Source organism: Sphingomonas cavernae (assembly GCF_003590775.1).
GTDB lineage: Bacteria > Pseudomonadota > Alphaproteobacteria > Sphingomonadales > Sphingomonadaceae > Sphingobium_A > Sphingobium_A cavernae.
The window spans coordinates 968,999-1,026,669 of record NZ_QYUM01000002.1 but is presented as its reverse complement, the minus strand read 5'-3'; the positions used below and the strand labels follow the sequence as shown (position 1 = coordinate 1,026,669).

The window sequence follows — 57,671 nt, the reverse complement described above, 5'->3', positions numbered from 1 at the left end:
AGCCGCTCGTCCATCTGCGCCACTGCGGCGGACGTTTCCTCGAGGCTTGCGGCATTCGCTTCGGTGCGCCGTGCCAGATCCTCCGAGGCATCGGCGATTTCATTCGACCCCGTGTGGATCGTGGCCGTCGCTTCGGTCACGGAGGCGATCAGCGTCCGAAGGCTGGTGATCGCCGCGTTGAAATTGGTCTTCACGGTAGCGTAGCTGCCGGGAAATTCGCGTTCGATCTCGGCGGTGAGATTGCCGTCGGCAAGCTCCGAGAGGTGCGTCGAGACCGCTTCTACCACCATGCGCTGCGCCGCGTCCGACCGTGCCGTCTCGGCTTCCGCAGCCTGTTTGGCGATCGCGGCGTCACGGAATACGATCACCGCGCGCGCCATGTCGCCCAATTCGTCGCGGCGTTCCGCGTCAGGCACCGCGATATCGTTCCGTCCTGCCGCGAGCTCGCCCATTGTCCGGGTGAGCTCCGCCACCGGCCGTGCGATCGAGCGGCTCAGCAGCATCGCGAGCGTGATGGCGATGCCGATGAGTCCAATGGCGCCGACGATAAGGGTGACGCGTGCCGTGGCAATCGCGCCTTCCTGACGCGCCGAATTCTGTTCGATCAGGGCGACTTCGGCGTCGCGGATATCGCGTAGCGGAAGCACCGCGGCGCTGACGAGCACTGCCTTGCCGGCGTTGCGGACTTCTTCCTCGGCCGCCTCGCGCTGGCCAGCCTTCACGCGTTCGATCAGCCGGTCGCCCCAATTCTTGCGCCAGGCGAGCGTTTCGGTGCGCGATTGGAGCAGCAAGTCCCGCTCCCTGGGGCGAGGCAGCAGATTTTCGAGTTCGACCGAAGTCTTGTCGTACTCGTCACGGCCTTCATAATAGGATTTGAGATAGCTCTTGTCGGCCGTCACCAGATAGCCGCGAAGCTGGCTGTTCTGCCGCAGGATCGCAGTCTCCAGCGCGATCGACCTGGCGTGGATCGACTGGCTCAGATTGTTTCCGTCGGTCGTCGTGCTGATCATCGTGATGTTCAGGAAGAACACGATCATCACGACCGCAGCCGACGCGCAGATCGCGAGGAACGACAGCCCCAGCTTTCTCGGGATCTTCATGGATTTGAACATCATATTCTCTTTTCGTATCGGGGGACTTCACGCGGCGTGCAGCCGGCGCGTTGAGCGCCGGCTGCGTGCTGGGCGTCACAAGGCGAAGCGAATGGACCCCGAGATCGTGCGCCCGGTGATTGACCGGGCGAGGACCATGCCGCTCGCGGGTATCGATGCCTGGGTGACTTCGGTCATGCCGAGTGTATCGAACAGGTTGTTGGCGTTCAGCATCAACTGCAGCCTGTCGGTCGGACGGAACTGCACAAAGGCGTTGACCACGGTGTAGCCGGGCAGTTTGAGCTGGTTCGTGTCCTGCGCATAGCTGCTCGTCGTCCCAAGGAAATTGGCCCCGACAGTGAACATCTGCGTCTCGTACTGCGGCGTCGCCTCGAAGATGAAGTTCGCTTGGTGGCGCGGCGTGTTGCCGACGATTGCCGGGTTCGTGGCGTCGCTGGTGATCTCGGCGTTCGTGTAGGTCGCGCCGGCTGTCAGGCTGAACGGACCGCGCCGCACGCTGCCCTCGAACTCCGCGCCGTAAGCACGGTACTCGCGGACGATGCGCTCCACCTGCACTGAGCCGTCGGGTCTGCTGTTCACCTGGAGGTTGCGCTCGCCGGTGTTGGCGAGGAAGCCGGTAACGTTGAGCGCAAGGCCATCGCCGCGGTATTTCACGCCGACTTCGGTCTGCTTGACCGAGTCATACCCGTCCTTCGGGTCGATCAGCGCACCGCTGTTGTAATTAATCGCGGGCGTGAACAGGATACGATCGGCGGCTGCTCGACCACCGCGGCTGTAGCGGGCGAACACCGCCAGCGGTTCCGAAACGCGGAAATTGATGCCGCCGGAATAGCTGAGATAGTCATAGTCATAATCGACGAGGCCGGGCTGAGTGAGCGGCAGAAATGCGGTCAGACTCTCGGCGCGCGAAATCGTGCCGTCGCCGTTGATGTCATACGGCTTGATTCCCACCCGACCGCCGCCCAGATCCGAGCCGAGCAGCGTGCCCTGCACCTTGCCCATGTCGTAGCGGATGCTCGCGCCGATCGCGACCTTGCCGATATGATAGTTCACCGAGGCGTAGGGCGCATTGATGTCGTAGCTGACGTCGTAGCGGCGGTGATATGCGCCGGTACCGAGGGTGCTGAACGAGAGGATGCCGTTCTGCGTGACGGGTACGCCGCCCGCAGTCGCGACGTTGACCAGCGCCGAATTGCCGCCGCCGACAACATCCTGCAGCGCCGTGGTGAACGTCCAGAAGGAATCGAACGACTGGTTCGACTTGTAGAAGCCCGCGGTGGTGGTGAGCTTGCCGCCGCCGATATCCCATACACGACTGGCGCGCAGATCGTTCGTCATATTGTCGAGGTTCTTGAGGTCGGCGTTGATGAACAGCGACTGCATCAGCAGGCCGTTGCCGTTCAGCGTCGCCGGATTGATGGCCTGACCGGCGAGCGGGCCATTGGCATAGCTGAGCGTCGCGCCGGGGCCGCCATTGACCATGGCGAGGCCGATGGCGGGGGCGACCGCCAGCGGCAGGTTCTCGAACACGCTGCCGGAGATGTCGGCGAAGCGGAACTTCTCGCTGATCGTCCAGCCGGCGACGTCGAATTTCGCCTCGAGGCCGATCGACTTCACCACCGAGTGCATGCCGTCGCGGGCGTCATAGACCTTGAGGTTGTTGTTCTCGTCGAGCGAGGGAATGCCGTTGATATTGCGCGAGACAAGCGAGTCACGGCTTATGTCGAAATTCGCGACATTCCGGAACTTCGGGTCGTCGTTGGTGCCCGTCACCATCACGGGCACGGGCTGGTAGGACGGCGCGCGGTCGTCGAGATACTTGCCGTAGATGCGGACGAAGCCCTCACCCAGCTCCTTGGTGATGTTGAACTTGAACTGGCCGCCCTTGTACGCCGTGTAGCCAATGTCACGCGGACCTTCGCCCTGACGGTAGAAGCCGCCAACGTGATAGCGCAGCGTGTCGCTGATCCGGCCACCATAATCGAAGTCGAGCCGGTACATGTCATAGTCGAGACCGACACCGGCGGCCACCGAGCCACCTTCTTGCTCGCCCGTCTTCGAAATGAGGTTGATCACGCCGCCCGGCGAGTTCGACGCGAAAGTCGATGCCGAACCACCGCGGATCGCCTCGATCTGGGCGAGGTTCGAATCGACGCGCATGAACAGGTCGGACGATATCAGTTGGATGTCGCCGAACTCGAGCACCGGGAGGCCATCTTCCTGGAACTGCAGGAACTTCGAGCCGCTCGCGGCGAGCGGAAGGCCGCGGATCGAGTAGCTGGCATTGCCCTCGCCGCCCTGATATTCGGCGCGGACCCCGGGGATGTTGCGCAGCACTTCACCGAGCGAGCGCGCGCCGAACTTCTCGATCTCGTCGCTCTTGAGCGAACTGGTCGAGATCGCGCTGTCGAGGATATCTCGGCCCTTTGCGACGCCGGTCGAGAAGACCTCTTTCCGGGCCGTGCCCTGGCCCCGTGCGTCAGTGCCCGATTCCGCCGCCGCCTCGCTCGCCGTTTCCAGCTCGGAATCCGCCGATGCGGCCTGCGCCATCGCAGGAGACAAGAGCGCGAGCGACGCAACCGTTAAGAAAAGACCATTTCGATTCATTTGACCTGCCCCACGTTTCATTTAATTTGTCCAAGTTTAATCGCTCGAAAATGCAGGCAGCATTTTCGATTGAAATGTGTTTGATTGAATATTTGAAATTATTTACGCCTGTGGAACGCGAATATTACTCAATATCGCACGTGATATTATTTGCGTACCAAATACAACTAATGACGGAAGTGACACTCCGCTGACGCTTGTACCGTCGAACCCTTTTCGAGCCGCTTGAGGAAAATATAGACGGCGCCAGCGGGGATCGGATCGCGACAGCGATATTTTTTTATTTGTACTGAACTCGCGGCATTGCGCGGCGAACCAAATTTCCGTTTTCGGGATCAGATATTGTGCTTCGAATGACCGAAAAGGTTCGATTCCAGCCAGGCTTCAGCACTCGAACGGATGGCGCTTTCGGGAAGGCATCTGGGCTTCTTGAACGACGAGAATTGGCTATTCAGGTGCTATCGCCGCCAAGCCGCCTGTCGGGATCGTCCGCCTGTGCGGACATCATCGCGGCGTTGTTCGCTGACCTGAATGAACGGCCACTTCCCCCGTTCAGCTCCCAATGGCCCCTGTCGGCATACGACATCGACAGCTCATCGGGCGCGGGGCTGCGGTAATTGGTTCTCTATAGATCTGTGGAACTGATCTCGGGCGGGTGCCTCGATGCGCGTCAGTCGCCGCCCGAAAGCCGATAGCCGATGCCCAGTTCGTTGATGATCAGGCGGGGTTGCTGCGGATCGGTTTCCAGCTTCTGGCGAATGTTGCGGATGACGACGCGCAGATATTCCACATGGTGCTCGATTTCATGGGTCCATACGCTTTTCAGCAACTGGGCATGGGTTATGACGCGGCCGGGGAATCGGGCCAGCACTTCGATCACGCCATATTCCTTGGGAGTCAGATGGACCTCGACTCCGGCCTTGAAGATCCGGCGACGGACCAGATCGATCTCGACGTCGCCGACGGTCACCGAAGGCACGCCGCCCTGCGCGGTGACGCGGTGGCGCAGCGCTGCCCGAACGCGCGCCAGCAGTTCGTCGGTGTCGAAGGGTTTGGTGACATAATCATCCGCGCCGAGATCGAGCGCGGTCACCTTCTGGTCGGTCGCTTCACGTGCCGATACGACGAGCAGCGTCGCCTGTGACCGCTGCTTGATCAGCGGCACGAGTTCCAGTCCGTCGCGATCGGGCAGGCCAAGATCGAGCAGGACGACATCGGGTTTTTCGGTCTCCAGCGCGGTCAGCGCGCGGCGCGCGTCTTCCGCCTCGGCAACATCGAAATCGGCACGCACAAGCGCTGCGCGCAACAACCGTCGGATCTGTTGTTCGTCATCGACGACGAGAACCTTGTTTCTGGCCGTCACCGGGTTTTCTCCACATTGGGCTCGCGCATGAGCAACGCATTGGGGAAGGTCAGCGTAAAGCTGGCTCCCCGCGGATCGACACGGTTGGCGGCGAACACGCCTATCCCCATGGCTTCGGCAAAGCCCTTGACGATCGCAAGTCCGAGCCCGGTGCCGCCCTTGGTGCGATCGGAGCCCTCGATCCGCGCGAAGGTCTCGAAGATCTGGCTTTCGCGACCGGGCGGGATGCCCGGTCCTTCATCGAGGATCGCGAGCGTCACGCCGTCGGTTGAACGCGCGCCCCGGATGACGATTGGGGTGTCCGGATCTGCATAGCGACCCGCATTGTCGAGCAGGTTGATCAGGCAATGGTGGAAGAGTTGCGGGTCCACGCGGACGAGCGGGAGTGCGGGCGGAACTTCGAGCTGTATCGCATGGCCTTCGAGCATATGCCGCGTATCGTGGACCGCGCTTGCGACCGCATCGGTAAGATCGGTCGCCTCGATGTTGAGACGAAGCGCGCCGGCCTCGACGCGCGCCATGTCCAGCAGATTGGCGACGAAACGATTGAGCCGTTGTGCCTCGGCCTCGATCACCCCGATCAGTTGCGGGGTATGTTTGCGTTTGAGCTCGGCGCTCGCTGCAAGGATGGTGGTGAGCGGGGTTCGCAGATCATGGCTGACCGAGGAAAGCAGCGCGGCGCGCAGCCGATCACGCTCACGCAACTGCTCGATGCCGCGCATGTCGCGTTCGAGCTGCATCCGTTCGAGCACGATCGCCGCCTGATCGAGCAGGCTCATCAGCATTGGCATCTGGTCGGCGCGGACGGGCTCGCCCGCATCGTCGCGCGCAAGGCCGACGACGCCAAGAACGCCGCGGCCTGTGCGCAACGGATGGAACAACCAGTCAGAGGCGGTGAGCGTCGATGATCCACGACCTGCCGGTTGGTTTTTCTCGATGGCCCATTGCGCCGCGGCGAGTTCAATCTGCTCCAGCCGGTTTTCTGGCGGGACCGCGGCGTGGAGCTGCGGTCCGTCTCCGGACGGAAGGAGCAGCACCGCGCGCGCATCAAAAAGCCGAGCAAGTTCGGCGCAGATCGCCTGCATCAGCTCCTCCTCATTGGCGGTAACGGTCAGCTCACGCGAAAATCCGGCAAGCGCCGCATTCTGTCGCGCGCTCGATGTCGCCAGATCCGCCTGATCGCGCACGCGTGCAGCGAACTGGCTGGTGACCACTGCGACGCCCAGCAGCACGACGATGGTGATGACATTTTCGGGATTGCTGACGGTGAGCGTGCCCGTGGGCGGCAGGAAGAAGAAATTATAGGAAAGCGAGGAGAGTGCACCCGTGAAAAGCCCGGCGCGCAGCCCGAAGAGGCTCGCGGCGACCATGACGGGTACCAGATAGAGCAGTGCGACATTCTCAAGGTCAAGAATGGCGAAGAGCAGGCGTCCGAGCGCAGTCACGCCCGCCACCATCAACGCGGACCAGAGATAGTCGGCGGGATCGCCCCACCTGTTCTGACGCGCACGCGAGACCGGCGGTGTAGCAGCCTCCCCTTCTTCGGCGGGCAGCACATGGACCGCGATGTCGGACACGCTGCGCACCAGCCGGTCGACCACCGAGCCGTGGCGGAACTCGAACCACCATGAGCGTGCCGATTTGCCGACGACGATCTGCGTCGCCCGCGCTTCGCGCGCGAAGGTTGCAAGTCCGCTTACGACATCGGCGGCCGGAATCGTTGCCGTGACCGCGCCAAGCTGCGAGGCGAGCGCAAGGGCCTCGGCTACGCTCGCGCGCTCCGCGTCGGAAAGGTCGCGCGAGCGCCGCGTCTCGATATGAACCGCGGTCCAGGGCGCGCGCAGCGCGTCGGCGAGGCGCTTGGTCGCGCGGATGAGCCCGAGCGCATGTGGTTGCTCGCTAACTGCGACGAGCACACGCTCGCCAGCGGCGAAGCTGCCCGCAAGCGCGTGCGCACGCACATAGTCGAGCATCTGCGCATCCACCGCCTGCGCCGCGCGGCGCAGCGCCAGCTCGCGCAACGCCGAGAGATTGGATTTTGAGAAGAAGTGGTTGAGCGCACGGCTCGCTTCCTCGGGGATATAGACCTTGCCCGCCTTCAGACGCTCGATGAGCTCGTCGGGCGGGATGTCGACCACCTCGATCTCGGCGGTCTCGAGGATGCGGTCGGGCACCGTCTCTCGCACGCGGACCCGCGTGAACGACGCGACTACGTCGTTGAGGCTCTCGATATGCTGGATGTTGATCGTCGAATAGACGTCGATTCCCGCATCGAGTAGTTCCTCGACATCCTGATAGCGCTTGGGATGGCGACTGCCCGGCGCATTGGTATGCGCGAGTTCGTCGACGAGCACGAGCGCGGGCTGCCGCTCGAGGATAGCGTCGATATCCATCTCGGTGAGCGTGTGCCCCTGATAGGGGATGGAAATACGCGGGATGATCTCATGCCCGCGGGTCAGAAATTCGGTCTCCTGCCGACCGTGCGTCTCCACCACCCCGATGACGACATCGACGCCGGCGGTGCGCTGCTGCGTACCATCGGACAGCATTTCATAGGTCTTGCCCACGCCCGGTGCGGCGCCAAGAAAAACCTTGAGACGACCGCGGCCCTCCTGCGCGGCATGGCGCAGAAGGGCCTCGGGTTCCGGACGATTTTCTGTCTGTCTCACTCGGGCTTATTAGCCCCGAGCTGGTCCAACTGTCGATTGAGCGCGAGCACGTTGACGCGATTCTCGCCAAGGAATCCCAGGAACGGCCGTTCGATCGAGCGTTCGACGAGGGCGCGCACGTTATCTTCCGTCAGGCCGCGGACGCGCGCAACGCGCGGTACCTGCGTCAGTGCGGCCTCCGGCGAGATGTCAGGATCGAGGCCCGAACCCGATGCGGTGACGAGATCGGCGGGAAGATCGCCCGAAATCCCTTCGCCGCGGCGCGTTTCGACATCGGTCTTCACGCGGTCGACCAGCGCCTGGCTCGTCGGCCCGAGGTTCGAGCCCGATGAGGCCAGCCCGTCATAACCCTTGCCCGCCGCCGAGGGGCGCGTGTGGAAATAGCGCTCGCTGGTAAAGGCCTGTCCCGCGACGCTCGATCCGATGACCTTGCCATTCTCCTCGATCAGGCTGCCACCCGCCTGATTGGGGAAAATGAGTTGACCAATGCCGGTGAGCGCGAGCGGATAGGCGAGGCCCAGCAGCAGCGCAAAGAGGATGGTGAGCGCGAAAGCGGGACGGAGCGCGGTTGCGATATCCTTGCCCATGTCAGTAACTCCTATGCGAGGCCAAGGCCGTTGACGACGACGTCGATCAGCTTGATGCCGATGAACGGCGCCACCAGACCGCCGAGGCCATAAACGGCGAGGTTGCGTGCAAGCAGCGGTCCGGCGCCCATTGGCCGGTATTTCACGCCCTTGAGTGCAAGCGGCACGAGCAGCGGGATGATCAGCGCGTTGAAGATGATCGCCGAAAGGATCGCGGATTCGGGCGTCTTCAGCCCCATCACGTTGAGCACGGCGAGCCCCGGGTAGAGCACGATGAACATCGCGGGGATGATTGCGAAATATTTGGCGACGTCGTTGGCGACCGAGAAGGTGGTGAGCGCGCCACGCGTCATCAGCAACTGCTTGCCGAGGCCGACGACCTCGATCAGCTTGGTCGGATCGCTGTCGAGATCGACCATGTTGCCCGCTTCGCGCGCGGCCTGGGTGCCGGTGTTCATCGACACGCCGACATCGGCCTGGGCGAGGGCGGGGGCGTCGTTGGTGCCGTCACCGCACATCGCGACGAGCTTGCCGCCCTCCTGCTCCTTTCGGATCAGCACCAGCTTGTCCTCGGGCGTCGCCTGCGCGAGGAAATCGTCGACCCCGGCCTCGGCCGCGATCGATGCGGCGGTCAGCGGATTGTCGCCCGTGATCATCACGGTGCGGATACCCATTGCGCGAAGCTCGGCAAAGCGTTCGCGGATGCCCGCCTTGACGATGTCCTTGAGGAAGATCGCACCCAGCAGCTTGCCGTCCATAGCGACCGCAAGCGGCGTGCCGCCCTGACGGGCGATCTCGTCGGTGATGCGGCGAAGTTCGGTGGCTGCGGCGGTTTCGCCGACACCGGGATTGGCCTTGAGCACCGAATCGACTGCGCCCTTCTGGATGATCGACCCATTATGGCGGATTCCCGATATGCGCGTCTGTGCGGTGAAGGGGATGATCTCGGCGCCCTTGGGCAGGTCCGCGACCTTGACGCCGAACTGTTCGCGCGCAAGCACGACGATCGAGCGGCCCTCTGGGGTCTCGTCGGCAAGGCTGGCGAGCAGCGCGGCTTCGGCGAGCGCCTCGACCTTGGTCCCACCGACCGTGCGGAACTCGCTCGCCTGACGATCGCCGATCGTGATCGTGCCGGTCTTGTCGAGCAGCAGCGTGTCGATATCGCCCGCCGCCTCAACCGCGCGGCCCGACTTGGCGAGCACGTTGAAGCGCACCAGCCGGTCCATGCCCGCGATGCCGATCGCCGAAAGCAATGCGGCGATGGTCGTCGGGATGAGCGTGATCAGCAACGCGGCGAGGATCGCGATCGGGATCGCACCGCCGGCATAGCTGGCGAAGCCCGGGATCGTCGCGACCGCGATCAGGAAGATGATCGTGAGGCCGACGAGCAGGATGGTGAGCGCGATCTCATTGGGGGTCTTCTGGCGTTCGGCACCCTCGACGAGCGCAATCATGCGGTCGAGAAAACCCTGGCCGGGATTGACCGTGACACGGACGCGGATCTCATCCGAGATCACGCGCGTGCCCGCTGTGACCGCCGAACGGTCGCCGCCCGCCTCGCGGATCACGGGCGCGCTTTCGCCGGTGATCGCCGATTCGTTGACCGAAGCGACACCCGCGACGACATCGCCGTCGGAGGGGATGAGATCGCCGGTCTGTACGAGCACGATATCGTCGACCCTGAGCGCACTGGCGGGAACGCTTTCATAGTCGCTGCCCTTCCCCTTCAGGCGCTTGGCGGTCAGCTCGGCCTTGGTGGCGCGCAGGCTCGCCGCCTGCGCCTTGCCACGGCCTTCTGCGAGCGCTTCGGCAAAGGTGCCGAAGAGCACTGTGAGCCACAACCAGATGACGAGCTGGAGCTTGAAACCGAAGCTCAGCGGATCATTGCCGATGACGAGCAGGATCGTGAGCAGCGCGGCCACAACAGCGGTGACGAACATCACCGGGTTGCGGATGAGCTGCCGCGGATCGAGCTTGCGGAACGCATCGCCGATCGCGGGAACGATCAGCTCTGCGCTGAATATGGATTTAGGTGCGGTACGGGTCATTGTTCTTGCCCCGATCAGTAAAGTTGGCCGCGGATCATCGCGAGATGATCGGCGATGGGACCAAGCGCGAGGCTCGGCAGGAAGGTGAGGCCGCCCAGGATCAGGATGATCCCGACGAGCAGGCCGACCCAGAGGCCGCCGGTCGTGGGGAAGGAGCCTGCCGACTCTGCATGATGTTTCTTCGCCGCGAGCGAGCCGGCGATCGCCAGCATCGGCACGATGATGAAGAAGCGGCCGAGCCACATCGCGATGCCAAGCAACGCGTTGTAATAGGGCGTGTTGGCAGTGAGCCCCGCAAAAGCCGAGCCATTGTTCGCCACGCCCGATGTGAAGGCGTAGAGGATCTCCGAGAAGCCATGCGGCCCCTTGTTGAGCGGCCCGGCAAGACCCGCATCGAGCACCGAGCTCAGTGCAGTGAAGCCGAGAATGATGAGCGGCAGGATCGCGATCGCGAGCACCGCGAGCTTGACCTCACGCCCCTCGATCTTCTTGCCGACATATTCGGGGGTGCGCCCGACCATCAGGCCGGCGACGAACACCGCGAGGATGGCGAAGAGCAGGAAGCCGTAGATGCCGGCGCCCACACCGCCGATGACGATCTCGCCGAGCTGCATGTTGAACAGCGGGATCATGCCGCCCAAAGCGGTGAAGCTGTCATGCATGGCGTTGACCGCGCCGCAGGATGCAGCGGTGGTGACGACCGCGAACAAGGCCGAAGCGGCGATGCCGAAGCGGACTTCCTTGCCCTCCATATTGCCGCCGGCGACGCCGAGCTGGTGGAGGATGGGGTTGCCCGCGGCTTCCTGCCAATAGGTGATGGTGACGCCAGCAAGGAACAGGATCATCATCGCAGTGAGGATCGCCCAACCCTGGCGCGTATTGCCCACGGCCTTGCCGAAGCAATATGTCAGGCCGGTGCCGATCACGAAGATCGAGAGCATCTGGATCAGGTTGGTGAAGGCGTTGGGGTTTTCGAAGGGATGCGCCGAGTTTGCGTTGAAGAAGCCGCCACCGTTGGTGCCGAGCATCTTGATCGCTTCCTGACTGGCAACCGGGCCTAGCGCGAGCGTCTGCTTGACGCCTTCGAGCGTGGTCACATCAACCGATCCCGCCATTGTCTGCGGCACGCCGTTTGCGATCAGGACGAGCGCGTAGACGATGCAGATCGGCAGCAGCAGATAGAGCGTGACGCGCGTGACATCGGCCCAGAAATTGCCGATAGCCTTGGCCTCGCGCCGCGCGAAGCCGCGGAACAGTGCAAAGGCGAGTGCGATGCCCGTGGCCGCCGAGAGGAAGTTATGGATGGTGAGACCGAGCATCTGCGACAGGTTCGACATCGTCGATTCGCCGCCATAGCTCTGCCAGTTGGTGTTGGTGGTGAAGCTCGTTGCGGTGTTGAACGCAAGATGATCGCTCACCCCGGCATAGCCCAGCGGGTTCAAGGGCAGGATGCCCTGGAGCCTGAGTATGGCATAGGTGAAGACGAGCAGCACCGCGTTGAAGAGCAGCATATGAACGGCATAGCGCCGCCAGCTCTGGTCTTCGTCGGGGTTGATCCCGGCGAGCTTGTAGAAGCCGCGTTCGACCGGGCCGAGTACCGCATGCAGCGGCGTCCGGCGCCCTTCGTAGAGCGTGAACAGCCAAAGCCCGACGGGCTTGGCGAGTGCCAGCAATATGCCGACGAAAACGAAAATGAGGATCCAGCCCTGAATCGTCATGGCGCGGCTCCGATCAATAGCGCTCTGGTCGCACGAGCACGGCGACCAGATAGATGAGAATGGCAATCGCGGTGATTGCGGCGAGCCACAGATCAAGTGTCATGGCCGCCCCCTCACGCGTTGTCGCACAGGCGGACATAGGCGAGCGTTACGCCCACCAGTCCGAGGATCAGTCCGATCCACAACACGTCACCCATGGTGGTTCTCCCGTCAGAAGGCTGCGGTCAGCGACACGATCGCGGCGCCATCAACGATCTGGCGGCCGGGGGTCGTCCCGCTGGTGTAGAAGCTGTCGGCGGCGGTCGCGCCGATGTCGGTGTCGACATACGCAATGCCCAAGGTCAGCATCTTGTATGTGAAGTCGGCGCCGATCAGCCAATCGACATAGTCGCCGTCGGGGCCCGCGAGCGTCGAGCCGCTGCCTGTCGTGTAGCCGATATGCGCCTTCAGCGTGACCGGCGCGCCGGGGATCCCGACACCGGCGTCGGTGTAGACATAGAGATTATCGTCATCGCCGATCGCATCCTGCTTTGGCGCATAGGCAGCGCCGAGCTTGAGCGATGCCGGTCCAACGGTGCCGCTGATCGAGGCATAGGGCTCGGCATAGTCGGTGCCGTCGGTGCCGGGATAGAGATACCAGAGCAGCCCGCCATCGAGCGTGACGCCGCCGACTTCCGTCTTGAAGCCGCCGATAATGTCGAGTTCCATATTGGAGCCGCCGAAGCTGCCGAAGCCCGCGAGGTTCGATCCCCAGGCGCTGACATAGAGGCCCGATTCATGCGAGGCGGTGAGCCCTGCCTGGACGGCAAGATCCTCGTCTGACTGCGAAACGCCGCGGAAACGATATTGCGAGACGAGCGCTGCGTTGCCCGAAAGCGTGACCGCCGGCTTCGCGTCGACCTCTGAACCCGCCTCGTCCTGCGCGAAGGCCGCTCCGGCGTTCACAAGCGCGCAGCAAGCGGCCGAAAAGGCCAGAAACTTGAATTTATTATGCATCGTTGCACCCCAATTCACGCCTGGGGCGCCAGATCATCCGCCACCCGAGTCGTAGAGAGGTGTGCAACTAGGTGAGGCGATCGTTTGAATGCGAGAGCGGCACCGCCGCAATCCCATATGGATTGCATATGAATCGATGGCGAAATTGGAACGGAGCGCGGCTGGAGCCTGATCGTTTGAGGTGCCGAAAGCGTGAATCAGGCTCTATTCAAATGGTCTATACGCCCGGCCGCAGCCGGTTGATCACATCCTTGGTATAATTGGGGCCGACCGCGACCACCGCACCGTCGGACAATTTGAGCGCAATCAGTCCCTTGCCCAGCCGCTCGATCCCGTCGACACGCGCCGGCCGGACGAAACTCGACCGGTGGACGCGAACGAGCTTGGCGGGATCGAGGATCGCTTCGAGCGCCGACATCGAACTGCGGTGAAGATAGCTGCGCGTTTCGGTGTGAAGCAGGACGTAATCCTTTGCCGCTTCGATCCAGTCGATCATGTCGACGGGGACGCGCACGGATCCGTTGCGTACCTGGACCCAGATTGCGTCGTGATAGGGCGATGGCGCGGATTCGGCCATATTGCTCCGTTCCGCCGCCTCCTTCAGCGCGCGCCGCCGCCGCGCCCGCGTGATTGCCTGACGCAGCCGATCGAAACGTACGGGCTTCAGCAGATAGTCGACCGCATCCACCTCGAACGCGTCGGGGGCATAATGCTCGAACGCGGTCACGAAGATGATCTCGGGCCGTCCTTCGGCGGGCAGGTCGGCGGCGACCGCCATGCCGCTGCGTTCGGGCATCTGAATGTCGAGCATCACGAGGTCGGGCTTCAGCGCAGCGATCGCCTCCGCGGCACTCTTGCCGTCGCTCGCGTCGCCGATCACCTCGACCTCTGCGATGTCGCGGAAGAATTCGCGCAGCCGGTCGATCGCAAGCGGCTCGTCATCGACGATCAGGACGCGCAGGCTCATTCCGCGGCCTCGCGCAGCGTTTCGCCGCCAAAGGCAAGCGGCAACCGGATCATCGCCAGGAAGCCGCGTTCGCGCGGGAACGCCTCGAGCCGTCCAGCCTCGCCGAACAGCACCTCGAGCCGCTGCCGCACATTGCTGAGGCCAACGCCCGTGCTTGCCTGGCTCGGGGCCTTGCCGGGCAGGGGATCGCCATCGTCCTCCACCGTCACGACAAGCTCTTCGTCCTGCTGCACCGCTTCGACACGGATCGTCACCGGGCGCGTGGTTGGCGCGACCGCATATTTGATCGCGTTCTCGACAAGCGGCTGCAGGATGAATCCGGGGACCAGCGCGTCGCGCAGCGGCCGCGGGCACACGAACTCGACCGCCAGCCTTTCGCCGAAGCGGATGCTCTCGACCTCGAGATAGGTCTGAAGCGTCGCCAGCTCGTCCTCGAGCGTGGCCGGCCCCTCGGGATCGCTCGCAAGCGTCGCGCGCAAAAATTCGGACAGGCGGGCCAGCATCTCCTCTGCCTCGGCGCTGCGCCGCGTGACCACCAGCGATGATATCGCGTTGAGCGTGTTGAACAGGAAGTGCGGATTGAGCTGGTAGCGCAGCGCAGCCAGCCGCGCGCTCGTCGCCGCCGCATTGGCCTCTACCGCCGCCTGACGCGCGGCCGCGAGCTGCCGTTCGCGATCCCGCGCGCGCTGATTGGCCTGAAGCACCGAAAAAAGCGCGCCGAGCAGCGCGAACTGCCAGCCAAAGAAGCCGAAATTATACGTGATCCGCACCATATAGGGCTTGTTCTGCGCAAAGGTGGGATCCATCGTCGCGATGATCGCAGTGACCGCCACAGCGAACAGCACTGATGACACCACGACGACCGTCGCCGTAGCCGCCAGTCGCACAGGGACGCCTCGATCGCGCGTTGCCACGACAGCTACGAACAGTCCGCCCGAGAGGATCGCACCCAGGCTGCTAATGACGAACGTCATCAGCCAGTCGTTCAGCGTGGGGCTGGTCCGATCAAAATACATCGGGAACATCAGCAATGCGCCGGACGACAGCCAGAGCGCGGCTGTCAGTTGCGCCCCCTGGCGGCGGAACTGTCGTGTCGTGGTCATGCGCGATCCATAGCCGAAAGTCCTTAGTATAGCGTGGCAATTCGTGATTGGCGTCCGGCTTGGTGGCACCAGCAACCGTCTTGGACGCACGCATGGCGCTATTGAACGGACCTTTGGGCGTCTCGTCGCGGGGACGTCCATGTGCGGCGCAGACCGCGCGCGGGGCCGAAGCCAGTCGCTTAGCAAGCCGCATACCCCGACATTGATCGTCGCGGTCATATTCCGAACGACGCTGGAGAATCGACAATGTATGCGCTCGCTCTTGCGCTGGCGGCTTCGGCCACTTCGGCCGAAGCACCACCCGCGCCGCTCGTTACGCACAGCAGCGGCCTGCCTGTCGCCGAGGTGAAGGTGGACGGGCACGGCCCGTCCGCGTCCTCGATGCGACCGAAACCGCCGCGGTCGCGCGGATCGATACGCCGATCTTCACCGACTATCTCCAGCTCGCGAAATTCGGGGATCGCTGGCTGATCGTGAATGCGCTGTGGGTGCCCAGGCCGGCACTCGCGGCAGCCGATGGCGAAATGAAAGGGGGCCTTCAATGAAGCTTTATGGAATTTTGGCGACCGCCGCGGCGGTGCTCGTCTCAACCGCATATGTGCATGCGCCCGCCAGCGCGCAGGACGAGGGTTGTGCCGGCCGGGTGGCGAAGGCCAAGAAGAAGCGCGGTCTGAGCGGGCTCACGGGCTCGTTGATGGGAGCAGCGCGCGGCGACGGCGATCTTGGTTCCGATCTGACGGGTACCGCTGTTGCGGCGGCGCGTGCCGGGCCGAGTGACTGCGTCGATGCTCCGGCTTCGGAGAGTGCGAGTGCCAAGCCCGCCAGCGCGACCGAGCGCGCGCGGCGCGAGATGGCGGCGGCCGACGCCAAATATCCCAGCCGCATGGCAATTCCTGCGGACAAGAAGGCGGAGATCGACGCCTATAAAGCGCTTGGTGTAGTCCGCTGCTCTGCCTGTGAAGGCGGCACAACCAATGAAGGCTGGTTCCGGCTCGAGCTCATGGACGAGATGCGACGGACGAACACCAAGCTCAATGACAAGATGGTGGGCATGGCGCCGGGCGAGACGATCCGCTGGTCGGGCACCGTCGTGCGCGGCGTACTGACCGCGCTTGGCGAGGAGATGGTGAGCGGCTTTCGCTGCAAGCGCTTCCGCCTGCGCATAGACCGTGACACCCGCAGCGCCGAGCGCGATACGCTGATGTGCTGGGGCAAGGCCAACGAATATTCGGGCAGTGATAGCTGGGTCGAGGTTTACTGACCCGCAACTCCGGTCACGCTCGAAACCAGACGCGCCACGGGCCGGCGATACAGCTACTCGGGAGATTTACCCCATATAGCCGCAATGCCCTTCACGCAGGCGGTGCTAGACTGGTCGGACGGCGTGTTGAGCGCGCCAACCGGTTTGGGGGATTGGGTGGCCGACTATCCCGTCACGATCTGCTTTCCATTTGTCGGCGATGTCATCGGCGGCAATCACATATCGGTGCTTGGATTGATCAAGCATCTCGATCCGTCGCGCTTTATCCCCCTTGTCGTACTTCATGACGTGGATGGCCCTGTGGCCAAATTGTATCGCGAAGCCGGGGTCGGCTTCGTGCAGGACCCCGGCCGCGGACGCCTCGTCCACGGCCGCCGCGTGCGCGGCAGCGCGCTGATGGGGCTGCTTCCCGATCTGCCGGCGCGGATGCGCTTTCTCAAGCAGCATCGCGTCGCGATCGTCCATACCAATGATGGGCGTTGCCATGCGGCCTGGGGCCTTGCAGCGCGGCTTGCGGGCGCGAAGCTGCTTTGGCACCATCGCGGCAATCCGACCGCCGCCGGGTTGCGCGCAGCGCCGTGGCTGGCGCATCAGATCGTAGCGGTCTCGCGCTTCGCCGCGCCCAGCTATCGTCGTCGTCCCGACGCGGTTCGCGTGATTTTCAGCCCCTTCGATACCGCGATCAGCGAAGATCGCTGCGCGCGGCGCGCCGCACTGATCGACGAACTGGATATGGCGCCGGATGTTCGCCTGGTCGGGTTCTTCGGGGCGCTGATGGACCGAAAGAGGCCGCTTTTGTTCGTCGACGCGATCGCAGAACTGCAAAGGCTGCGGCCCGATATCCGGTTCATGGGCCTGATGTTCGGCGAACCGCATGAAGGTGCCGAGATTCACGTACCCGAGCGCGCGCGCGCCGCGGGTATTGGCGACTCGATCAGGCTGATGGGGTTCCGCAGGCCGGGCGCGGGCTGGATCGCCGCGTGCGACTTGCTGATGGTGCCCGCAGTCGAAGAGCCGCTGGGGCGGACGCTAGTCGAAGCGATGCTCGTGGGAACACCGGTGGTCGCAACCGATTCGGGCGGCAATCGTGAGGCGATAGAGCACGGCCGTACGGGATTGATCGTGCGTGCCGAGGACGCCGAAGCGCTGGCGCGCGGAGCCGAGCGCATCCTTGCCGATGCGGCGCTGCGCAAACGGCTCACCGCTGCTGCTGCTGCGCATGCACGCGAGCATTTCGGTGCGACCCGCCATGCCAGCCGGATCATGGCCATCTACGAGCAACTGATGTCGCGTGCGAAGGGCAAGCAGAATCCTGGACGCTCTGCGAGGTCCACTGCGTCGGTCGAAGCGATGTGAGCGCTTTTTTGGTTGGCGCCGAACGCGATCGAATGGACGCGTCAATCGAGGGGGTCGCGCGATGATTTCCGGTTTTTCCCATGCAGGCGACGCGCCGCATATTTCCGCACCTCGCGCACGACGTGCCGAACAGGCCAGTGCTGTGGCTGGCTATGCGCTGATCGCGCTGTTGCTGATGGCGGTGTTCGGACGGATCATGTCCTATCCGCTGCAGCATGACGAACAGATCCATATCGCCGCAGGCGCGATGGTCGCCGACTATTCGCTCTACCGGGAGCTCGGATACAATCATTTGCCCAATCTGGCCTTGTTTCTCAGTGGTTTGTTCAAATTAACGGGCGGCGAAAACTATCTGCTCGTCGGGCGGTTCGCGGTCTTTGGCTGGTGGATCGTGGCTTGCGGAGCGATCGCGTTGATCGCCCGGCGCGCCACCGGTTCGCGTCTCCTGTCGATTTTTGCAATCATCATGCTCGTGTCCAACACGCTGTTCCTGGGACAGCCTGGGCTTCTCGTCACAAACAGTTTTGCGCCGATGTCGCTGGCGTTGCTGGGTACATATTTCTTCCTGTCGGGGCTGGACGCGCCCGCGCCGCGTCCTTCGCGGATCGCCGCCGCGGGCCTGTGTATCGCGCTCGCGATCGGATTCAGGGTCAGCTACGTCTTCCTTGTCCCGCCCTTCGTCGCTGCGGCGCTGTTCGTGCCTGCGCGGTTGCCGTTCGTTTCGCGGGCGCGTTCGGTGATGCTGCCCTTCGCGCTGGCGGGAGTGATCGGCATGTTGCCGACGCTGGTCTATTTCGTCAGCGATCCGCAGTCGCTGTTCGCGCACACCGTGAGCTATTTTACCGGGCCGCACCAGAGCTATTGGCAGACGCTCGACGTCCCCAAGGTGATGTCGCTGGCGGGCAAGGTGCAGCTTGCCGAACAAATCTGGTTCTCGGGCGCGACGCTTCTCGCGGCGGTGGCCGCGGGCATCACGCTGGCGCTTGCGGGCTTCGCGGCGCGGGGCGGGGACTGGTCTCTTCCCGCGATGTCCTGGCCGATAAGGATGGTCCTGGGGCTGATTCTGTTCGGCGCGCTCGTTTCCTTCGTTCCGACGCCGGCCTTTGCGCAATATTATGCGCCGCCGATCATATTCCTGACGGTGCTCGCGCTGCTGGGCTTCGGCCTGCTCGACGATTGGCGGCGGCGCATCGCCGTCGTGCTGCTGACGGTGATCGCTGTCTTGTCGCTGGCGTCAGGCGCGACGCGGCTTGGCCAGGGGCTCGCCGCGCTCGCCTCGCCCGTGAAATGGGCGGGTGTTCAGGCGCACATGACCGGTGTGCGCATCGCTACGCTGCTTGAAAGAGCGCCTGCTAGAGCCTTTCCCGGCAAGGCGGAATCGCCTTGCCGGACAAGAAAGGCTCTCGACTCTGTGTCTGGAGCACTTCCCGACCGAAAAACCGGTTCCCACTTTTTCGGGAAGTGCTCTAGAGCCCGGGCTGCTACGCTGTCGCCGATCCTTGCGCTGGAAGCGGGCTTGTCCGTCTACCCCGAGCTCGCCGCAGGGCCGTTCCAGTATCGCGTGGCGGATCTCATTCCCGTTGCTGACCGACGTTATTACCGGATCGTATCGCCGGGCGGGCTTGGGGCATTCCTTGCGCAAGATCCGCCCGTTGCGATCATCACGGGTCAGGAGGGCGAACTGGACGCGGCGTTCGAGACGTTCGCACGTTCCCGCAGCTATCCCGTGCTTGAGGTGCCGGGCGACGATCCCGTGAGGCTCTTCGTTCAGCCCGCGCCCAGACCTTGATTCACGCTTTCAGTGGAAGCGCAGAGCGCTTCCACCTCAAACGATCAGGCTCTGGCCCCAGCACCGGCTGGCTGAACCGCTTCGCTGCGCAATTCATGGGCCGTTGGTGACCGTGCGACCACGGCATCCCAGCGCGCGATAACCCGATCGGGCGCGAATCGCATGGCGCTTTGTGCCGCCGCCGCGCCGAGACGCGCGCGCAGTTCGGGATCGCGCATCATATGCGTAAGGGTATCGGCGAGCGCGCCGACACGGCCGTCGGGTATCAAGATACCGTCCACGCCATTGTTGATCATCTCGCCGGGCCCGAAGGCGCAGTCAAATGCAACCACCGGAAGACCCGCGGCCATCGCCTCGCCAAGCACGTTGGGGAAGCCCTCGAACCGGGACGAGAGCACAAATATCGAACCCTGCTCGATCCAGGCGCCGGGCGCGGTGCTCAACCCAGCCAGCAGGACGCGGCCGTCGAGCCGCTCCTTGCGGATCTGCGCCTCCAGCGCAGACCTTTCGGGCCCCTCTCCATAGATGACGAGCGCCCACCGCGGATTGAGGTCGCTGATCCGCGCAAAGGCGTTGATCAGAAGATCGAATCCCTTCTGTGCTTCCAATCGTCCCACAGCAACGAGGTGTTGCATTCCCGGCGGAACCTCGCGCGCTGCAATTCGGCATAGCGGATTGGGAATCACCACCGCACGCGCGCGAGCCCCACGCGGCAGACAGGCGATGCTGGGTTCGGTCTGCATGACTATGGCATCAGCACGCCCGTAAAGTGCTTTGGCCAGCCGTCGCCAAAGTGGATTCATTGCCTGGCGCGCCAGATTGTTGCGTTCCGAGATTATGACGCGCCTTTTGCTCCCCAATGTCGCCAGCAGCGTCAGAACATTGACCTTTGTAAGAAAGGAAATGGTTCTGTCCGGGGCCAGGCGCTTCAAGGCGCGCCGCAACCGCCAGGCGCGCGATGCGGATCGCAACATGGCGCCCGCCTTTCCGCCCTTGTCGGTTGAGACGCCGAGCCGGACGAAGCGCACATGGCTGTCGAAATCGTGATAGATCGGGTCGTCGGGACCGTCGAAGGCTATGACGGTCACGGTGTCGCCGCGCGCAGCCCAGCGCGAGGCGATCAGGCTGACCACGCGTTCCGCGCCACCGGCGCCAAGGGCGGACAGGACGAAGACGATATGCAATGGTGTGTGGCCGCTCCCTTCGGAGGGGCCGGCTATTCCGGCGTCGACGCGCTCCATCCAGCAGCTCCGCAGCATCCCAGTGATCATCGAGACTAGCGTGCGCTTGTCCGTGATCAATCGACCACCCGGATTACTATCCCTTTGCGATATTGCGCCCAAACGGCGATCGGGTGCCGACTCTGGAGCCTGATCGGTTGAAGCGGAAGCGCTGCGCGCTTCCGTAGAAAGCGTGAATCAGGCTCTATTCAACAGTTGAGACCTTGATTCACGGTTCAGGCTGATTCAGCCTGAACCGATCAAGGTCTAGCCCAGTTTGCCTACCTCTCCTGCGCGCGCCGTGGTTCGGGGCCGCTCCTGTATAGTGGATCGCAGAGATTAGCTGGAAAGGACGCGTGTCGCGTTCGGGGGAGTCTGACGATGAAGACAGTCCTTCTTGCCGGTGGCCTGGGATCGCGGCTTGCCGAGGAAACGGTCCGCATTCCAAAGCCGATGGTGGAGGTTTCCGGTCGCCCGATCATGCTCCATGTCATGGATATCTATAGCCATTGGGGCCATCACGACTTCATCGTGGCATGCGGCTATAAATGCATGCTGATCAAGAGCTTCTTCCATGAGCTCCATCTGATGAACAACGATTTCACGGTGGCGCTCGGCGACGGAGGCATGACGCTCAGGCCGACCAAGAGCGTGGACTGGAACGTCTCGGTCGTCGACACGGGCCAGCATACGATGACCGGCGGACGCCTTCTGCGCCTGCGTGACTGGCTCGATGACGAGCCTTTCATGGTCACCTATTCGGATGGCGTCGGCAATATCGATATCGACGCGCTTCTCGCATTCCACCGCTCGCACGGCGGACTGGCGACGGTCACCGCGGTGCAGCCGCCCGCGCGTTTTGGCAATCTCGAACTCGATGGCAACCGCGTCGCCCAGTTCACCGAAAAGGTCCAGAAGTACGAGACCTGGATCAATGGCGGCTTCTTTGTCTTTGAACCGGGGGTGCTCGATTATCTTCCCGGCGACGATGAGCCGCTGGAGCAGTCGCCGCTCGCAAACCTCGCGCAGGACGGCCAGCTTTTCGCGTATAAACACAAGGGTTTCTGGCACCCGATGGACACGGTCCGCGACCGCGACCATCTCGAAAAGCTGTCCCAGTCGGAAGTTCCGCCGTGGATGCAGTTCGAGCGCCGCCTCGCCCGGGCCGAGGCGGCATGATCGCAGCCGGGGAGCCAGCGAACGGCTCATGCCATTATACTCCATGTCTGCTGGGATCCGGCATCGCATGAACATTTCGATCATCGGAACGGGTTATGTCGGCCTGGTAAGCGGCGCGTGCCTCGCGCAACTTGGCCACAAGGTTGTGTGCGTCGATCAACTGACGGCGCGGGTCGTCAGAATCGCAGGCGGCAACGCACCGTTTTTCGAACCCGGGCTTGAACAGCTCGTCGCAGACACTGTCGCGTCCGGCGCGCTTTCGGCGACAGTCGACCTGGTCTCGGCCGTGCAGCAGAGCGAGATTACGCTGATCGCCGTAGGTACGCCCGATGCCGACGGCCATATCGATCTTTCGCAGATCGAAGCGGCGTCGGCCGCCATCGGCCAGGCGCTCAAGAACAAGCCGGAATATCATGTCGTCGCGGTCAAAAGCACCGTCGTTCCCGGCACGACCGATGGCGTGGTGCGCACCGCTCTTGAACATGCGGCCGGCAAGTCGGTGGGAGCCGAAATCGGACTTTGCATGAATCCCGAGTTCCTGCGCGAGGGAACCGCGATCGAGGATTTCATGACGCCCGACCGCATCGTGATCGGCGCGTCCGACGCGAACGCGGCCAGCGTCATGCAAATGGTCTACGCCGCCTTCGACTGTCCCAAGGTCGTCATGTCGCTGCGCAACGCCGAGTTCACCAAATACGCTTCCAACGCGCTCCTCGCGACGCTGATCTCCTTTTCCAACGAACTGGCGTCGCTATGCGAGCAGACACCGGGCGCCGATGCCGAAGTCGTGATGGACGGGCTCCATCTCGACAAGCGCCTCTCGCCGGTGGTCGATGGACATCGCGTCCGCCCCGGCATTTTGTCGTATCTGCGGCCCAGCAGCGGATATGGCGGTAGCTGCCTGCCCAAGGACGTTGCGGCGTTGCTAGCCTATGCGCGCGGAAAGAATGTCGCGACGCCGTTGCTCGAGGCCGTTGCTCAGGTGAATGCAGCGCGGACGGGTGCGGTGCTCGATCTTGCTGAAGAACGGATTGGCGCCTTTGCCGGACAAAAGGTGGGTGTGCTCGGCCTGGCCTTCAAATCGGGCACCGACGATCTGCGTCATTCGCCGGCGATTCAGCTCGTTGAGCAGTTGAGCGATCGCGGGGCGCACGTGACAGTCTATGATCCTGTCGCCACCGATCTCGCCAGGCCCCTGCTCAACGGCACCGTGAAATATGCGGGGTGCGCGGTCGAGGCGCTCGAAGGCGGCGATGTCGCGATCATCGGGACCGCCTGGCCTGAATGGAGCGAGCTCGACTGGCCGAAAATACGAAAGGCGATGCGCGGCAACGTCATCTTCGACGCGCGCAACTCGCTGCGCACGCTCGATCCGCCAAAGGATTTCATACTCTACCAGATCGGGAACGGGGGATGATCGGGACCATGGTCCTGGCAGCGACGATCTGGCGCGAAGCGCGTGAGGTTTAGAGTGGGGGCAGAGATGCAGTTCTATTCGCGTGTGGTCGAGAACGACGTCAAAGGGCTGCTGAGCGACCTCGCCCAGGTCCTGCCCCGCTTCGCTGGAACGACGGTTCTGGTGAGCGGCGCCGGCGGCTTTCTGATGAGCTATATCGTCGAAACACTGCTGGGATGGAACGCGACGGGCGCCAGCGAGCCGTGCCGGATCATCGCGGTCGACAATTTCAAGACGGGGCTGCCCGAGCGCATCGCGCATCTCGAAGACCAGCCTCATTTCTGCATCGTGCGGCACGACATATCCGAACCGATCGAGGTCGACGAGCCGGTGCACTGGATTGTCCACGGCGCCAGCATCGCCTCGCCCACGGTCTATCGCCAGTATCCGCTGGAGACGATCAGCGCCAATGTTGAGGGTACGCGGCATTTGCTCGAACTTGCGCGGGCGAACGATGCGCGGGGTGTCATCGTCATGAGCACCAGCGAAATCTATGGCGACCCCTATCCCGAATTCATTCCGACGCCCGAGGATTACCGCGGGAACGTGTCATGCACCGGGCCGCGCGCCTGCTACGATGAATCGAAGCGCATGGCCGAAACGCTGGCGGTCACCTATTTTCGACTTTTCGGCACTCCCATAAAGCTGGTGCGTCCTTTCAATGTCTACGGTCCGGGGTTGAGGCTCGACGATCGGCGCGTTCTGCCCGATTTCATGACCTGCCTTCTTGAGGATCGGCCGATCGAACTCCTCAGCGACGGCGCGCCGACGCGTTCTTTCTGCTACGTCACCGACGCGATAGCGCTGATGATGCGAACGCTGACGTCCGATTTTGCGGGCGATGCGATCAATACCGGTAATGACGAAGTCGAGATTTCGATGCGGGACCTTGCACAAGCCGTTTCGCGCACGGGCGCCGGGGTGCTCGGCCGCGCGCCCATCGCGGTGCATTACCAATCGAGCGAAGATGCCGACTATCTGGTCGACAATCCCCAGCGTCGCTGCCCCGACCTTTCGCGGGCGCGGTACCTGTTTCCCGACTGGTCGCCAAGAGTCGGGCTCGAGGACGGCCTTTCCCGGCTGATCCAACATCTGGTCGAGAAAAACGGGATTCGCATTCCCGTCAGCGCGGAGGTGTAGTCAGATGCTAGCCGTCAGTCAGACAGAAATGGATACCGTCGATCGCAAGATGATGCGTGTACCGTATGCGCTGAGCGTGAGCGATGAGGAGGAAGTCGCCGCGGTCGTCGATGTGCTGCGCACCTCGACATTGCCGGGACCGAAGGTCCAGGAATTCGAGGAGAAGATCGCAGCGCTGTTCGGCAAGACGCGCGGCGTCATGGTCAACTCCGGATCCTCGGCGCTGCTGCTCGGAATCGCCGCGATGGACCTTCCAAAGGGGTCGGAAGTGATCACGCCCGCGCTGACATTCTCGACCACGGTCGCCTCGCAGGTTCAGAACGGTCTCGTGCCCGCCTTTGTCGATGTCGACCCGCAGACGCTGAACATCCGCGTCGATCAGGTCGAAGAGATGATCACGGCCAACACCCGGGCGATGGTGATCCCGAACCTGATGGGCAATATCCCCGATTGGGACGCGCTCCGCGCGATCGCCGACCGCCACAATCTGCTCGTGCTCGAAGACAGCGCCGACACGCTCGACACCAAGCTGCACGGACGCCCGACGGGCGAGCGCGCGGATATCTGCACGACGAGCTTCTACGGCGCGCACATTATCAACTGCGCCGGCAATGGCGGGATGCTGTGCACCAACAGCGAGGAACTCGAGCATCGCTCGCGCATCCTGCGCGGCTGGGGCAGGCGGTCTTCGGTATTCGCGGAATCCGAGAGCGCCAATGCCCGGTTCGGGATCGAGATCGACGGCATTCCGTACGACGCGAAATATGTCTTCGACATGATCGGCTATAATTTCGAGCCATCGGAGCTGGGCGCCGCCTTCGGCCTGGTCCAGTACCGAAAGCTGCCAGGGTTCCTGAAGTCGCGGCAAGCGACGTTCGACCGGCACAAGGCGTTCTTTGCGCGCTATGAAGAGTTCTTCATGCTGCCCGAGATGATCCCCGGGGCGGACGTGACGTGGTACGCCTTTCCGCTGGTGGTGAGGGATGACGCGCCGTTCCACCGCAACGAAATGCAGATGTATCTCGAGGATCGGGGTATCCAGACTCGTCCGGTCTTTACCGGGAACATCCTGCGGCAGCCCGGCTTCAAGACCATCGCGCGCCGCGAGAGCGTAAATGGCTATCCTGACGCGGACCTGGTTACCAGGGGCGGCATCGTCATCGGCTGTCATCAGGGGCTCAGCGAGGCCCAGGTTGCGCACATCTACGAGACCGCCGCTTCGTTCCTCAAGGCCAAGACGGGAAGATAACCATGTCGTCCAACTCCGCCTCCGCCCTGGCCCATGACAGTGTTCAGGGAAGTCAACCGATGGATCGCCTGACCACCTGCCGCACCTGCCTTGCGCCCGATCCCTATTTGTTTCTGCCACTGGGCGACCATGCACCCGCGCAGATGCTGATCAAGCCCGAGGATCTGGAGCGTGCGCAGCCGAGTTTCCCGCTGAACGCCCAGGTTTGCCTCGAATGCGGGCTGGTCGAGGTGGCCGACCAGATCCCGGCCGATTTCTTCAGGCACTATCTCTACGTGCCCTCGGGCGCGGCGACGATGCAAAGCCATTTTCGGGAATTTGCGGGTGTGCTCGCGCAGCATGCGGGCGGCACGGGACTGATCGTGGATATAGGCTGCAATGACGGGCTCCTGCTCGCAGCGTGCAACGCACTGGGCTGCAAGACATTGGGCATCGATCCGGCCGCGAACATCGCGGAGATCGCCAATGGCCGGGGCGTGAACGTGCATGTTGCCTATTTCCACCCCGAAACGGCAGCGAAGGTGGCGGCGGAACATGGCAAGGCCAGGATCATCGTCACCACCAACACTTTCAACCATATCGGCGACCTGCACAATTTCATGCGCGGGATCGACATATTGCTGGCCGACGATGGCATGTTCGTGATCGAGGTTCCGCGCGCGAAGGAGCTGATCGACCACAACGAATTCGACAACGTCTATCACGAGCACGTCTCCGAATTCAGCCTGCTGTCGCTCGTAAAGCTCGGCGAGTTCTTCGACATGGACGTTACCGACGTCCACCGCCTGCCCAATATTCATGGCGGTTCGATGCGTGTCTTCCTCACGCGCAATGCTGCGGGCGCGGAGCGCACACCGATCGTTCAGGAAATGCTCGACGAAGAGGCTGCTGGCGGCATGCTGGAGGCGTCGACCTATCAGGCGCTGGTCGAACGCGTTGACCAGATCGGCGCCGAACTGCGCCAGATGCTTTCGGATCTGAAGGCGCAGGGCCTGAAAATCGCCGGCTATGGCGCATCGGCAAGGGGCAACACGCTCATCACCTATTTCGGGATAGGGCCGCAATATCTGGACTTCCTTGTCGACAAGAACGTCCTGAAACATGGCCTGTATTCGCCCAATACGCGGATCCCGATCAAGCCCGTGGAGGCCATCGAAACCGACAAGCCGGACATCCTCTTTGTTCTGGCCTGGAACTTCTTCGATGAAATTTATGCCCAACAAAACGCATTTCTGGAGCGCGGCGGGAAATTCGTCTTGCCGTTGCCCAAACCGACTTTGGTCGGTGCGTAGAACGCTGAGGCTCGGCCCATGGCCATGCGCACACTGATCACAGGCGCCGCGGGGTTCATCGGATCCCATCTCGTCCGACGGCTTCTCGATCGCGGTGACGAGCTTCATTTGCTCGTCAGGCCAGAAACGTCGCTGAGCCGTCTGGAGGAGGTGATCGATCGCGTTTGTCTCCACCGATTGCAGCTTGGCGACGAGGCGGCGCTCGCCGCCTGCCTTGCCGATGCGGCGCCTCATCAAGTCTATCACCTCGCGGCGGAGACGCGGCGAACCGCGCAGGCGGACTTCGCGGGAGTGGAACTGACGCTGCGCGAAGACCTGCCCAACCTGATCGCGCTGCTCGCGGCGCTTGCGACGCTGCGGCATCCCCCGGTCGCCTTTGTGCGCGCGGGATCGATCGCCGAGTACGGCACGGCTCCTGTGCCCTATCGCGAGGATCAGAAGGAGGATCCATCAACGCCCTATGGCGCCGGGCTTGCCGCGGGAACGATGTATCTGCGGGTTCTGGAAGGCGTGCTGCCGTTTCCCGCGATCACGGCACGGCTTGCGCTGGTCTTTGGTGCGGGCCAGTCCGAGGCATTCCTGATTCCGGCACTGATCCGTGCGTGCCTCGAGGGCAGGCCTTTTCATGTCACGCGACCATCCGACCGGCGCGATCTCATTCATGTCGACGACGCGGTCGACGCGCTCCTGCTGCTGGGCGAGAGCCAACCGCCGGGGTGCAACGTGATCAATATCGCGACAGGCATGGCGCCGACCATGCGCGAAGTGACCGAACAGGTGATCGACATCACCGGAGCCGACCCCGCGTTGGTGCGCTTTGGCAATCCCGCATTGGACACCGGTGCATCGGTGCTGCTCGCGTCGCCCGATCGCGCGCGATCGCTGCTGAACTGGTCGGCCGCAACAACGCTGCGCAAAGGTCTGGAGCTGACCGTGGCTGCGATGCTGCGCGCGCCGGCCTTGACCTAGGAGGACGAAATGCTGGACGATCGCGCCAAGGTATCAGTCCTCATACCCGTCTACAACGAGGACATGAATATCGAACGGGCCTATGCCGAGATCGTCAAGGTCTTCGACGCGCTGCCCGACTATGACTATGAGATCATCGTCACCGACAACCATTCGACCGACGGCAGCTTCGCCTTGTTGCGCGAAATCGCGGCACGCGATCCGAAGGTGCGGGTGATCCGCTTCGCGCGCAACTATGGCTATGAGCGTTCGTTGCTCGTCGCTTATCAGTCGGCCACGGGGGCTTGCGCGGTGCAGATTGACTGCGATCTCCAGGATCCGCCCGAACTGATCCCCAGGATGCTCGAGCTTTGGCGTCAGGGGCATCAGGTGGTCTATGGTATCCGCGAGACGCTGGCGGAAGGCGCGATCATGCGCGCGACGCGACGGATGTTCTACCGGGTGATCGCCGCGATGAGCGAAGACGATCTGCCCGTGAATGCTGGCGAGTTCCGGCTTGTCGATGCACGCATCCTGACCGAATTGCGGCGCGTGGATGACACCTCACCCTATCTGCGCGGCCTCATCAGTTCGATGGGCTTCTCGCAGGTCGGTTTCGAATATGTCCGGCGTCTGCGCACCGCGGGTGAGAGCAAGTTCCCGTTTCGCGCGATGCTGTCGCTCGCGGTGGACGGTGTGCTCAATCATTCGCTGGTCCCGCTCAGGCTCGCCTCCGCGGTTGGCCTGCTCGTCGGCTGCCTGACCTTCCTGTTGAGCCTGGGATACGTCATCGGCCGGCTCGTCTTTGGCCAGAACTGGCCCGCCGGTTTCGCGACCACGACGCTGCTCCTCCTCATGTCGATCTCGATGAATGCGATTTTCCTCGGCGTGCTCGGCGAATATCTGGGGCGGATCTTCATGCAGGCGAAGCATCGGCCGACGCCTATCATCGAGCACACGCTCAACATGGATCAGCCGCATCACCGCCTCGTTTTCGATGCCGATCGTCGCGAGAGCGTTATCGGGCGATAAGGGGAGTCAGGCTACCACAGCCGTCAGGTGACAGCGCGGCCCCGCAACGCCTCACGATGTGCGTGGTCGAGGAATTCGTCGATATTGGTCCATCCATTGCCGTCGTGATCGGACCACGCATCATTGACGCCTACGTTGAGCCCCTTGGCGCGCTCCCAATTGTCCGACATGCCGTCGCGGTCGCTATCGGGATAGGGCGTTCCACCGGCGATGGCGGGCAAGGAGCTGGGGGCGCTTACGATCCGGCCTGTTCGCTCGCCAACGTCGCGCACGATGCGCAGGTCGACGGCATCACGCGGGAATGCGCCCGACATCTCGAGCACTGTCGCATAGGCCTGTGAGGCGCTGAGCGGTGCAAGCGTCAGCGGGCAGGGAGGTTGGCTGACCAGTACGGGCGCAAGAAGCGGCGACTGCGCCACCATCCTGCCGTCGAAGCTGTTACCCGACACATGAACCCTGGCTGTCCCGGTGGACGCTATGATCTGCCGGTTGATTGCAGGCGCTATGCCCATCGTGTCGGGACCCGCCTTGTAATAATTGCCGACGACGCTGACCGGCGTGCCGCCATAGCTCTCCCATATCTCGGTGAATTCCGATCGGCCGTTATAAAGGACGTTGTTGACGACTTCGACGCACGATCCCGGCGGGAAGTTTACGTCGGGATTGCGATCGCCATTGTGCGCGCACAGATTCTTGATGAAGCTGAAGCGCTGCGGACCCGTCGGGTCGCTGCTCAGCAACGCGCACTTGTCGTGATCGGTCAGGCCCTCTGCAAAGATCGAGGCGGAGACGGTGATCTTGTCGTTCTGCGCATAACCGTTGAAATTCTCGTCCAGAGCCCAGGAGGCGCTGACATGATCGATTATGATGTTGCTGCTGCCTTCGATCGTGATCCCGTCATTGCTGCCGCGCTGTGCGCCGCGCCTGTCGGTGCGCACGCGCAGATGGCGGACGATCACGTCATGCGTGTTCTTGATGACCAGCGGCGTGAGCCCCACCGCGCCGCCATTGTGGGTGAGCAGGATGCCCCCCCCCGGCGCGGTCTGTCCCGCGATGGTGATGAAGGGATTGCGGATGATCGGCCGGGTAGACGTGAAGCGGATGACGCCGCTCACCCTGAACACGCAGACGCGCGGACCGCTGGCGTCGATGCAGGCGCGCAGCGATCCCGATCCGGCATCGGCCAGTGTCGTAACCTGAATGATGCGTCCGCTGCGCCCGCCCGCAGCATAGCGGCCATGCCCCTCGGCGCCGGGAAAGGCATCGCTCCCACTGGTCGCAGGCAGCCCGTCGGCGGTTGCCGAACAGGCTGACAGGCACATGATCGCGACCACCTTTCCAAGCTGGCGGCCGCCACGCGGAACAATCCGCCGTCGGGTTTTCTTTTTACCTGATAGGTTTAGCGATGCGGTCATCCCGACATCCTCCGGCGGTTGCAACCGAGTCGCAAGGGGTCCGTTCCTGATCTCGCCCGAATGCGCCCGCGGGCTATCCGATCGAGACGCGCCCTAACCCGCTTGGAACCGCTGCCGGATCAGTAACGCACGCGCAATGCGACGCCGAGGCGGAACTTGTTGAACTCGTCGGTCACCTGGTTCGCGGAGCGATCCATATAGGACGCGTCAACCTTGACCGAAAGCGAGCGGTTTATGAGATATTCGGCGCCCACGCCGCCTGACAAGGTCGTCATGTTGCGCCCGTTCAGACCGCGATATTTCGTGTCCAGAACCCCCAGTTGCGCGTGCATCAACAGATTGTGCCGAACTTCCTGATCGACGCGCAGACTGGCGCTTGTATCGGTGCGCGAGGAAGCGCCGCCCCGGATTGTCGCGACATCGCCACTGAAGACCTGCCCGGTGATCGCGGTGCGGACGCGCGGGCGCCACACAATCCGGCCGCTTGCGGAAAAGCCGGTGCGGTCGGTGATCGTCGGGTCCTGATACTCGGCGCGGAACACGCCAAGCCCGATATCGCCCTTGACCCGGTCGGCGATGTCGAGCTGGACACCGACATTGCCGCCATAGGTACTTGCGTCGCGATCGACGCCGTTGCGGTCGACCGGCGTGCGCGCGTCACGCTTAGTGGCGAAGCCTTCGACGAACGCGTCCATGCCCCCGCTCACCTCGATGAACGCGCGAACCGCGCCGCGATAACTGGTCTGATCGCGATCGGCATCGACCTGCGGCAGGTAGTTGGCCTTGTCGGCGCCGGCGGACAATTGCACGCCGAACCGGCCCGGGCGGTAGGCATAGCGCAGCTCTGCGCTCGCCAGGTCGATCTCGCTGGGGGGACGCGCAAGGTTGAAATCGGCTTCAGGATCGGTGCGGCGTTCAAAGCTGCGATCATAGCGGAAGGTGCCCGAGAGCGTATGGACATCGCGGCGATATTGGGCGGACGAGCTGATGCCGTAGCTCTCGGTATCCTCGGACCCGTTCTCGGCATATCGCAGAATCGACGCATAGGCATCCATGCGCAGATTGAGATGGGGTGTCTGCTGGGTCAGCCGCGCGCGCGGCGCCAGTCGGAACACGACATCGTCGTCAGCCGCGGTGGCAGTCGCGAAGATGTTGTCGTCATAGGTCGCGCCGAACTCGGCCTCGGGGGAGAGGATTGCGGTGCCGATCCTGAGGTTGCGAGGTTCATAGCCCGGCCGCGGCAACTCGGATATCGGCTCGTCTTCATCGGCTCTTTGCGCCTGCGCTGCGGGCGCGATCAGGATCGCCGCGGTGCCCGCAGCGAGCGCCGAAAGCAGGCGCGCCGCCCACGTCATCGTCCGGCTCCCGTCATTTGCGCGGCTGTGCGGCACCGCGCTCAGAACCAGCTCTCATAGACTGTCACGGTATCCCCTGGCAGCACCGGGGCGTCGGGGCCGACCTGACCCTTGACCATTTTCTGTCCCGATTTGCGCTGGATCGCGAACTGCGTCTTGTCGGCGCGGAAGGTGAAGCCGCCCGCTATCGAAACCGCCGACGTCACGGAAAGTCCAGGCGCATAGGGATATTGGCCGGGCTTCTGCACCTCGCCAAGGATATAGAAGGGGCGGTATTTCTGTACCTGTGCGCTTACGCTTGGCTGGAGGACGAGCTGCTTGGCGAGAATGGCGTCGGCGATCGCCTTTTCGACCTCGGCGGGCGTCTTGCCCTCGACCGGCATGGTTTCGAGCAGCGGCAGCGAGATCGTGCCGCCATCACCCACGACATAGGTGTTGGTCATCTGGTCCATGCCATAGACCGTGATGCGCACTTCGTCGCCTGCACCCAGCCGATAGGCCGTGTCGGTGATCTCATACATCTTGGGCAGTTCCGACGCAGGGGTTGCGCATCCCTGCAGTCCGAACAGCGCTGCCGCGCATGCGAACGCCAACATCTTCATGGCTGGCTCCTCCCGTCTGTTTTGACCATACCTAAAATTCCTTCGGAGTCATAGGGTAATGATGCAGCGTCGTTTCGGGTCCGATCCGCTTGTTCGCGCGGCCCATGATCGCGAAGACGGGCGCCATCGCCAGAAGCAGGGGAACGATCCATTGCCTGGCGTACATATGTGGCGAAGCGCCGCAATAGATCACGAATGTCGCGAATACCGAAAGCGCCAGCGCAGCGCCAAGGCGATCATATCGTCGCATTGAAATGGCGCTGATCGCCAAAATGCCCATCATCCACAGCCATCCGATTAGCGAGGGCAGACCGCCCTCGATCCACAGCAGAAGATAGAGGTTGTGCACGGGCTGGCGGACCGGACTGACATTGCGGAACTGGTCAGCGCCAATGCCTATCAGGATAGCATCGCTCGCCCTGTCCCAGGCTTCTCCGATCAGCTCGACACGCCCCGTATAGGTGCCCGCCTGCGAAAGCTCACCTGATTCGAGTGCCGGCACGATGCGGTTCTGGAACGCGCGTGGCAGCGCGTACCCTGACGCGAACAGCAGTGCCAGCGCGGCACCGCCTGCGGCCAACAACCGCATCGGGGGCCTCACTTTCCCGATAATCAGGAAAATGATCGTTGCGAGGGTCGCGCTGACCATACCGGTTACGGAAGCGGTGAGTGAAAGTCCGACGAGCAGAATGGTCAGCGTCGAGGCGAACAGCGCCTGCCCCAACTGCCCCGCGATCCTGAGATAGTAGACGAACGGAATCGCCATCGCGATCATCGCGGCGTTCCAGTTGGCGTCGGCGAGAAAGGCCGACAACCGGCCGCCTCCCGTCACGAAATCCGGGCCGAAGCGCTGCAGTGGCTCCCACTGTCCTCCATAAGCGAAGTAGAGCGCGCTGCCGAAAAGCTCCATGCAGGTGACGCCCGCGACGAAAGCCTTGAAGAACAGATACGTTCGCCCGCGGTCATGGCGCATCAGCAGGAGCGGGAGCAGGGCGAGGCTGAACAGATACTGTCCCGCCAGAACCGCCCATCGCAAGGGATCGCCATTGATGATGCTGCCAAGATAGAGCCCGCCCAGCATGACCGCCAGCGCCAGCAGCCAATAAGGAGTGAGCGCCGCGAAAGGCCGCAACGGCATGTGGTGGGCGAGCACGATCAGCACAGCGCCCAGCACGAAGAGCATGTCGCTGACCGTGAACAGGATCGCGCCGGGGCGCCAGGAGATGTAAGGCGCAAGAAACACGGCCATCGCCAGCACCGGCGCCGATGTCGCCCATCCGATTGATGCAGAATCCAGATAGCGGGACGATTGCATCTGCAACGCGCTATCCAGGCATGGTTGCTGCGGGCCGGGCTTGGGTCCAGCACTTCAGATCGCGCCCGATCATCGATTGCAATGTTTCGAGTTCGGGCAGGTAGAAATCGTGCAGACGCGCGCGCAGGTCGTCGCTCAATGGCGGATATTGCACCGGATGTGCGAGCGCCCCGCGGATGGTCTTGAACCAAAGCTCGTCACGATGACGCCGTACGGCCTGCTTGAACGGTCGTGCAAGCCGCCGAACACCGAGCGGAAGGAGCGGGGTTTCGCTGTCATTCTTGCGGTCCGCGAGATTCTCGGCGACGATCCAGGGTTCGATCCCGATATGGGTCGAGACATCGCGAAGCGTCTGTTCCGGACTGCCACGGACATCGTCATGCAAAATGATCTTGAGCTGTTCGCGCGGAATGTTGCCCAGATAGCGCGCGATGTGCGTCGCATAGCGGCCATTTTCCAGGAAGCGCAGGTTTTCGCTGGTCCCGGGATTCAGATAACGGCCCGGATCGCCCGACACCGAGCCGCGGCGAAAGAGCATGCAATAGTCTGAATAGGCACGATCGACGGGATTGCGCAGTTGCACGATCAGGCGCGCATCGGGGAGCATCGCTGCGATCCGTTGCGCGGCTTGCGGGTGCGAAAGATAATCTGCGGACTTCTCTCCGACGATCTGGGACGCGCCTGCCGCGCGAAATAATCCAGAATACCATTGGCTGCCGCGCTCGAACTCGGTGCTGAAATAATGCGGTTCGGGGCCGGGCAGAAAGATGCCCGGATGCTGGCGCAGTTGATGCGCGATCCACGTCGTCGCGGCCTTCATCGCGCCGATGATGATGAAGCCGGGCATCCGATCGACCGACCCCTCGATCATGCCGCCCGCTCCTCGGCGGTGGCCATCACGATGATCTCGCGCAGCACATTGCCCATTTCCGATACCATATCCTCATCGAGCGTCTGATCGATCGGCAGCATCAGACTCGTTTGCCCAAGCCGCAGCGCCGTCGGTCGCGGGCTTTCGGGGCCAAGCCCGGCACGCACAAAGGCCTGTTCGCGATAAATTTCGGGGCATATGCCGCTCTGGCACGGCAACCCGGCATCAATGGCAGCTCCGATGATCGCATCGCGCGACCAGCCCGGCGAAAGCCATTCGGGCCGGATGAACGCGTAATATTTATAATAGGCCGGCGAGATGCCTTCGGGCGGCGGTATCAGACGTACCGCGGCAAGGCCCGAGAGCGCGTCATCGAGAATCTTGGCATGATTGGCGCGGTCCGCCAGCCAGCTCGGCAGCTTTTCGAGCTGGCGGAGCCCGATCGCGGCTTGCATCTCGGTCATCCGATAATTGCTTCCGAACGATTCATGCAGCCATTTGAACGCTGCGCCTGGCGTCTGTCCCATGGTCAGCGCATGGCTCTTGCCATGATCCTTGTATGACCAGGCGCGCGACCAGACCGCGTCGTCGCGCAGCAGCAGCATTCCACCCTCACCACCGGTGGAAATGATCTTGTCGGTGCAGAATGAGAAAACGGCGGCATCGCCGAATGAACCCACAGGACGTCCATTGAAGCGCGCGCCGTGCGCCTGCGCGCAATCCTCGACGATCTTGATCCCGTAGGAATCGCTGAGGACGATCAGTTCGTCCATCGGGCACGGATAGCCAGCGAGATGGACCGCAACGATCGCACGCGTCCGCGGCGTCATCACTGCGGCGACGGTTTCGGCGTTCAGGTTCTGGGTATCCGGATCGACGTCCGCGAAAATCGGGGTCGCGCCACAGGCAATGACGCAGCTCGCCGAGGCGATGAAGGTGCGCGCGGGGACAATTACCTCGTCGCCCGGCCCGATTCCGAGCGCGCGTAGCGCTAGTTCCAGCGCAAGCGTGCCGTTGGCCAGCGCGATCGCGTGGGGCATGCCGCACATGGTCGCGAACGCTTCTTCGAACGCTTGGCAATGTTCGCCATGGTGCAACGCGTTCACGCGGCCCGAACGGAGGATTTCCACGACCGCCTCGATTTCGTCATCGGCATAGACGGGCCAGTGCGATCTGATTGCCGAACGAAGATGTGGCAGCGCAGTGGGCCTGACGGGCAGGAAGCTGTGGTCGGGAGCGGTCAGGAAGTTCACGTCTATGCCCTCCCGGCCAGAGTGGTTGCTATAGGCATCGGACGGCGCCGGCGTGCGATTGCCGACACAATCGGCTGGTCCACCTCGACCACGTCGGCGCGCGACTGCAACACCTGATCGAGCCGGGCGAGAACCGTGGCGGTGTCGCCCTTGCGCGTGGCGTCGGCAAGCCCGTCAAAGGCGCGATTGAGAATGTTCAAGGGGATGGAGGGCGGCTCCGCCTCGAACACGCCGGGGACGCTCGAAGGCAGTTTTTCCTCGCTGCCGTCGAACAGCTCCTCAAAGAGCTTCTCGCCGGGCCTGAGCCCGACGATATCGATGGGTACGTCGCGTTCGGGAACAAGGCCCGCCAGACGGATCATGCGGCGCGCAATATCGAGAATCTTGATCGGCGCGCCCATGTCGAGAACGAAGATTCGGCCACGCCCCAGATTGCCTTCTAGCGCACATGCCGTGCTTTGCAGCGTCAACTGCACGGCTTCGTGCACAGTCATGAAATAGCGTTCGACGTCGGGATGCGTGACCGTGAGCGGCTGGTGCGTTTCGAGCTGACGCTGGAACAGCGGGATCAGTGACCCGCTTGAGCCCAGCACATTGCCGAAGCGCACGGTCATGAAGCGCCCGGCATCGCCGTCGCGGCAATTTTCGAGATCGAGCGCCTGGCAGTATAGTTCGCCCAGACGCTTGGTGGCACCCATCACGCCGACCGGATTGACCGCCTTGTCGGTCGAGACCTGCACCATCGCGCGTGCGCCCCATTGGCGCGCGGCGTCGGCCACATTGCGCGTACCGAGCACGTTGGTCATCACCCCCGCGCACGGATTCTGCTCGACGAGCGGGACGTGCTTGAGCGCTGCGGCGTGGAACACGAGTTCGGGACGATATTTCTCGAAAGTATCCATCACGCTCTGGCGCTGGCGGATCGAGCACAACACCGCGCTGCGCGGCAGCTCGGGGAAATGCTCGGCCATCTCCATATCGACCGAGTAGAGGTTGAATTCACCGGCATCGAGCAGGATGATCTGTGCGGGATTCATCGATGCGATCTGGCGAACAAGTTCGCGGCCGATCGTTCCGCCCGCACCCGTCACCAGTACCCGGCGGTTTGCCACCGCGCGGATGATCGCGGCATTGTCGAGCTGCGTCTGCGGACGCCCCAGCAGGTCAGTCAGGTCGATTGTCTGGAGACTGAGCGGTGCCTGGCGCGCCGCGTCGGGATCCGCCGGATGCAGTGAGCGGACGACGCGCAGTCCAAGTCCCTGCGCCCCGGAAACGAGCCGGACCGTGCGCTGCGGAGCAAGACAGTCCCCATTGCCCGCAATGATCAGCGCCTCAGGGCGCTGGTGTGCGGCATCGAGTCGCTGCACGGCCTGTTCCAGCATATCGAAGGCGCCCAGTATCGGCACGCCGCGCAGCTTCAGGCTGACATCCTTTCCGGTGAGATCCAGAATGCCAACGACGCGATAGCCCGCATCTGGGGCGATTTCGAGCTGGTGGAGAACAACTTCAGCATTTTCGGGAGAGCCGACAATGATTGTGCGCAACGGAATCGCGCGTTGTTCGCCGCTGTTTTCGCTCAGCGTCGTCCCCTTCAGCCGCCCTCGCAAAGAGCGCCACGCGAAACGCGCGCTTCCAAGCAGCACGACGATGACAAACCACTGAATGATGGGGAGCGACAGCGGCATCCATTGCACCCGTCCCAGCACGACAAGGGCCAGAGTGCTGCAGACGACAGCGGCGGTCGCCGCCTCGACGAGGACGATGAGGTCCGTAAGCGACAAAAATCGCCAGACACGCCTGTGCAGCCCCGCAGCATAGTAGACGAGCGTCGCGGCGATGATCGTCACAGGAAGCGATGCGATGAGCCCTTCCATCATATGCGGAGGAATGTCCCCGCTCAGCCGCAAGCCGAGTGCAATGACGAGTGCCGCGCCGGTCGCGAAGCCGTCAGCGATCAGTATGACCGCGTTGCGGACGTACCGGGGAAAGTTGGATATCCTTAGCAAGTTGATCACGAGCCACAATGCCCCCACCATTTGGTCACGCGCGGGATATTTTCCCGGCGTGCGGTTGATGTTGCGACCCCTGCCGGCAGAAGTGCGGAGAACTTCGGGGCCGGCCCATTCGCTGCCGCTGCCGATTGAACGGCCGGCGTGCTCCACGATCTAAAGAATATGTTCATAAACGCTGAAATGAACGCGCTCTTCGGAGCAGGCTGAATCGGGGTAGCGCTCCACCCCTTTTGATTTCAGAGCTATCCGACAGGCCGCATTGTGCCGCAAACCGTGATGCGTGGGAGGCGCGGAGCGCCGTGCTCGCATCGCGCGCCGGCAGTGCATCGGGTCGGATCTGTATTCGGACGCATTCGTCAGCCGGCTACGCGCGATCCCGTCCGAAAGGATAGTGGCCGGAATTTCCGCCCTTGCGTGCGTCGGGGAAGCTAGCATCAACGCTGCAATTGCCGGTCTGGAGCGCACTTTTCACCGCATCGTGGAATAGTCGTGGCGGTGTCGGCGACGGTTTCGAGTGGGGGCAGTCGAGAGCTATGGCGGATGTGACGCTGCTGCATGTCATCACTGCGCTCAATGTCGGGGGCGCTGAAACCATGCTCGCCAGACTTGTAGCGCAGGGAGCGCCCAGCATCGATCAGCGGATATTGAGTTTGATGACGCCCGGGCCCGCGGGCGAGCGGATCGCTGCAGGCGGGACGCCGATCGACACGCTATCGATACACCGCCGTCTTGCCTCACCCACGCGTGCGCTGAATCTGATGCGCCTCGCGCGGCACCGGCGGCCCGACCTGATCATGGGCTGGATGCACCATGGCCATATTGCATCCTGGCTAGCGGCCCGCGCGGTGTCTCCCGCCCCACCGCTCATCTGGAACGTGCGGCACTCGCTCGACGATATTCGCAACGAGAAATGGACGACGCAGCAGGTGATGCGGCTTGGCGCTGTCCTGTCAAAACGGCCCGCGGCGATCATCTACAATTCGCACGCCGCGCGCACGCAATATGAAGCCCTGGGATATTCGCCGCGTCATGCGCTCGTGATCCCCAACGGTTTCGACTGCGACAAATACCGGCCGGATCCCGCCGCGCCGCGCCGCCTCCGCGGCCTGTTCGGCATTGACGAGGACGCGGTGGTGGTCGGCATGGTTGCGCGCGCGCATCCGATGAAGGATCCGGGCAATCTGGTGGAAGCGGTTCGCAGGGCGCGATCGGACGGTGCGGATATTCATCTCCTCATTGTCGGCCAGGGCATGGCGTCGGCGGACGCTGCGCATGCGCGCGCGATGGCGTCCGGACTGCCGCCGGACCGCTATACGCTCGTCGATGGGCGCGCAGATGTTGCCGCGTGGCTGGGCGGATTGGACATATTGGCGCTTCCTTCGGCGTGGGGCGAAGGCTTTCCGAACATCGTCGGAGAGGCGATGGCCTGCGGCGTGCCGTGCATCGCGACCGATGTCGGCGAAAGTCGGAGCATCATTGCGGAAACCGGGCTTGTGGTCCCGCCGCGCGATCCGGATGCACTGGCGCGGGCGCTGGTCCAGCTCGTCGACGCCGGGTCCGAGGCGCGCCGGCGGCTCGGGCAAGCGGCGCGCGGACGGATCATCGAGCGTTATGCGTTGCACGATGTCGCGGCCCGCTATGTCGAACTTTATCGTGACGTGCTCGCGCACCACGGCCCCGCGCCAACCCGAGGCCTGCCCGGTCAGAAGGGGGTGCCGGCATGAAAGTCGTCGTCGTCGCCAGCCTTGCCTACTCGCTCATCAACTTTCGGGGCGCGCTGCTCGGGGCTTTGGTGAAGGCCGGACATCGGGTAATCGCCTGCGCGCCCGAGGATGACGCTGAGATTATCGCGCAGCTTGCCCAAATGGGTGTCGAATATCGTCGGATCGCGATGCGCCGGACGGGGACCAATCCCTTGTCGGACCTCGTCACGCTGACGGGTCTGGTGTCCCTGGTCCGCCGCGAACGCCCCGATGTCTTGCTCGCCTATACCCAAAAGCCGATCATTTACGCTGGGATCGGCATGCGTATTGTCGGGCGCGGGCGCTATTTTGCGATGGTCAGCGGGCTGGGTCATGTCTTTAGCCCCGGCGCCAGTTCGGCGCTGCTGCGCGCAATCGTTTCGTATCTATACCGGATGGCGGTAGCGCGTGCGGAGGCGGTGTTCGTGTTTAACCGTGACGACCGCGCCGAAATGTTGCGGCATGGCATCATCGACGAAGCGCACAGGGTTGTGCAGGTGCCCGGATCGGGCGTCGATATCGCGCGTTTCGCGCCGCAGCCTGTGCCTGCGGGCGCGGCGTGCTTCCTGATGGTCGCTCGGCTGCTGCGCGACAAGGGTTTGTGCGAATTTGTCGAGGCGGCTCGGCTGCTGCGCGCCCGCGGCGCGCCCGCGCGCTTCCTGCTGCTCGGTCCGCTTGACGCAAATCCCACCGGAATCAAGCGTGCCGAGGTTGAGGCGTGGCATGCGGAAGGGCTGGTCGAATATCTTGGCGAAACGCGCGATGTGGCGCCGATCCTCGCCCGCGCCACTGTGTTCGTGCTGCCCAGCTATTATCGCGAGGGACTACCGCGCACGATATTGGAGGCGATGGCCGTGGGCCGCGCGGTCATCACCACCGATATGCCCGGCTGCCGCGAACCCATCGTCGAGGGTGTGAACGGATTTCTTGTTGCGCCACGCGACGCCGGAGCCCTCGCCGACGCCATGGAGCGATTTATACGGGATCCGGATCTTGCAACCCGCATGGGCGCGGCGGCGCGACGCACTGCGCAGGATCACTACGCCGTCGAAAAGGTCAACGCGATCCTGCTGGGAACCATGGGGCTCGACCGTGAGCATCAGCCGCGCATAGTCCCGGCTTCGGGCGGGATAGGTCGCCGTGCGTTCGACATTGTCGCGTCCTTGCTCGGGATAGTGGTGCTCGCGCCCCTGGCTCTGGTCATCGCGGCTTTGGTCGCCCTGTTTCTTGGAAGGCCGATCCTGTTCACCCAGACGCGCTGCGGCCGCAAGGGGAGACCCTTTCGGTTGCGCAAGTTCAGGACGATGACCGACGCCCGGGCGGCCGATGGCTCGCTCGCCGACGACGCTGCCCGCACGACACCACTGGGCCGCTTTCTGCGCCGTTTCCGGCTCGACGAGCTGCCGCAACTTCTCAATGTGCTCAAGGGCGAGATGAGCCTGGTCGGGCCGCGCCCGATGCTCCCCGAATCCAGCTTGCTCGAGGGAGACGTCGGTTCGGTGAGGAGTTCGATGCGTCCGGGGCTGACCGGCTGGGCGCAGGTCAATGGCAACACGCTGCTGACCGAGGAGGACAAGCTGTCACTCGATCTGTGGTATATTGCACACGCCTCCTGGCGGCTCGACTGCCAGATCGCCCTTCGTACGCTGCTTGTGCTTGTGCGCGGCGAGCGGCTCAACCATCCAGCGATACGGAGTGTGTATGCGGGCGATGCTCGTCGGCGCGGTTGAAAGCACGCGCGTCGCGCTCAGCGCCATCGCAGCAAGTCCGGACTGGTCGCTTGCCGGCGTAATCACGCTGCCCGAGGATCTGTCTGGTCGTCATTCCGATTTCGTCGACCTGGGTCCCGAGGCGGTGGGCGCGGGTGCGCGCGTGATCAGGTGCGCCAACGGCAATGGCGACGAAGCACTCGACGCGATCGGCGAGATTGCGCCCGATTGCACCTTTGTCATCGGCTGGTCGCAGATCTGTCGCCCCGCGTTTCTCGACGCCGCGGGTCGCAAGGTCGTTGGCTATCATCCAGCGCCCTTGCCGCAGTTGCGCGGCCGTGGGGTGATTCCGTGGACGATACTGCTGGGGTATAACATCACCGCCTCGACGCTCTTCTGGATGGACGAAGGCGTCGACAGCGGCCCGATCCTCAACCAGCATTTTCTGCATGTCGGCGCGACCGAGACCGTCGGTTCGCTTTACGCGCGGCATATAGAGGCCTTGTCGGCAATGCTTGCCGAGAGCCTTCCGTTGATCGCGAGCGCGAGAGCGCCGCGAATCGCACAGGACGCGCAATATGCGAGCTGGGCAGCGCGACGCACCCCCGAAGACGGCCGGATCGACTGGTCGCGCCCGGCGCCCGAGATCGAACGGCTGATCCGCGCGGTTGGGCGGCCCTATCCTGGAGCATTCACGACGTACGGCGCCTCGCGTCTGACGATCTGGAGTGCCCGGCCATGGCCGGGGCGGAACGGCATATTGCGTCGGCGGGCCAAGTCATCGCTCGGGATACGACGGGTTTCGCGGTGCGCTGCGGCGACGGGCGAGGACTCTGGATCAGCGATTGGGATAGTGTCGACGGCATGCCAAGGCTTCACGCCCGGCTCGGTGGACATGGGGGAGCGCGGGATGCTTGAAGGGATCAGCCGGGCGATGGTGATCGCGCCGCACCCCGATGACGAGGTGCTGGGCTGTGGCGGCACGATCGCCAGGCTTGCCACGATGGGCTGTCGCGTCACCGTTGTGCTTGCGACGCGCGGCAGGCCGCCGCGCTTCACTGAATCGGCGGTCAACATGCTCGAGGGGGAGATCGCCGCCGCGCACGCCCGCTTGGGGGTTGCCAGGCGACACTGGCTCGATTTTCCCGCGGCGGAACTGGACCGCGTCCCGCACGCTGAATTGAACGGCGCGTTGCGCGATCTCGTCCTATCCGAAGAGCCCGAGGTCCTGTTCGTTCCCTTTGTCGGCGACATCCATCTCGATCACCAGATACTCTTCCAATCCGCGCTGGTCGCGGCTCGCCCGAGCTTCGAAACGTTTCCTCGGATGGTGATGGCCTATGAGACGCTTTCGGAAACCAACTGGAATGCGCCCTATCTGACGCCAGGATTTCAGCCCAATATTTTCGTCGATATCGCCGATCATCTATCGGCCAAGCTCGAAGCCTTTGGTTGTTATGCCTCGCAGCTACGGCCGTTTCCGCACGAACGTTCCACCGAGGCGCTGGCAGCGCTTGCCATGCTGCGCGGCGCAACCGTGTGCAAGGCGGCAGCCGAGGCATTTGTCCTCGTGCGGGCATTGGGGTGAGCGTCGTCATGCGCCCCCAGCCCGCCGGACAGATCGTGGGTGTAATGCCTTCGACGCGCAATGGCGGGGGGCAGCGTATCGCGATGCTGGTCACTTCCGCGGGCAGGCGCGTCGAGCTGCTCCGCAGTTTCTGGTCCTCGGCCGCGGCGCTCGGCGTCGAGCTCGATCTCTTCGCGTGCGATCTGCGCCCCGATTGGAGCCCCGCATGCCATGAGGCGGGCCGCGCCTTCGCGGTGCCCCGTGCCGATGATCCCGATTATGCGGACGTGGTTCTCGAACTGTGCCGCGATAATGGCATTTCGCTGGTCGTTCCGACGATCGATACCGAACTCCATCCTCTGGCGCTGGCGCGCGATCGCTTCGCGGCGATCGGCGCGACGGTATCGGTAAGCTCACCTGCGCTGGTCGGCATTGCGCGAGACAAGCTGCGCACCGCGGAATTTCTGGCGCAGCATCATATTGCCAGCCCGCGCAGCGCGCCGCTTGATGCTGTTGAGGCTGCGGCCGCGGAGTGGTCGTGGCCGCTGCTCGTCAAGCCCGCGCATGGCAGCTCCGGCCGGGGCGTCCAGATTGTCCACGATATTGCGGAACTCCGCCGTATCGAATCCAACGAGCCCTTCATCGCGCAAGAACTGTTGCGCGGGCGCGAGCATACGGTGAACATGTTCTTCGATCGATCGGGGCAATTGCGCTGCGCGGTTCCACATGAACGGATCCAGATCCGTGCGGGGGAGGTCGAGAAGGGCATCACGCGGCGATCGCCGCAACTTGCGCGCCTCGCTGCCGATATGGCTGCGGCATTGCCCGAGCCGAGAGGCGCGCTCTGTTTCCAGGCCATGGTCGACGACGCCGGCGAAGCAAAGATATTCGAGATCAATGCGCGGTTCGGCGGCGGATATCCGCTGGCGCACCATGCGGGAGCGACATTCTCCACCTGGCTTCTCGAAGAAGCTCTTGGCAGGGCGCCCGGCGCGCATGACGCGTGGCGCGCGGACGTCATCATGCTGCGCTATGATGCAGCGGTCTTTGTCGGATCATGATCCCGCATCCGCCTCCGTATGAGCGCGTCGAGCGTGTGGTTGTCTTCGATCTCGACGACACGCTCTATCTCGAGCGCGATTATGTGTTGAGCGGATTTCGCGCCGTGGGCGCGTGGGCGGAGCAGCGCTTCAAGATTGCGGACTTTGCTGCGCGGGCAACTGCGCTGTTTGATGCAGGGCACAGGGGCGATGTCTTCGACCGCGCCTTCGCCGACCTCGGTGTACGCACCACGCCGGAACTGATCGGTCAGGCGGTCAGCGTCTATCGAAAGCACTGGCCCCAGATCAGTCTGGCACAGGATGCGGCCGCGCTGCTCGCGGGGGACCGTCCCGATGGTTTGCGCCTTGCGCTAGTGACCGACGGTTTCCTGGTTGCGCAGCAACAGAAGCTCAGGGCGCTTGGGCTGGCATCGCACGGTTTCTGGCCGATGATTTGCACCGACCTGTGGGGGCGCGCCTATTGGAAGCCGCATCCGCGCGCCTTCGAGTGCATCGAGGCGTTGTTCGGACTCCCGGCCCGGTGCCTTACCTATATCGGCGACAATCCGACCAAGGATTTTGTGACCCCCCGGCGGCGGGGATGGCGAACGATCCGGGTGGATCGACCGCAGCGCGTCAATATTGCTGAGGCAATGCACCTTTCGGGCGAGAGCGACCTGACCATTGTGGACCTTTCGAGGCTCGACTGGACTAATATCTGCGCCGAAGGATGACGTACGTAATAATCCCATTGGTAATGCTTCGCGAATGGCATTAGCTTCATCTTAACACACTGAAAGGGCGTCCATCCCCTGTCGATTAAAAGGCGACTGATTGGCCGTTGAGGCAATTCATTCGTATAATCGGCAAGATTTGGGCGAGTGAGCGAATTGTCCGACACGCAATGGCGGTTATCGTCCGTCTTTGCGTAATCAGCATCCGCTTTAGAAAGAATAATTTCAGGGGTTCAGTACGAATTATTATCAGGGCGGTGGTCGCATAATCCTGTTTCCATGAATTGCAGACAGTGCAGTGGAGGGTGTTATGCGTGACAATATTCAGGTTTCTATCCTTGGCAGAAATGAAATTGTTCGGGAGGGGCTAAGGCGAATCCTTACCGAACAGTCATTCAACGTCCTCGACGTTGTGCAGGATGCCGAGCAGATTTCCAGCGACAATGAAAACGGCAATCAGCATTGCCTGTTCATCGTCGATTCCACTTCGGACAAGGAAGGACTCGATACATGTCGGAAGCTGCGCCAGCGGTTTCCGGGGTGTCGCGTCGTGATAATGGCCGACAATTATCGACTCGACGCCATTGCCCGCGCCTTCGAGGCGGGCGCCGACGGCTATCTGGTCAAGGCGATATCGTGCGAACCGCTCGCGGGCGCGCTCAACCTGATCGCGCTTGGCGAAAAGGTGGTCCCGACCCAGGTTGTCGAGTCGCTCACCAACATGCACTGGCAACCGGCCAGCGGCGACTGGGAAGCGAGCCGTGCCTCGGTCAACATTTCGGATCGTGAAATCGAGATCCTGCAATGTCTTGTCTGCGGTGAGGCCAACAAGGTCATCGCACGTCGCCTCGATATCACCGAGGCAACGGTCAAGGTGCACATCAAGGCGATCCTCAGGAAGCTGAACGTGCTCAACCGCACCCAGGCGGCGATCTGGGCGGTCATGCGCGGCATTGGTGAGAATGATCGCCAGATCGCATCGTGCAATTGAGGATGCCGTCGAGTTGCGGGGATGCGTCTACCGACGCCCCCGCGGCTAGCCCGATGCCCGCCCGGCTACTTCCAATGGGGATTTGGACATCGCCGCGCTAATCTCCTGGGTTGGGCGCTTATCATTTTGATCGCTGGCGAAGCTGTTGGACTAACATAGAATGTCTGATCGGTGCCATGCCGGGAAGCCGGAGACGGAGCGGTACCCCGACCATTTGAACCGCGGGGGATGAAGAATGACGGATGGAAAGATCGTCCGCATAGTTGAGCCGCAAGCGCTGAGAGGTGTTGCAGTTTCGGAGCCATGGCGCCCGAACTCGAAATCCGAGGCGGCCTATGTCGGCATGATCGAAATCTGGCGTATCATGATGCGCCATCGTTCGCTGCTCATTGGCGCCATTCTCGGGGTGCTTGCGCTGACCGTGCTCATGCTGGCGCTGACCAAGCCCATATACACCAGCTCCGCGGTCGTCATGGTTCAGCCCGAAAAAGAGGTTGCGGATGTGCAGGCGGCAACCGTCGTCGCCACACCTGACGAGGAACTGCGGATTTCCACGCGGATGGAACTGCTGCAATCGCGTGCGCTGGCAAGGCGTGTCGTCCGCAACGCCGATCTTGTCGAAGATCCTGAGTTTGCGAGCGCGCCCGAACGGGGGCTCAGCCTGATGCAACGCATCGGCCTGCAACCCGCTCCGCCCAAGCTCGAGGACAGCACGCTGCTGGCGGAGATGAGCGCAAAGGACGTCAACGCGGCTGCCGAGAAGGCCAGGCTGGAAGAGGTAACCGACCGCCTGATGGGTCGCACGGCGGTGACACGGCTCGGGCGATCGCATCTGATCGACGTCGCGGTCAATTCTGACGATCCCTACAAGGCGAGCCACCTCGCCAATCGCATCGTTCAGACGCACATCGAATCGCAACGCTCGGAAGAGCGCAACTCGCGCAAGCGTGCGATTGCTGATCTGACGCAGCGCGTCGGAGATCTGCGCGCGAAGCTGGAATCGGAGGATTCGGCGGTCGCGGGCTATATGCGCGCAAACAACCTGTTCGCGGCGCGCCCTGAAGAGATCAACAATTCGCTCCTGACCCGCATCGCGGGCGCCCTTTCGGAGGCCAAGGCGGCGAGCGCACTGACGGGCAGTCGCGCAAGCGGCGTGGCAAGCGCGTCAAGCACGATCGCCAGCTCGCCCGTGCTCAACGAGCTGAAAGGGCAGGAGGCGACGCTGGCCGCCAAGGCCGCGGATCTTTCGAGCTTCTATGGTCCCGGGCATCCCGACCTCGCCAAGGTGACGGCTCAGCTCTCCGACGTTCGTGGGCGCATAGTCGAGGAGACAGCGCGCGCCACGATCGCGTCGACGCGGACCGCCGCGATCGACAGCCGCGCGGATGCCGCGCGGATGGGAGCACTGGCAGGCGATCTTGGCGCGCTGCGCGCTTCGAATTCGCGCGAAATGGGTCAGGTGGTAAACCTGAAGGAGCTTCAGCGGGAAGCGGACACGAGCCATCAGCTCTATCTGAGCTTGCTCACCCAGTTGAAGGAGCTCATGGCCAAGCCCGAAGAGGCCCGTCCCGACATGCGGATCATCTCGACCGCACCAGTACCGACCTTGCCGAGCCATCCCGAGCCCAAGCGGACATTGGCGGTCGCGCTTATCGGCGGCGCAATTCTCGGCATCATCCTCGCGCTGGTGGCCGAGAATGTGGATAATCGTCTGCGTACCGCGACGCAGGTGGAGCGCGCGCTCGGCCTGCCGACATTGGCGATGGTGCCCAACGTCTTCGGCCCGAAGGCGCTTTTCGCGCCCCATTCGCTCATCGCCGAGCGCCCGGGTTCGGTGTTTCCGGAGGCGCTGCGCAACCTGTATATCGAGCTGCTCGCACGCGTGGGCAAGACGGGGTCGATGGTCGTCGTCGTCACGTCGCCTTTGGTGAACGAGGGCAAGACCACGGTCGCGGCGGGTCTTGCTGCGGCCGCCAGCGCGCTCGGGCACAGGGCGGTTTCGGTCGACGTTGATCTGCGGCAGCCCGGGACCGCGCATGTTCCCGGCGACGAGGCGGAAACCCCCGATATGGTCGCGTATCTGAGCAACCGCGCCGGGCTGGACGAGGTGCTTGTCCCCGACGCGCGGCTTGGCCATTTCGTGCAGATCGGGGTCAATCACTCGGTGGCGGACGCGAGCGCGTTGATCTCCTCGCCGCGGCTGGAGGAAATGGTCAGGCAACTACGCGAACGGTTCGACCTCATCGTCCTTGACGCCCCGCCGATCCTCCCAGTGCTCGACGCCAAGATTCTGTCGGGCATTGCCGATGCGACGATATTGGTGCTCGACTGGGGACGGTCGCATCCCGAGGCAGCGCGCGTCGCGGTCGACATTTTTGGCGACGATATCACGGGCGTGGTGCTCAACCGGGTAGACTATGGCGAGCATGCGCGCCGCAGCTATGGCGACGCGATCCACTATTATGCCCGATATCAGGAATATTATCGCTCCGACGGGGGCGCCGTTGTGCCGAAAAACGGCTTCAAAAGCGTTCTCGGGCGCCTTCCCGGGGCTGCGTCTCTCACCGGAGCGGTTCGACGCATCTTCGGGAGAGACGCCGATTGAACGGCATGGAAGCCAGGTTTGCGACCGACCGTCCATTTAGGGCGGCCGGCTCGAGTGGAAGGGGTGACGATCGATGTGCGGCATAGCCGGGTTCTTCGATCCGTCTTCGTCAAGCGGCATATCCGCGATGCTCGCAGCGATGACCGATGTCATCGCGCACCGGGGCCCCGATGATACGGGTGCATGGATAGATCCGGCCGCCCAATTGGCGTTGGGGCACCGGCGGCTGTCGATCATCGATCTCTCGCCAGCAGGCCATCAGCCAATGATATCGGCCACGAAACGATATGTGATCGTCTATAACGGCGAAATCTACAATCACTCGGCCTTGCGCGCGGAACTCGAAGCCATGGGTGCCGCACCGCGCTGGAAAGGACACTCCGACACCGAAGTGATGCTTGCCGCCTTCGAACGATGGGGCGTCGAAGGCGCGCTCAGTCGTTTCAACGGCATGTTCGCCTTTGCGCTTTGGGACAGGGAACTGCGCGCACTGTATCTGGCGCGTGACCGCATGGGGGAGAAACCGCTCTATTATGGGCAGGGCAAAGGGGCGTTTCTGTTCGCCTCGGAACTCAAGGCGATCGCGGCGCACCCGGCGTTTGAACCGGTCGTTGACCAGGCCGCATTGGCACTGTTCATGCGCCACAGCTATGTGCCGGCGCCGCACAGCATCTGGCGAGGCATTCGCAAGCTGCCCGCCGCGCACTATATCGTCGTCAGGGACAATGGCGCATCGGTGAGCGATCCCATATGCTACTGGAATTTCACTGATATCGCGATGTCGGGCGTCGCGAGCCCGCGAGATGACCATCCCGGTCTGGTAGACGAACTGGAAGCGCTGCTGTGCAACGCCGTCGCGCAGAGGATGGAGGCGGACGTTCCGCTGGGCGCCTTCCTGTCGGGCGGAATAGACAGTTCGACGATTGTGGCGCTGATGCAATCGGTATCGTCGCGCCCGGTGCGGACATTTTCGATCGGGTTCGATGACGGACGTTTCGATGAGGCACCGTACGCGCGTGCGGTGGCCGAGCATCTGGGCACCGATCATTGCGAAATGTACGTCACGGCCGGTGACGCGCTTGCCGTCATCCCACAACTTCCGACGATCTGGGACGAGCCCTTCGCCGATCCCTCGCAGATTCCGACCTATCTGGTCAGCAAATTGACGCGCAACCATGTCACGGTCAGCCTTTCCGGCGACGGCGGGGACGAGTTATTTGCCGGCTATGCGCGCTATCATCGTGCAACCCGCGTGCGGCAGTCGCTTGGCCATATTCCCCTGTCACTACGAAGCATGGTCGGCCGGTCGCTTCAGGATGGACTTCTGCAAGGCATGGTCGGTGCGGCCGAGCGTGTCCTGCCGCAGCACCTGCGGCGGTTGGCGCCTGCCGACCGGCTTTCGAAACTCGGCAGCCTCTTCCGCGCCGATTCCAACGGCGCTTTCTACCGCGATTTCATGTCGATCGGAAAGCCTACCGGTCTGCTTGCGACGGACGCGCACGTCGAAAGTCAGGTCGACGCTCCGCCCCTGTTCACAGATCTCCGGCAGCAGATGATGTATCTGGATACGCTGATATATCTGCCCGATGACATTCTGGCCAAGGTGGACCGCGCCAGTATGGCGGTAAGCCTTGAGGCACGCGTGCCTTTTCTGGATCACCGCGTCGTCGAGTTCGCCTGGCGCTTGCCCATGTCCGCAAAGGTGAAGGACGGGCGCGGCAAGCATATATTGCGTCAGGTGCTCCATCGCCACATTCCCGAAGCGCTGGTGGATCGCCCGAAGAAGGGCTTCGGGCTCCCGCTGGCGGACTGGCTCTCGGGTCCACTCAGCGAATGGGCCGAGGCGTTGCTTGAACCGCACCGCTTGCGCGAGGAGGGCTTTTTCGACGCCGATCAGGTCAGTCGCATCTGGTCCGAGCATCGTTCGGGCAAGCGCCGCTGGCATTTCTGCTTGTGGGATATTCTGATGTTCCAGGCGTGGCACGCCGAGCAGCGATTGTCTCCGCCCCTTCGTTCCACGCCGCCGCACGCATTGCGCCTTACGGTGGCTGGTGCCGCGCGCTGAGCGTGCTGGCGACAAAAGAAACCCCCATCATGTGCTCGGTTGGAGGCTGCGCCCGCCGCCACTGCGATTCAACTCGTCGCGGCTTGCTTGAAGCGGCCCCGCTTTGCGGGCATGAACTGCACGCGTCGATCAGCGGGAAAAGGGCTGGCGGCAAAGGGGTACGCAGGGGGTTGCGACATGATGCGGCTGGTTTTCCTGATCTGCCTCGGCGCGATCGCATTGCTCGCGCTGATGCCCGGTGGGCCGACGACGCCCGCGCTAAGACCCGGCCAGCCCGGCCAGGCCGCCAATGTCGTTGCCGAGAATGCCGCCGCCGATGTGGCACAACCACGCGTCGAGCGGGCGGGCAACGGAAGCGCCGAAGTGGTCCTTCAGCGTGCGCCGGATCGCCATTTCTATGCCGAGGCGCAGGTCAATGGCGCGATTGTGCGCTTCCTGGTGGATTCGGGCGCAAGCGCGGTCGTGCTGACGCGCGCCGACGCCCAAAAGGCGGGAATCGGCGCGCAGCCGGGCGAGTTCACCGCGCGCGCAATGTCCGCGAACGGCGAGGTCAGGCTGAAACCCGTGATGCTCGACCGGTTGGCGATCGGTCCCGTCTCCGCAACCAATGTCGAGGCGATGGTGGCGGAGAACGACCTGGGCGTATCGCTGCTCGGCCAGAGTTTTCTTGCGCGCGTCGCCAAGGTGGAAATCACCGAAGGCGAGATGCGGCTGCGCTGATTCAGCCCTTTCGCGTCCGCTCCCACAACATAATCACGGCGCTCTTCGGATGGGCACCGGGATGTTGCAGACGTCAGCACCGCCCGCCGGGACGTTGAAGAACGGGTCGCGCCGGTTGGCGCGCGCGTCGCGATAGGCGCGAAAGCTCCCTGACGACAGATATTGGTGGCGCGATTTCGCACCGGGCTCCGCTTCCGACATTGGCTTTATGCTGCCGATCGCAATCCGCTGGGCGGGGTCCGTGTAAAAGCCGAGATCGCCCGTCCCGCGCGGGCGCGACGCCAGAAACTCCATTCCCTCGATCACGCGGCCGACCAGGGCGATATTGCGGTCGAGATGGCGCGGCGCCTGGCCGATGACCGCATAGAGTTCGGCGCCCGATCCCGTGTCGGGAGCGAGGTTTCGGCCGACGCCGACCATGCCGTAGCAATGCGTGAGCCAGACATTTTCGCCATTGCCGCCGATCGGCCAGCCCTTCCAGAAGCCGGTCTGTTTCGCATAGGGATCGGGCCATTCGATCCAGTTGGGCGAAAGCCCTTTCTGGCTGCGAACATATTCCTCGGCGGGCTTCGCGACGACGCCCTGAGGCAGCGCCTTCTTCTCGGTCGCATCGCCCCATTGCACCACATAATTGTCCTGCACCCGGTTGATGCTTGTGCCATCCCACCAGCGCGCGGCTGCGATTTTTCGGATATTGCCGACATGGACGGGGGCGAAATCGGGCGCGAGCTGAATGACGACGCGACCGCCCTCGGCAGTATCCATCAGCAGCAAATCGCTTTCGGGGATGTCTATCCAGTCGGCGGCCGGCGCGCCCGCCGCGATCTCGGCAGGGCTGGGGGCGGGCGTGTCGCCGGGCGCGAGCGCGAACCAGGCAACGGGAGCGAGTGCTGCGGCAGCGAGCAGGGCGACCTTTATCATTGAGGACGGGAGATTAGCGCCGGAAACCCAAATGAAAAGGGACGAATTTTCCGAGATACGGCGCGCTTCTTCGCCGGCGTGTCAGCGCCGCTATTGGGCGCAGGCGGCGCGGTCTCCGGCCTTGCATGCCTCGACACGCCGGCGCCATTCGGCCAATGCGGCGGCATGTTGCTGGTCGCGCTCGGCTACGGCCCGGTCGTGCCGGGTCAGCGCCGCCTCATGCTGCGCCTCCGCCTCGCGTGCGGCCTGGGCGCGCGCATCTTCGGCCGCGCGACGTTGATCCTGCGCAGCCTGGGCGAGTGTGGCGTTGAGTTCGGCGGTGCGTTTCCGCTCGGCGATCTCGGCCGCCATCGCGTCAATCGCGATCGAGGCGGCTGTATCCACATCCGGCGCTTCTATGGTGGACTGCGCGGCGGCTTCGGCAGGGGGGGCGGCCGGCTCCGCTTGCGGCGACGGGGCGGGCGCCCGCGCGGGAAGGCTGGGTGGCAGGTCGATGGGGCGAATGCTTCCTTGCTGCGCAGCGAGGGGTGAGGCGGAGAGCGCCAAGGCGCACAGGAGACGGCTGGACATGATAAACTTTGGCTTCCCGCTGAGCCGGATGGCGATGGTAACGCGCAGCCCTATATTGTGATCCCATCAGATTGCACACCACCTTGCAACCGCGACAAGGCGCTGCAGCCGATCGATGGTGTGGATTATCGGCCGGAGCCCGACTGCAACGATCAGGTTGCGTCGCGCGCCAGTGCGCGATAGGGGCTTCACCATCCAGAGCATGCGGAGCGGTGGCCGAGTGGTCGAAGGCGCTCGCCTGGAAAGTGAGTATACGGCAAAACCGTATCGAGGGTTCGAATCCCTCCCGCTCCGCCACACATTCTTAAGTATTTTATATAGAACGATAATTTGCAATTTCCCGCGCAGTTCTGCGCTGGCGTGGGAAGAGTCCGTGCACCTCGCGCATCTGATCGACGGCTATGATCTCGCCGCGCGGCTCGGGATCGAGGATCTGCAGGCCTTTACCATGGAGGTTGCGCGCAAGACGGCTGACACTGGTCTCTGGACAAGCGATGCACTGGATTTGTGGCTGGTATTGTTTGGCCTGTATCGGGCCCAGCGGATCTGGGGTCTGGATCCGGCGTTCGGCGGCGAAATACTGATGGATGCACTTGTTCGCGATCTCCGGGGGCGGTTTGTCCGCTGAAGGGTGGATTTGTGGGACAGTCCCGACTGTCTGGTTTCAGGCGCCCGAGGCACGATAGCTGCCATGTTAATTTAGCTGCGTTTAGCCGCCGCAAGTCCGCTAAGTCGGACAGGCCGGTTTTGGGACATGGCGCCCGAATGGTTGTCGCTCATTTGAGGAGTGAGACATTTTCGCTAAGCGCACGTTTCCGCCGTTCCACTTCGTTCCCTGCGTCTGGGAAGCGATCTTTCGGCTCGCGGACGACGTAGGGGTTGGCCGTGCACATCGGTTGAGGAATCAGCGCGCACGGGGCACCCGTGCCGTTCTTCGTGCACGTCACCCGACGCGGCGCGCGCACTCGGTCCAGTATTTGTCGCGGACGATGCGCCGCAGCACCTTGTGCGCCGCGCTGAGCGGAAGAGTGTTCACAAAGCTGACCGATTTGGGCGCCTTGTGCTTGCCCAGTCGCTGCTTGACGTGTTCGATAAGTTGCTCGGCCGACGCGTCGACATCGGGTTTGAGGATGACTTCGGCATGCACGGCTTCGCCCCACTGGTCGTGGGGAATGCCCACGACCGCCGACATGACAACCGCAGGGTGCGAATTGATCGCGTCCTCCACCTCGATCGCGTAGACGTTGAAACCGCCGGTGATGATCATGTCCTTCTTGCGGTCGACGATATAGAGAAACCCCTTCTCGTCGCGATAGCCGAGGTCGCCCGATTTCCAGAAGCCGTTGTGAAACTCCTCCGCGGTGCCTTCGGGGTTGCGGTAATAGCCAGAAATCGTGGTGCGCGCGCGCATCCAGACCTCGCCGACCTCGCCGTCGGGCAACTCATTGCCGTCATCGTCCGCGATGATGACCTCGACGCCCGGCGCGATCCGTCCCGCGGAGGCCAGATGGCCAAGATCGCCGTCGGGACCCGGCAGGTGATCGGCCTTGCCGAGCTTCGCGACCGGCTGGAAGCACTCGGTCGCGCCATAGACCTGGATGAAGATGTTGCCGAAGCGCTCTTGCAGCATGGCGAGCTTCGACGCACTGATGGGCGCGGCGCCGTAATAAATAGTGCTGAGCGTCGAGAGGTCGTGTGCCTTTGCTTCTTCCAGCTCGAGCAGGCGGTAGAGCATGGTCGGCACGAGCGTCGACATGGTCGCTCGCTCGGCCTCGATATTGCGGCACCACTCGACGAGATTGGGAGTGTTCTGCGTGAGCAGGCATCCGCCGCGGAAGAAGAGCGGTAGCACGCCAAGCGCCGCACCGTGGCTTAGAGGCGCCATCTGGAGAGCGCGCGTCCTGTCGTCGTGCGGCCCGTCGGCATCGGCAAAGAAGGAATCGCGGCACGCAAGCCAGATGTCGGTCGTATATTGCGCGCACTTGCCCCGGCCGGTCGTGCCGCCGGTGAAGCGATAGATCAGGATGTCTTTGTGCGCGTCATTCTCCACATCGGGATCGGTTGCCGCGACGCCGTCAAGCAAATCCCAGAAATAGTGCACATTCTCGCGAGGCTCGAGCAGCGGATCCATGCACACAATGGTGATTCCGCGGCTGTTGAGCGCTTCATGATAGCGTTCGATCAGCGCCGTCTCGAGGAACGCCACCTTGGGACCGATCCAGTCTATCTGCCAGAGATGCTCGTCGTAGGAATCATGAAAGTTGGTCCAGGCGGCCGCTGCATCGCCCTTCAGCACGGTCCAGGCATGGAGAAGCGACAGGTTGTCGTTTTCGAGAAGGCAGAGATAAGAGGTTCCGCGCTGAAGGCCTAGTCGGTGGCGCATCATGTTCACGATGCGATTGGTGAGCAGATGCAGTTCGCAAAATGTGTAGCGACGGTTGCGCTCGATGTTGATCAGCGCGTCCTTGTCCCCATAGCGACGCACAAGCTGCGCGGCCATCCGCGAGAAATTGATCTTCATGCCTCGTCTACCCTCTCCCGGCGCAATTCTTCGCGCACTTTGTCCGGCAAGGACTATCAGCCCGCCGGCATGCGCCTACCCCCCTCCGGGAGGGGGCATTCTAGCGTGCATCGGCCGTGTTGCGTAGCGCCCCCTCAGCGGCAGATCGCGCCCCCCTCTCCTTGGGGAGGTGCCAAGAGCCGCGTTGCCCGATCCTATTGCCTCTGACAGAAATCTGAAGGGACAAGATCAATGACTATCGGCTTCGAGGGCCGCGTTGCCATCGTGACGGGAGCAGGAAACGGGCTCGGACGGGCCTATGCGCTTGAGCTGGCACGCCGCGGCGCCAAGCTTGTTGTCAACGACCTGGGCGGTGCGCGCGACGGCACGGGCACCTCGGGGACCGCAGCTCAGGTGGTGGTCGACGAGATCATCGCAATGGGCGGTGAAGCATTCGCCAACGCTGGCAGCGTGACCGATGAGAACAATGTCGCGGCGATGGTTGCGGAAGCCAAGGCCAAGTGGGGCCGCATCGACATCCTGATCAACAACGCCGGGATCCTGCGCGACAAAAGTTTCGCCAAGATGTCGATCGCCGACTTTCGTCTGGTGCTCGACGTCCATCTGATGGGTTCGGCGATCTGCACCAAGGCGGTGTGGGACACGATGCGCGAACAGAACTACGGCCGCATCCTGATGACCACCTCGTCGACCGGCCTCTACGGCAATTTCGGCCAGTCCAACTATGGTGCGGCCAAGCTCGGCCTTGTCGGCTTCATGAATTCGCTCGGCATCGAGGGCGCGAAAAACAACGTCCATGTGAACACGATCGCGCCCGCCGCCGCGACGCGCATGACCGAGGACATCCTCCCCGCCGAGGTGCTGGAGAAGATGGGCTCCGAGACCGTCGTGCCTGCCGCGCTTTTCCTCGTCAGCGAGGGGGCACCCAACCGCACGACACTGGCGGCGGGCGCCGGCGGCTTCCAGCGCGCCTACATCACCTTGACGCGCGGGGTCCGCGTCGATGCCGATGCGATGTCCCCGGAAACCGTGGCGACGCAGTTCGAAAAAATCGGCGGCCGCGAAAACGAACTCCTTCCCGAGAATGCCTTCGTCCAATCGGCGCTCGGCCTCGGTAAGCTCTGACCCACACGCAATTGCCCGGAGGGCTGACAGATGACACGCAAGACCTTCGTTGCCGGCGTCGGTATGGTTCCCTTTGCCAAGCCGGGCGCGAGCGAGAGCTATGAGAAGATGGGCGCGGCCGCCACGCGCTTGGCACTGGCGGACGCGGGCATCGGCTACGGCGCGGTCGAGGAGGCCTATGCCGGTTACATCTACGGAGACACCTGCAGCGGCCAGCGTGCGCTTTACGAAGTCGGGCTGACCGGCATTCCCATCTTCAACGTCAACAACGCCTGTTCGACCGGATCCAACGCAATCTATCTTGCACGGCGGGCGATCGAAACCGGCGTGGCGGACGTGGTGCTCGCGGTCGGCTTCGAGCAGATGAATCCGGGAGCGCTCGGCGCGGTCTTCCGTGACCGGCCCAAATCGACCGAGCGCTTCGAGGACAGCGCCAGGGACATTCTCGGCGCATCCGACATACCGACGGCAATCCGCTTATTCGGCGGTGCTGGCTTCGATCACATGAAGCGCCATGGCACGCCGCTCGAATCCTTCGCCAAAATCCGCGCCAAGGCAAGCCGGCACGCGGCGCGCAACCCGCTCGCGGTCTTTCGAAAGGAAGTGACGGCCGAGGAAGTCATGGCCGACCAGGTGATCTGGCCGGGCGTGATGACCCGCCTGATGGCGTGTCCGCCGACATGCGGGGCGGCTGCTGCGGTGCTGTGCAGCGAGGACGCTGCGAAGAAATTCGGGCTCGACACCCGCGTCTGGATCGCGGGACAGGCCATGACCACCGATACCGCCGATACCTTCGAAAGCCAGGACATGCGCCGGGTCGTCGGTTACGGGATGGCACAGCGCGCGGCGGAACAGCTCTATCATGCCACCGGCATCGGACCCGACGATGTCGACGTCGTCGAACTCCATGACTGCTTCGCGCACAACGAGCTTATCATCTACGAAGCGCTCGGCCTCTGTCCCGAGGGCGGCGCACAGAAATTCATCGACGACGGCGACAACACCTATGGTGGACGCTACGTCGTCAATCCGTCGGGCGGTCTCCTGTCCAAGGGGCACCCGATCGGTGCGACGGGGCTCGCCCAGTGCGTCGAGCTGACGCAGCAGCTTCGCGGCACGGCGGACGCGCGCCAGGTCGAGGGGGCTCGCGTAGCACTTCAGCACAATGTCGGCGTCGGCGGCGCGTGCGTCGTCACCATGTACCGGAACTGACGCGTGGAGTTCCGCCCCGATCCCGAGCTTGAGGCCTTTCGCCAGACGGTCCGCACCTTCCTGCGCGAAAAGCTGCCCGTCGATCTCGCGCATCTGTCGATCGGCATGTTCTCGCCGCGCGAGGCGATGAGCCGATGGCAAGCGATCCTCCATGGGCAGGGATGGGCGGCGCCTAGCTGGCCGGTTGATCGAGGCGGCACGGGATGGAGCGTCGAGCAGCGGCTCATATTCGAC

The 57,671-nt window shown here is 63.2% G+C and carries 46 protein-coding genes and 1 tRNA gene (2 of these 47 running past the window's edge); 25 read left to right on the top strand and 22 right to left on the bottom strand.

Annotated features, from left to right (window positions below; all coding sequences use genetic code 11):
- From D3876_RS05015 to D3876_RS04965, 11 genes are all read right to left on the bottom strand, one after another.
- A protein-coding gene (locus tag D3876_RS05015; protein WP_119760033.1) for a methyl-accepting chemotaxis protein crosses the window boundary here: on the bottom strand, positions 1-1,112 show its 5' portion. 739 nt of this gene lie to the left of the window's left edge; the window shows 1,112 of its 1,851 coding nt (coding positions 1-1,112); its start codon is at positions 1,110-1,112; its stop codon lies off the left edge, out of view.
- A gap of 75 nt (positions 1,113-1,187) precedes the next feature.
- A complete protein-coding gene (locus D3876_RS05010; RefSeq protein ID WP_119760032.1) occupies positions 1,188-3,719 on the bottom strand; it encodes a TonB-dependent receptor in 2,532 nt (843 codons plus the stop codon).
- A 670-nt stretch (positions 3,720-4,389) separates the two neighbouring features.
- Positions 4,390-5,082 carry a response regulator gene (locus tag D3876_RS05005; RefSeq protein ID WP_119760030.1) on the bottom strand — a complete coding sequence of 231 codons (693 nt, stop codon included), beginning with the start codon at positions 5,080-5,082 and terminating at the stop codon, positions 4,390-4,392.
- Entirely contained in the window at positions 5,079-7,751 is a 2,673-nt protein-coding gene (locus D3876_RS05000) for a sensor histidine kinase (protein ID WP_119760028.1), read from the bottom strand. The genes D3876_RS05005 and D3876_RS05000 overlap by 4 nt, the downstream gene beginning before the upstream one ends.
- Positions 7,748-8,338, bottom strand: a complete 591-nt coding sequence (gene kdpC, locus D3876_RS04995; RefSeq protein ID WP_119760026.1) for a potassium-transporting ATPase subunit KdpC — start codon at positions 8,336-8,338, stop codon at positions 7,748-7,750. Before kdpC ends, D3876_RS05000 begins: the two co-directional genes overlap by 4 nt.
- Before the next feature lie 11 nt (positions 8,339-8,349).
- A complete protein-coding gene (kdpB, locus tag D3876_RS04990) occupies positions 8,350-10,386 on the bottom strand; it encodes a potassium-transporting ATPase subunit KdpB (protein WP_119760025.1) in 2,037 nt (678 codons plus the stop codon).
- Positions 10,387-10,400: 14 nt separating this feature from the next.
- Positions 10,401-12,104 (bottom strand): potassium-transporting ATPase subunit KdpA, encoded by a 1,704-nt coding sequence (gene kdpA, locus D3876_RS04985; RefSeq protein WP_119760023.1) that lies wholly within the window; start codon positions 12,102-12,104, stop codon positions 10,401-10,403.
- Positions 12,105-12,117: 13 nt separating this feature from the next.
- Positions 12,118-12,207 carry a potassium-transporting ATPase subunit F gene (locus tag D3876_RS04980; RefSeq protein ID WP_119760021.1) on the bottom strand — a complete coding sequence of 30 codons (90 nt, stop codon included), beginning with the start codon at positions 12,205-12,207 and terminating at the stop codon, positions 12,118-12,120.
- Between the two features lie 107 nt (positions 12,208-12,314).
- Positions 12,315-13,100 (bottom strand): TorF family putative porin, encoded by a 786-nt coding sequence (locus D3876_RS04975; RefSeq protein ID WP_119760020.1) that lies wholly within the window; start codon positions 13,098-13,100, stop codon positions 12,315-12,317.
- A 217-nt stretch (positions 13,101-13,317) separates the two neighbouring features.
- Positions 13,318-14,067, bottom strand: a complete 750-nt coding sequence (locus D3876_RS04970; RefSeq protein WP_238475244.1) for a LytR/AlgR family response regulator transcription factor — start codon at positions 14,065-14,067, stop codon at positions 13,318-13,320.
- Complete coding sequence (locus tag D3876_RS04965; protein ID WP_182911879.1) at positions 14,064-15,170, bottom strand: sensor histidine kinase; 1,107 nt, start codon at positions 15,168-15,170, stop codon at positions 14,064-14,066. Before D3876_RS04965 ends, D3876_RS04970 begins: the two co-directional genes overlap by 4 nt.
- Positions 15,171-15,409: 239 nt before the next feature.
- Here D3876_RS04965 and D3876_RS21190 point away from each other — a divergent pair, with 239 nt between their 5' ends.
- The 4 genes from D3876_RS21190 to D3876_RS04945 all read left to right on the top strand — a co-directional run bounded on the left by D3876_RS21190 (position 15,410) and on the right by D3876_RS04945 (position 19,576).
- Positions 15,410-15,715, top strand: a complete 306-nt coding sequence (locus D3876_RS21190; RefSeq protein ID WP_119761058.1) for a nuclear transport factor 2 family protein — start codon at positions 15,410-15,412, stop codon at positions 15,713-15,715.
- Positions 15,712-16,431, top strand: coding sequence for a hypothetical protein (locus tag D3876_RS04955; protein WP_119760016.1), 720 nt, complete (start codon positions 15,712-15,714; stop codon positions 16,429-16,431). Before D3876_RS21190 ends, D3876_RS04955 begins: the two co-directional genes overlap by 4 nt.
- Positions 16,432-16,515: 84 nt before the next feature.
- A complete protein-coding gene (locus tag D3876_RS04950) occupies positions 16,516-17,787 on the top strand; it encodes a glycosyltransferase family 4 protein (protein ID WP_119760014.1) in 1,272 nt (423 codons plus the stop codon).
- A gap of 61 nt (positions 17,788-17,848) precedes the next feature.
- Entirely contained in the window at positions 17,849-19,576 is a 1,728-nt protein-coding gene (locus D3876_RS04945) for a glycosyltransferase family protein (RefSeq protein WP_119760013.1), read from the top strand.
- 44 nt (positions 19,577-19,620) lie between these two features.
- Here the strand turns inward: D3876_RS04945 and D3876_RS04940 are convergent, their stop codons facing one another.
- Complete coding sequence (locus D3876_RS04940; protein ID WP_119761056.1) at positions 19,621-20,817, bottom strand: glycosyltransferase family 4 protein; 1,197 nt, start codon at positions 20,815-20,817, stop codon at positions 19,621-19,623.
- A gap of 360 nt (positions 20,818-21,177) precedes the next feature.
- Between D3876_RS04940 and rfbF the strand changes: the two genes are divergently transcribed.
- The 7 genes from rfbF to D3876_RS04905 all read left to right on the top strand — a co-directional run bounded on the left by rfbF (position 21,178) and on the right by D3876_RS04905 (position 29,092).
- A complete protein-coding gene (rfbF, locus tag D3876_RS04935) occupies positions 21,178-21,975 on the top strand; it encodes a glucose-1-phosphate cytidylyltransferase (RefSeq protein WP_119760011.1) in 798 nt (265 codons plus the stop codon).
- 67 nt (positions 21,976-22,042) lie between these two features.
- Positions 22,043-23,392 carry a UDP-glucose dehydrogenase family protein gene (locus tag D3876_RS04930; protein WP_182911878.1) on the top strand — a complete coding sequence of 450 codons (1,350 nt, stop codon included), beginning with the start codon at positions 22,043-22,045 and terminating at the stop codon, positions 23,390-23,392.
- Positions 23,393-23,458: 66 nt separating this feature from the next.
- On the top strand, positions 23,459-24,571 hold the full coding sequence (locus D3876_RS04925) for an NAD-dependent epimerase/dehydratase family protein (RefSeq protein ID WP_119760008.1): 1,113 nt from the start codon (positions 23,459-23,461) through the stop codon (positions 24,569-24,571).
- Between the two features lie 28 nt (positions 24,572-24,599).
- Positions 24,600-25,820 (top strand): DegT/DnrJ/EryC1/StrS family aminotransferase, encoded by a 1,221-nt coding sequence (locus D3876_RS04920; RefSeq protein ID WP_238475243.1) that lies wholly within the window; start codon positions 24,600-24,602, stop codon positions 25,818-25,820.
- Positions 25,821-25,879: 59 nt separating this feature from the next.
- Positions 25,880-27,112, top strand: a complete 1,233-nt coding sequence (locus tag D3876_RS04915) for a class I SAM-dependent methyltransferase (RefSeq protein ID WP_119760007.1) — start codon at positions 25,880-25,882, stop codon at positions 27,110-27,112.
- Between the two features lie 18 nt (positions 27,113-27,130).
- On the top strand, positions 27,131-28,081 hold the full coding sequence (locus D3876_RS04910; RefSeq protein WP_119760005.1) for an NAD-dependent epimerase/dehydratase family protein: 951 nt from the start codon (positions 27,131-27,133) through the stop codon (positions 28,079-28,081).
- Between the two features lie 9 nt (positions 28,082-28,090).
- The gene (locus D3876_RS04905; RefSeq protein WP_119760004.1) at positions 28,091-29,092 is read left to right on the top strand and encodes a glycosyltransferase family 2 protein; all 1,002 of its coding nucleotides are present in this window, start codon (positions 28,091-28,093) and stop codon (positions 29,090-29,092) included.
- A gap of 23 nt (positions 29,093-29,115) precedes the next feature.
- Here the strand turns inward: D3876_RS04905 and D3876_RS04900 are convergent, their stop codons facing one another.
- The 7 genes from D3876_RS04900 to D3876_RS04870 all read right to left on the bottom strand — a co-directional run bounded on the left by D3876_RS04900 (position 29,116) and on the right by D3876_RS04870 (position 37,918).
- Entirely contained in the window at positions 29,116-30,414 is a 1,299-nt protein-coding gene (locus tag D3876_RS04900) for a pectate lyase family protein (RefSeq protein ID WP_119761053.1), read from the bottom strand.
- Positions 30,415-30,626: 212 nt separating this feature from the next.
- A complete protein-coding gene (locus tag D3876_RS04895; RefSeq protein ID WP_119760002.1) occupies positions 30,627-31,862 on the bottom strand; it encodes an outer membrane beta-barrel protein in 1,236 nt (411 codons plus the stop codon).
- 41 nt (positions 31,863-31,903) lie between these two features.
- Positions 31,904-32,464: a polysaccharide biosynthesis/export family protein gene (locus D3876_RS04890; protein ID WP_119760001.1), complete on the bottom strand. Its 561-nt coding sequence runs from the start codon at positions 32,462-32,464 to the stop codon at positions 31,904-31,906.
- A gap of 31 nt (positions 32,465-32,495) precedes the next feature.
- On the bottom strand, positions 32,496-33,713 hold the full coding sequence (locus D3876_RS04885) for an O-antigen ligase family protein (protein ID WP_182911877.1): 1,218 nt from the start codon (positions 33,711-33,713) through the stop codon (positions 32,496-32,498).
- Between the two features lie 76 nt (positions 33,714-33,789).
- Positions 33,790-34,650 (bottom strand): sulfotransferase family protein, encoded by an 861-nt coding sequence (locus D3876_RS04880; RefSeq protein WP_119759997.1) that lies wholly within the window; start codon positions 34,648-34,650, stop codon positions 33,790-33,792.
- Entirely contained in the window at positions 34,647-35,903 is a 1,257-nt protein-coding gene (locus D3876_RS04875; protein ID WP_238475242.1) for a DegT/DnrJ/EryC1/StrS family aminotransferase, read from the bottom strand. The genes D3876_RS04880 and D3876_RS04875 overlap by 4 nt, the downstream gene beginning before the upstream one ends.
- Before the next feature lie 2 nt (positions 35,904-35,905).
- Entirely contained in the window at positions 35,906-37,918 is a 2,013-nt protein-coding gene (locus D3876_RS04870) for a polysaccharide biosynthesis protein (RefSeq protein WP_238475241.1), read from the bottom strand.
- Positions 37,919-38,448: 530 nt separating this feature from the next.
- On the opposite strand from D3876_RS04870, the gene D3876_RS04865 reads away from it, so the two are divergent.
- The 9 genes from D3876_RS04865 to D3876_RS04820 all read left to right on the top strand — a co-directional run bounded on the left by D3876_RS04865 (position 38,449) and on the right by D3876_RS04820 (position 51,088).
- The gene (locus D3876_RS04865; protein ID WP_119759995.1) at positions 38,449-39,639 is read left to right on the top strand and encodes a glycosyltransferase; all 1,191 of its coding nucleotides are present in this window, start codon (positions 38,449-38,451) and stop codon (positions 39,637-39,639) included.
- On the top strand, positions 39,636-41,387 hold the full coding sequence (locus tag D3876_RS20735) for a sugar transferase (protein ID WP_119759994.1): 1,752 nt from the start codon (positions 39,636-39,638) through the stop codon (positions 41,385-41,387). Before D3876_RS04865 ends, D3876_RS20735 begins: the two co-directional genes overlap by 4 nt.
- Positions 41,359-42,954: a PIG-L family deacetylase gene (locus tag D3876_RS20730; RefSeq protein WP_238475240.1), complete on the top strand. Its 1,596-nt coding sequence runs from the start codon at positions 41,359-41,361 to the stop codon at positions 42,952-42,954. Before D3876_RS20735 ends, D3876_RS20730 begins: the two co-directional genes overlap by 29 nt.
- An 8-nt stretch (positions 42,955-42,962) precedes the next feature.
- Complete coding sequence (locus D3876_RS04845) at positions 42,963-43,994, top strand: ATP-grasp domain-containing protein (RefSeq protein ID WP_238475239.1); 1,032 nt, start codon at positions 42,963-42,965, stop codon at positions 43,992-43,994.
- Positions 43,991-44,707, top strand: a complete 717-nt coding sequence (locus D3876_RS04840) for an HAD family hydrolase (RefSeq protein ID WP_119759992.1) — start codon at positions 43,991-43,993, stop codon at positions 44,705-44,707. The genes D3876_RS04845 and D3876_RS04840 overlap by 4 nt, the downstream gene beginning before the upstream one ends.
- Positions 44,708-45,017: 310 nt before the next feature.
- Positions 45,018-45,698: a response regulator transcription factor gene (locus D3876_RS04835; RefSeq protein WP_119759991.1), complete on the top strand. Its 681-nt coding sequence runs from the start codon at positions 45,018-45,020 to the stop codon at positions 45,696-45,698.
- A 235-nt stretch (positions 45,699-45,933) separates the two neighbouring features.
- Entirely contained in the window at positions 45,934-48,303 is a 2,370-nt protein-coding gene (locus D3876_RS04830; protein ID WP_119759989.1) for a GumC family protein, read from the top strand.
- A gap of 73 nt (positions 48,304-48,376) precedes the next feature.
- Positions 48,377-50,368, top strand: coding sequence for an asparagine synthase (glutamine-hydrolyzing) (asnB, locus tag D3876_RS04825; RefSeq protein ID WP_119759988.1), 1,992 nt, complete (start codon positions 48,377-48,379; stop codon positions 50,366-50,368).
- A 177-nt stretch (positions 50,369-50,545) separates the two neighbouring features.
- Complete coding sequence (locus D3876_RS04820) at positions 50,546-51,088, top strand: retropepsin-like aspartic protease family protein (RefSeq protein ID WP_182911876.1); 543 nt, start codon at positions 50,546-50,548, stop codon at positions 51,086-51,088.
- A 33-nt stretch (positions 51,089-51,121) separates the two neighbouring features.
- Here the strand turns inward: D3876_RS04820 and D3876_RS04815 are convergent, their stop codons facing one another.
- The gene (locus tag D3876_RS04815; RefSeq protein ID WP_119759985.1) at positions 51,122-52,009 is read right to left on the bottom strand and encodes a peptidylprolyl isomerase; all 888 of its coding nucleotides are present in this window, start codon (positions 52,007-52,009) and stop codon (positions 51,122-51,124) included.
- A 90-nt stretch (positions 52,010-52,099) separates the two neighbouring features.
- Complete coding sequence (locus D3876_RS20195) at positions 52,100-52,393, bottom strand: hypothetical protein (protein ID WP_147417591.1); 294 nt, start codon at positions 52,391-52,393, stop codon at positions 52,100-52,102.
- 392 nt (positions 52,394-52,785) lie between these two features.
- Between D3876_RS20195 and D3876_RS04805 the strand changes: the two genes are divergently transcribed.
- Positions 52,786-52,876: transfer RNA gene (locus D3876_RS04805), tRNA-Ser, on the top strand.
- A 76-nt stretch (positions 52,877-52,952) separates the two neighbouring features.
- Positions 52,953-53,207, top strand: a complete 255-nt coding sequence (locus D3876_RS04800; protein ID WP_119759982.1) for a hypothetical protein — start codon at positions 52,953-52,955, stop codon at positions 53,205-53,207.
- 315 nt (positions 53,208-53,522) lie between these two features.
- Here D3876_RS04800 and D3876_RS04795 read toward each other — a convergent pair whose 3' ends face one another.
- On the bottom strand, positions 53,523-55,100 hold the full coding sequence (locus D3876_RS04795; RefSeq protein WP_119759981.1) for an AMP-binding protein: 1,578 nt from the start codon (positions 55,098-55,100) through the stop codon (positions 53,523-53,525).
- 231 nt (positions 55,101-55,331) lie between these two features.
- Here D3876_RS04795 and D3876_RS04790 point away from each other — a divergent pair, with 231 nt between their 5' ends.
- The 3 genes in view from D3876_RS04790 to D3876_RS04780 are tightly spaced (at most 30 nt apart) and all read left to right on the top strand, a layout consistent with a single transcriptional unit that may run on beyond the window.
- Complete coding sequence (locus D3876_RS04790; RefSeq protein WP_119759980.1) at positions 55,332-56,225, top strand: SDR family NAD(P)-dependent oxidoreductase; 894 nt, start codon at positions 55,332-55,334, stop codon at positions 56,223-56,225.
- 30 nt (positions 56,226-56,255) lie between these two features.
- Positions 56,256-57,437: a lipid-transfer protein gene (locus D3876_RS04785; RefSeq protein WP_119759978.1), complete on the top strand. Its 1,182-nt coding sequence runs from the start codon at positions 56,256-56,258 to the stop codon at positions 57,435-57,437.
- A gap of 3 nt (positions 57,438-57,440) precedes the next feature.
- Positions 57,441-57,671: the beginning of an acyl-CoA dehydrogenase family protein gene (locus D3876_RS04780; protein WP_119759976.1), read on the top strand. 924 nt of this gene lie beyond the right edge of the window; the window shows 231 of its 1,155 coding nt (coding positions 1-231); the start codon lies at positions 57,441-57,443; its stop codon lies off the right edge, out of view.

Coding starts and splice junctions, on each gene's coding strand:
- kdpA (WP_119760023.1), bottom strand. CDS start 12,104: ATGACGATTCAGGGCTGGATCCTCATTTTCGTTTTCGTCGGCATATTG.
- D3876_RS04920 (WP_238475243.1), top strand. CDS start 24,600: ATGGATACCGTCGATCGCAAGATGATGCGTGTACCGTATGCGCTGAGC.
- D3876_RS04945 (WP_119760013.1), top strand. CDS start 17,849: ATGATTTCCGGTTTTTCCCATGCAGGCGACGCGCCGCATATTTCCGCA.
- D3876_RS04955 (WP_119760016.1), top strand. CDS start 15,712: ATGAAGCTTTATGGAATTTTGGCGACCGCCGCGGCGGTGCTCGTCTCA.
- D3876_RS20730 (WP_238475240.1), top strand. CDS start 41,359: ATGCGGGCGATGCTCGTCGGCGCGGTTGAAAGCACGCGCGTCGCGCTC.
- D3876_RS04785 (WP_119759978.1), top strand. CDS start 56,256: ATGACACGCAAGACCTTCGTTGCCGGCGTCGGTATGGTTCCCTTTGCC.
- D3876_RS04970 (WP_238475244.1), bottom strand. CDS start 14,067: ATGAGCCTGCGCGTCCTGATCGTCGATGACGAGCCGCTTGCGATCGAC.
- D3876_RS04975 (WP_119760020.1), bottom strand. CDS start 13,100: ATGCATAATAAATTCAAGTTTCTGGCCTTTTCGGCCGCTTGCTGCGCG.
- D3876_RS04950 (WP_119760014.1), top strand. CDS start 16,516: ATGCCCTTCACGCAGGCGGTGCTAGACTGGTCGGACGGCGTGTTGAGC.
- D3876_RS04930 (WP_182911878.1), top strand. CDS start 22,043: ATGAACATTTCGATCATCGGAACGGGTTATGTCGGCCTGGTAAGCGGC.
- D3876_RS04795 (WP_119759981.1), bottom strand. CDS start 55,100: ATGAAGATCAATTTCTCGCGGATGGCCGCGCAGCTTGTGCGTCGCTAT.
- D3876_RS04790 (WP_119759980.1), top strand. CDS start 55,332: ATGACTATCGGCTTCGAGGGCCGCGTTGCCATCGTGACGGGAGCAGGA.
- asnB (WP_119759988.1), top strand. CDS start 48,377: ATGTGCGGCATAGCCGGGTTCTTCGATCCGTCTTCGTCAAGCGGCATA.
- D3876_RS04965 (WP_182911879.1), bottom strand. CDS start 15,170: ATGACCACGACACGACAGTTCCGCCGCCAGGGGGCGCAACTGACAGCC.
- D3876_RS04925 (WP_119760008.1), top strand. CDS start 23,459: ATGCAGTTCTATTCGCGTGTGGTCGAGAACGACGTCAAAGGGCTGCTG.
- kdpB (WP_119760025.1), bottom strand. CDS start 10,386: ATGACCCGTACCGCACCTAAATCCATATTCAGCGCAGAGCTGATCGTT.
- D3876_RS04885 (WP_182911877.1), bottom strand. CDS start 33,713: ATGGCCGTGTTTCTTGCGCCTTACATCTCCTGGCGCCCCGGCGCGATC.
- D3876_RS04830 (WP_119759989.1), top strand. CDS start 45,934: ATGACGGATGGAAAGATCGTCCGCATAGTTGAGCCGCAAGCGCTGAGA.
- D3876_RS04865 (WP_119759995.1), top strand. CDS start 38,449: ATGGCGGATGTGACGCTGCTGCATGTCATCACTGCGCTCAATGTCGGG.
- D3876_RS04940 (WP_119761056.1), bottom strand. CDS start 20,817: ATGGAGCGCGTCGACGCCGGAATAGCCGGCCCCTCCGAAGGGAGCGGC.
- D3876_RS04840 (WP_119759992.1), top strand. CDS start 43,991: ATGATCCCGCATCCGCCTCCGTATGAGCGCGTCGAGCGTGTGGTTGTC.
- D3876_RS04820 (WP_182911876.1), top strand. CDS start 50,546: ATGATGCGGCTGGTTTTCCTGATCTGCCTCGGCGCGATCGCATTGCTC.
- D3876_RS05010 (WP_119760032.1), bottom strand. CDS start 3,719: ATGAATCGAAATGGTCTTTTCTTAACGGTTGCGTCGCTCGCGCTCTTG.
- D3876_RS04890 (WP_119760001.1), bottom strand. CDS start 32,464: ATGAAGATGTTGGCGTTCGCATGCGCGGCAGCGCTGTTCGGACTGCAG.
- D3876_RS04980 (WP_119760021.1), bottom strand. CDS start 12,207: ATGACACTTGATCTGTGGCTCGCCGCAATCACCGCGATTGCCATTCTC.
- D3876_RS20735 (WP_119759994.1), top strand. CDS start 39,636: ATGAAAGTCGTCGTCGTCGCCAGCCTTGCCTACTCGCTCATCAACTTT.
- D3876_RS04815 (WP_119759985.1), bottom strand. CDS start 52,009: ATGATAAAGGTCGCCCTGCTCGCTGCCGCAGCACTCGCTCCCGTTGCC.
- D3876_RS04880 (WP_119759997.1), bottom strand. CDS start 34,650: ATGATCGAGGGGTCGGTCGATCGGATGCCCGGCTTCATCATCATCGGC.
- D3876_RS04835 (WP_119759991.1), top strand. CDS start 45,018: ATGCGTGACAATATTCAGGTTTCTATCCTTGGCAGAAATGAAATTGTT.
- D3876_RS04900 (WP_119761053.1), bottom strand. CDS start 30,414: ATGTGCCTGTCAGCCTGTTCGGCAACCGCCGACGGGCTGCCTGCGACC.
- rfbF (WP_119760011.1), top strand. CDS start 21,178: ATGAAGACAGTCCTTCTTGCCGGTGGCCTGGGATCGCGGCTTGCCGAG.
- kdpC (WP_119760026.1), bottom strand. CDS start 8,338: ATGGGCAAGGATATCGCAACCGCGCTCCGTCCCGCTTTCGCGCTCACC.
- D3876_RS04895 (WP_119760002.1), bottom strand. CDS start 31,862: ATGACGTGGGCGGCGCGCCTGCTTTCGGCGCTCGCTGCGGGCACCGCG.
- D3876_RS04905 (WP_119760004.1), top strand. CDS start 28,091: ATGCTGGACGATCGCGCCAAGGTATCAGTCCTCATACCCGTCTACAAC.
- D3876_RS04915 (WP_119760007.1), top strand. CDS start 25,880: ATGGATCGCCTGACCACCTGCCGCACCTGCCTTGCGCCCGATCCCTAT.
- D3876_RS04845 (WP_238475239.1), top strand. CDS start 42,963: ATGCGCCCCCAGCCCGCCGGACAGATCGTGGGTGTAATGCCTTCGACG.
- D3876_RS04910 (WP_119760005.1), top strand. CDS start 27,131: ATGGCCATGCGCACACTGATCACAGGCGCCGCGGGGTTCATCGGATCC.